At 66.7% G+C, this 55,777-nt stretch carries 53 protein-coding genes and 1 riboswitch (1 of these 54 cut by a window edge); of the genes, 29 read left to right on the top strand and 24 right to left on the bottom strand.

Going from position 1 to position 55,777, the window contains the following annotated elements; translation table 11 throughout:
- Positions 1-637, bottom strand: the 5' portion of a protein-coding gene (locus J7I85_RS05120) for a transcriptional regulator (protein ID WP_214847531.1). Its footprint begins 80 nt before the window's first position; only the first 637 of its 717 coding nucleotides appear in the window; it begins with the start codon at positions 635-637; its stop codon lies off the left edge, out of view.
- A 9-nt stretch (positions 638-646) separates the two neighbouring features.
- Positions 647-1,417 (bottom strand): DNA alkylation repair protein, encoded by a 771-nt coding sequence (locus J7I85_RS05115; RefSeq protein ID WP_214847529.1) that lies wholly within the window; start codon positions 1,415-1,417, stop codon positions 647-649.
- 221 nt (positions 1,418-1,638) lie between these two features.
- Between J7I85_RS05115 and J7I85_RS05110 the strand changes: the two genes are divergently transcribed.
- The 4 genes from J7I85_RS05110 (at position 1,639) to J7I85_RS05095 (ending at position 6,824) form a co-directional block, all read left to right on the top strand.
- On the top strand, positions 1,639-3,795 hold the full coding sequence (locus J7I85_RS05110) for a glycogen debranching N-terminal domain-containing protein (protein ID WP_214847522.1): 2,157 nt from the start codon (positions 1,639-1,641) through the stop codon (positions 3,793-3,795).
- A gap of 158 nt (positions 3,796-3,953) precedes the next feature.
- The gene (locus tag J7I85_RS05105) at positions 3,954-4,238 is read left to right on the top strand and encodes a hypothetical protein (RefSeq protein WP_214847520.1); all 285 of its coding nucleotides are present in this window, start codon (positions 3,954-3,956) and stop codon (positions 4,236-4,238) included.
- Positions 4,239-4,426: 188 nt separating this feature from the next.
- Positions 4,427-5,788, top strand: a complete 1,362-nt coding sequence (locus J7I85_RS05100) for a hemolysin family protein (RefSeq protein ID WP_214847518.1) — start codon at positions 4,427-4,429, stop codon at positions 5,786-5,788.
- Entirely contained in the window at positions 5,781-6,824 is a 1,044-nt protein-coding gene (locus J7I85_RS05095; protein ID WP_214847516.1) for a hemolysin family protein, read from the top strand. Before J7I85_RS05100 ends, J7I85_RS05095 begins: the two co-directional genes overlap by 8 nt.
- Positions 6,825-6,914: 90 nt before the next feature.
- On the opposite strand, the gene J7I85_RS05090 is transcribed toward J7I85_RS05095, so the two are convergent.
- Both J7I85_RS05090 and J7I85_RS05085 read right to left on the bottom strand, forming a co-directional pair.
- Positions 6,915-9,203 carry a fibronectin type III domain-containing protein gene (locus J7I85_RS05090; RefSeq protein ID WP_214847513.1) on the bottom strand — a complete coding sequence of 763 codons (2,289 nt, stop codon included), beginning with the start codon at positions 9,201-9,203 and terminating at the stop codon, positions 6,915-6,917.
- A 350-nt stretch (positions 9,204-9,553) separates the two neighbouring features.
- Positions 9,554-9,952 carry a DUF5997 family protein gene (locus tag J7I85_RS05085; RefSeq protein ID WP_214847505.1) on the bottom strand — a complete coding sequence of 133 codons (399 nt, stop codon included), beginning with the start codon at positions 9,950-9,952 and terminating at the stop codon, positions 9,554-9,556.
- A 79-nt stretch (positions 9,953-10,031) separates the two neighbouring features.
- Here J7I85_RS05085 and J7I85_RS05080 point away from each other — a divergent pair, with 79 nt between their 5' ends.
- Positions 10,032-10,775 carry a substrate-binding domain-containing protein gene (locus J7I85_RS05080; protein ID WP_214847503.1) on the top strand — a complete coding sequence of 248 codons (744 nt, stop codon included), beginning with the start codon at positions 10,032-10,034 and terminating at the stop codon, positions 10,773-10,775.
- Positions 10,776-10,824: 49 nt separating this feature from the next.
- On the opposite strand, the gene J7I85_RS05075 is transcribed toward J7I85_RS05080, so the two are convergent.
- Positions 10,825-11,022, bottom strand: a complete 198-nt coding sequence (locus J7I85_RS05075) for a hypothetical protein (RefSeq protein WP_214847501.1) — start codon at positions 11,020-11,022, stop codon at positions 10,825-10,827.
- A gap of 358 nt (positions 11,023-11,380) precedes the next feature.
- Here J7I85_RS05075 and J7I85_RS05070 point away from each other — a divergent pair, with 358 nt between their 5' ends.
- The 6 genes from J7I85_RS05070 to J7I85_RS05045 all read left to right on the top strand — a co-directional run bounded on the left by J7I85_RS05070 (position 11,381) and on the right by J7I85_RS05045 (position 18,283).
- Complete coding sequence (locus tag J7I85_RS05070; RefSeq protein WP_251023955.1) at positions 11,381-13,117, top strand: multicopper oxidase family protein; 1,737 nt, start codon at positions 11,381-11,383, stop codon at positions 13,115-13,117.
- A 1-nt stretch (position 13,118) separates the two neighbouring features.
- Positions 13,119-13,964 carry a hypothetical protein gene (locus tag J7I85_RS05065; protein ID WP_214847494.1) on the top strand — a complete coding sequence of 282 codons (846 nt, stop codon included), beginning with the start codon at positions 13,119-13,121 and terminating at the stop codon, positions 13,962-13,964.
- 61 nt (positions 13,965-14,025) lie between these two features.
- Positions 14,026-14,658: a LacI family DNA-binding transcriptional regulator gene (locus tag J7I85_RS05060; protein ID WP_251023954.1), complete on the top strand. Its 633-nt coding sequence runs from the start codon at positions 14,026-14,028 to the stop codon at positions 14,656-14,658.
- A 370-nt stretch (positions 14,659-15,028) separates the two neighbouring features.
- Entirely contained in the window at positions 15,029-15,937 is a 909-nt protein-coding gene (locus J7I85_RS05055; RefSeq protein ID WP_214847490.1) for an ABC transporter ATP-binding protein, read from the top strand.
- Complete coding sequence (locus J7I85_RS05050; RefSeq protein ID WP_214847488.1) at positions 15,937-16,851, top strand: ABC transporter permease; 915 nt, start codon at positions 15,937-15,939, stop codon at positions 16,849-16,851. Before J7I85_RS05055 ends, J7I85_RS05050 begins: the two co-directional genes overlap by 1 nt.
- Positions 16,852-16,882: 31 nt before the next feature.
- The gene (locus J7I85_RS05045; RefSeq protein ID WP_214847486.1) at positions 16,883-18,283 is read left to right on the top strand and encodes an LLM class flavin-dependent oxidoreductase; all 1,401 of its coding nucleotides are present in this window, start codon (positions 16,883-16,885) and stop codon (positions 18,281-18,283) included.
- Here the strand turns inward: J7I85_RS05045 and J7I85_RS05040 are convergent.
- Positions 18,280-19,317: a bile acid:sodium symporter family protein gene (locus J7I85_RS05040; RefSeq protein WP_214847484.1), complete on the bottom strand. Its 1,038-nt coding sequence runs from the start codon at positions 19,315-19,317 to the stop codon at positions 18,280-18,282. The genes J7I85_RS05045 and J7I85_RS05040 overlap by 4 nt on opposite strands.
- A gap of 157 nt (positions 19,318-19,474) precedes the next feature.
- Here J7I85_RS05040 and J7I85_RS05035 point away from each other — a divergent pair, with 157 nt between their 5' ends.
- A complete protein-coding gene (locus J7I85_RS05035) occupies positions 19,475-20,614 on the top strand; it encodes a diguanylate cyclase (RefSeq protein ID WP_214847482.1) in 1,140 nt (379 codons plus the stop codon).
- Positions 20,615-20,836: 222 nt separating this feature from the next.
- Here J7I85_RS05035 and J7I85_RS05030 read toward each other — a convergent pair whose 3' ends face one another.
- The 3 genes from J7I85_RS05030 to J7I85_RS05020 all read right to left on the bottom strand — a co-directional run bounded on the left by J7I85_RS05030 (position 20,837) and on the right by J7I85_RS05020 (position 24,544).
- Entirely contained in the window at positions 20,837-21,580 is a 744-nt protein-coding gene (locus J7I85_RS05030) for an NlpC/P60 family protein (RefSeq protein WP_214847480.1), read from the bottom strand.
- 3 nt (positions 21,581-21,583) lie between these two features.
- Positions 21,584-21,748, bottom strand: a riboswitch (cyclic di-AMP (ydaO/yuaA leader).
- Positions 21,749-21,931: 183 nt separating this feature from the next.
- On the bottom strand, positions 21,932-23,431 hold the full coding sequence (locus J7I85_RS05025) for a SulP family inorganic anion transporter (protein WP_214847478.1): 1,500 nt from the start codon (positions 23,429-23,431) through the stop codon (positions 21,932-21,934).
- Positions 23,432-23,437: 6 nt separating this feature from the next.
- Positions 23,438-24,544 (bottom strand): GTP pyrophosphokinase family protein, encoded by a 1,107-nt coding sequence (locus J7I85_RS05020; RefSeq protein WP_214847476.1) that lies wholly within the window; start codon positions 24,542-24,544, stop codon positions 23,438-23,440.
- Positions 24,545-24,748: 204 nt separating this feature from the next.
- Here J7I85_RS05020 and J7I85_RS05015 point away from each other — a divergent pair, with 204 nt between their 5' ends.
- The 5 genes from J7I85_RS05015 (at position 24,749) to J7I85_RS04995 (ending at position 29,775) form a co-directional block, all read left to right on the top strand.
- Positions 24,749-25,570 (top strand): alpha/beta hydrolase, encoded by an 822-nt coding sequence (locus J7I85_RS05015; RefSeq protein WP_214847474.1) that lies wholly within the window; start codon positions 24,749-24,751, stop codon positions 25,568-25,570.
- 302 nt (positions 25,571-25,872) lie between these two features.
- Positions 25,873-26,991 (top strand): ferredoxin reductase, encoded by a 1,119-nt coding sequence (locus J7I85_RS05010; RefSeq protein WP_214847472.1) that lies wholly within the window; start codon positions 25,873-25,875, stop codon positions 26,989-26,991.
- Positions 26,992-27,005: 14 nt separating this feature from the next.
- A complete protein-coding gene (locus J7I85_RS05005) occupies positions 27,006-28,199 on the top strand; it encodes an acyl-CoA desaturase (protein WP_214847470.1) in 1,194 nt (397 codons plus the stop codon).
- A 70-nt stretch (positions 28,200-28,269) separates the two neighbouring features.
- The gene (locus tag J7I85_RS05000; RefSeq protein WP_214847468.1) at positions 28,270-29,235 is read left to right on the top strand and encodes a carbohydrate kinase; all 966 of its coding nucleotides are present in this window, start codon (positions 28,270-28,272) and stop codon (positions 29,233-29,235) included.
- Between the two features lie 9 nt (positions 29,236-29,244).
- A complete protein-coding gene (locus tag J7I85_RS04995; protein ID WP_214847466.1) occupies positions 29,245-29,775 on the top strand; it encodes a YbhB/YbcL family Raf kinase inhibitor-like protein in 531 nt (176 codons plus the stop codon).
- A gap of 220 nt (positions 29,776-29,995) precedes the next feature.
- On the opposite strand, the gene J7I85_RS04990 is transcribed toward J7I85_RS04995, so the two are convergent.
- Both J7I85_RS04990 and J7I85_RS04985 read right to left on the bottom strand, forming a co-directional pair.
- Complete coding sequence (locus tag J7I85_RS04990; protein ID WP_214847464.1) at positions 29,996-30,307, bottom strand: putative quinol monooxygenase; 312 nt, start codon at positions 30,305-30,307, stop codon at positions 29,996-29,998.
- Positions 30,308-30,322: 15 nt separating this feature from the next.
- Positions 30,323-31,369: a LacI family DNA-binding transcriptional regulator gene (locus J7I85_RS04985; RefSeq protein WP_214847462.1), complete on the bottom strand. Its 1,047-nt coding sequence runs from the start codon at positions 31,367-31,369 to the stop codon at positions 30,323-30,325.
- Between the two features lie 183 nt (positions 31,370-31,552).
- Here J7I85_RS04985 and J7I85_RS04980 point away from each other — a divergent pair, with 183 nt between their 5' ends.
- The 4 genes from J7I85_RS04980 to J7I85_RS04965 all read left to right on the top strand — a co-directional run bounded on the left by J7I85_RS04980 (position 31,553) and on the right by J7I85_RS04965 (position 36,932).
- A complete protein-coding gene (locus tag J7I85_RS04980; protein WP_214847454.1) occupies positions 31,553-32,905 on the top strand; it encodes an NAD(P)H-dependent oxidoreductase in 1,353 nt (450 codons plus the stop codon).
- A 47-nt stretch (positions 32,906-32,952) separates the two neighbouring features.
- Entirely contained in the window at positions 32,953-33,975 is a 1,023-nt protein-coding gene (locus J7I85_RS04975; RefSeq protein WP_214847451.1) for a DctP family TRAP transporter solute-binding subunit, read from the top strand.
- 112 nt (positions 33,976-34,087) lie between these two features.
- Entirely contained in the window at positions 34,088-36,007 is a 1,920-nt protein-coding gene (locus tag J7I85_RS04970; RefSeq protein ID WP_214847449.1) for a TRAP transporter large permease subunit, read from the top strand.
- A 52-nt stretch (positions 36,008-36,059) separates the two neighbouring features.
- Positions 36,060-36,932: an NAD(P)-dependent oxidoreductase gene (locus J7I85_RS04965; protein ID WP_214847443.1), complete on the top strand. Its 873-nt coding sequence runs from the start codon at positions 36,060-36,062 to the stop codon at positions 36,930-36,932.
- Positions 36,933-36,953: 21 nt separating this feature from the next.
- Here the strand turns inward: J7I85_RS04965 and J7I85_RS04960 are convergent, their stop codons facing one another.
- From J7I85_RS04960 to J7I85_RS04950, 3 genes are read right to left on the bottom strand one after another with little or no spacing between them, the layout of a single operon-like run.
- Complete coding sequence (locus J7I85_RS04960) at positions 36,954-37,337, bottom strand: hypothetical protein (protein ID WP_251023953.1); 384 nt, start codon at positions 37,335-37,337, stop codon at positions 36,954-36,956.
- On the bottom strand, positions 37,334-37,801 hold the full coding sequence (locus J7I85_RS04955; protein ID WP_214847441.1) for an NUDIX domain-containing protein: 468 nt from the start codon (positions 37,799-37,801) through the stop codon (positions 37,334-37,336). The genes J7I85_RS04960 and J7I85_RS04955 overlap by 4 nt, the downstream gene beginning before the upstream one ends.
- Positions 37,802-37,821: 20 nt before the next feature.
- On the bottom strand, positions 37,822-38,745 hold the full coding sequence (locus J7I85_RS04950; RefSeq protein ID WP_214847439.1) for a DMT family transporter: 924 nt from the start codon (positions 38,743-38,745) through the stop codon (positions 37,822-37,824).
- Between the two features lie 70 nt (positions 38,746-38,815).
- Between J7I85_RS04950 and J7I85_RS04945 the strand changes: the two genes are divergently transcribed.
- Positions 38,816-39,676, top strand: coding sequence for a LysR family transcriptional regulator (locus J7I85_RS04945; protein ID WP_214847430.1), 861 nt, complete (start codon positions 38,816-38,818; stop codon positions 39,674-39,676).
- A 68-nt stretch (positions 39,677-39,744) separates the two neighbouring features.
- Complete coding sequence (locus J7I85_RS04940; RefSeq protein WP_214847423.1) at positions 39,745-40,077, top strand: PepSY domain-containing protein; 333 nt, start codon at positions 39,745-39,747, stop codon at positions 40,075-40,077.
- Positions 40,078-40,083: 6 nt separating this feature from the next.
- Here J7I85_RS04940 and nagA read toward each other — a convergent pair whose 3' ends face one another.
- Genes nagA through J7I85_RS04920 form a run of 4 tightly spaced genes read right to left on the bottom strand, consistent with a single transcriptional unit; the run spans position 40,084 to position 44,717 of the window.
- A complete protein-coding gene (nagA, locus tag J7I85_RS04935) occupies positions 40,084-41,217 on the bottom strand; it encodes an N-acetylglucosamine-6-phosphate deacetylase (protein ID WP_214847421.1) in 1,134 nt (377 codons plus the stop codon).
- The gene (locus tag J7I85_RS04930) at positions 41,214-42,305 is read right to left on the bottom strand and encodes an SIS domain-containing protein (RefSeq protein ID WP_251023952.1); all 1,092 of its coding nucleotides are present in this window, start codon (positions 42,303-42,305) and stop codon (positions 41,214-41,216) included. Before J7I85_RS04930 ends, nagA begins: the two co-directional genes overlap by 4 nt.
- Positions 42,306-42,336: 31 nt before the next feature.
- The gene (locus J7I85_RS04925; protein WP_214847590.1) at positions 42,337-43,299 is read right to left on the bottom strand and encodes an N-acetylglucosamine kinase; all 963 of its coding nucleotides are present in this window, start codon (positions 43,297-43,299) and stop codon (positions 42,337-42,339) included.
- Positions 43,299-44,717 carry a sugar porter family MFS transporter gene (locus J7I85_RS04920; protein ID WP_251023951.1) on the bottom strand — a complete coding sequence of 473 codons (1,419 nt, stop codon included), beginning with the start codon at positions 44,715-44,717 and terminating at the stop codon, positions 43,299-43,301. The genes J7I85_RS04925 and J7I85_RS04920 overlap by 1 nt, the downstream gene beginning before the upstream one ends.
- A 117-nt stretch (positions 44,718-44,834) precedes the next feature.
- On the opposite strand from J7I85_RS04920, the gene J7I85_RS04915 reads away from it, so the two are divergent.
- Together J7I85_RS04915 and J7I85_RS04910 are read left to right on the top strand one after the other, a co-directional pair.
- Positions 44,835-45,551: a GntR family transcriptional regulator gene (locus J7I85_RS04915; protein ID WP_214847419.1), complete on the top strand. Its 717-nt coding sequence runs from the start codon at positions 44,835-44,837 to the stop codon at positions 45,549-45,551.
- A gap of 176 nt (positions 45,552-45,727) precedes the next feature.
- Positions 45,728-46,192, top strand: coding sequence for a hypothetical protein (locus tag J7I85_RS04910; RefSeq protein ID WP_214847417.1), 465 nt, complete (start codon positions 45,728-45,730; stop codon positions 46,190-46,192).
- A gap of 70 nt (positions 46,193-46,262) precedes the next feature.
- On the opposite strand, the gene J7I85_RS04905 is transcribed toward J7I85_RS04910, so the two are convergent.
- Positions 46,263-47,426, bottom strand: coding sequence for an ABC transporter substrate-binding protein (locus J7I85_RS04905; protein ID WP_214847416.1), 1,164 nt, complete (start codon positions 47,424-47,426; stop codon positions 46,263-46,265).
- A gap of 179 nt (positions 47,427-47,605) precedes the next feature.
- Complete coding sequence (locus J7I85_RS04900; RefSeq protein WP_214847415.1) at positions 47,606-48,220, bottom strand: hypothetical protein; 615 nt, start codon at positions 48,218-48,220, stop codon at positions 47,606-47,608.
- Positions 48,221-48,407: 187 nt separating this feature from the next.
- Here J7I85_RS04900 and J7I85_RS25890 point away from each other — a divergent pair, with 187 nt between their 5' ends.
- Positions 48,408-48,677 carry a hypothetical protein gene (locus J7I85_RS25890; protein ID WP_374102437.1) on the top strand — a complete coding sequence of 90 codons (270 nt, stop codon included), beginning with the start codon at positions 48,408-48,410 and terminating at the stop codon, positions 48,675-48,677.
- Between the two features lie 35 nt (positions 48,678-48,712).
- Here J7I85_RS25890 and J7I85_RS04890 read toward each other — a convergent pair whose 3' ends face one another.
- Complete coding sequence (locus J7I85_RS04890; protein ID WP_214847414.1) at positions 48,713-49,717, bottom strand: LacI family DNA-binding transcriptional regulator; 1,005 nt, start codon at positions 49,715-49,717, stop codon at positions 48,713-48,715.
- A gap of 137 nt (positions 49,718-49,854) precedes the next feature.
- Complete coding sequence (locus J7I85_RS04885) at positions 49,855-51,207, bottom strand: MFS transporter (RefSeq protein WP_214847412.1); 1,353 nt, start codon at positions 51,205-51,207, stop codon at positions 49,855-49,857.
- A gap of 207 nt (positions 51,208-51,414) precedes the next feature.
- Here J7I85_RS04885 and hisD point away from each other — a divergent pair, with 207 nt between their 5' ends.
- From hisD to J7I85_RS04870, 3 genes are read left to right on the top strand one after another with little or no spacing between them, the layout of a single operon-like run.
- Complete coding sequence (gene hisD, locus J7I85_RS04880; protein WP_214847410.1) at positions 51,415-52,761, top strand: histidinol dehydrogenase; 1,347 nt, start codon at positions 51,415-51,417, stop codon at positions 52,759-52,761.
- 12 nt (positions 52,762-52,773) lie between these two features.
- On the top strand, positions 52,774-53,520 hold the full coding sequence (locus tag J7I85_RS04875; RefSeq protein ID WP_214847408.1) for an SDR family NAD(P)-dependent oxidoreductase: 747 nt from the start codon (positions 52,774-52,776) through the stop codon (positions 53,518-53,520).
- 44 nt (positions 53,521-53,564) lie between these two features.
- A complete protein-coding gene (locus J7I85_RS04870) occupies positions 53,565-54,530 on the top strand; it encodes a 3-hydroxyacyl-CoA dehydrogenase family protein (protein WP_214847406.1) in 966 nt (321 codons plus the stop codon).
- Positions 54,531-54,556: 26 nt separating this feature from the next.
- Here J7I85_RS04870 and J7I85_RS04865 read toward each other — a convergent pair whose 3' ends face one another.
- Complete coding sequence (locus J7I85_RS04865; RefSeq protein WP_214847404.1) at positions 54,557-55,129, bottom strand: MOSC domain-containing protein; 573 nt, start codon at positions 55,127-55,129, stop codon at positions 54,557-54,559.
- Between the two features lie 32 nt (positions 55,130-55,161).
- Positions 55,162-55,777: lipoyl synthase (locus J7I85_RS04860; protein WP_214847401.1), on the bottom strand; the 616-nt coding region annotated here is incomplete at its 5' end.

Raw genomic sequence — 55,777 nt, 5'->3', positions numbered from 1 at the left:
CGGACGGGCTGCCGGGGACGGCGGGGTAGACCGTGAGCGTGTGGCCTGGGTCGTCTTCGAGTTCCATGGCCGCGTACGTCAGCTCAAGAAGGCCGACGACGGGGTGGCGGAAAGTTTTGGTTCCGGAGTAGTGGCGGCGGACGTTGTGGGCGGCCCAGCGCGTGCGGAATTCGTCGCTGCGCATGGAGAGCTCACCGACGAGTTCGGCGATGCGCTTGTCGTGCGGGTTGCGGCCGGCCTCACGGCGGAGGATCGCGACGTTGACGTTCGCTGCGCGGTCCCAGTCGGGGTAGAAATTGTGGGAGAGCGGGTCCAGGAAGATGAATCTCGAGTGGTTGGCGGGGCGCGCTGTGCCGCGGTACATGTCGGAGTACATGGCGTAGCCAAGGTCATTCGCGGCCACGATGTCCATCCGGTTGTTGGCGATGAACGCGGGGGCGCCGGTTATCGCATCGAGCAGGTACTGCATGCAGCGAACACCACATCCCGGAGCCGGACCAAGAGCACCCCCCACTTCTTCCCGGCGAAGGCCGGGAACACGCCGTCGGCCGCCAATCGGTTCCAGTCCTGCCTGCTCCGGAGTGATCCGGGAACGGCGGGAGACCAGGAACTCGCGTGCCTCGGTTCGGTTGTCCATCCTGTCAGGCTACGTCCATTCCAAAAAGTGGAGGGAGGTCCTGCCATAACCCGTCTTGGCAGGGCACCCGGGGCCGATGATCTGAGTGAACCGGCTGCCATGAGCCACGTTAGGCTTGCCGCGCCGGCTCACCATCTCGTTGATCCAGATCGGCGCGAAAGGCGAGGTGCAATTCGGCGGGGTCGGGTAATCCTTCAGGACTTCCAGCCGTTCACCGATGTCAATGGCCCGGGCCCGGTGGTCTCCGTGCTCGATGCCGATCTGCGCCAGCGTGTGGTTCATGGCCCACTGCAACCGGTCGGGGGCGTCTTTCATTTCCGCCTCGATGGTGTCCAGCAGCCGTGGCAGGTCCAGGCCCTCGGGCTTCTTTGCGACCCGCTCCGTGGTCAGGGCCCAGCCAGCACTCGCGACCACCTGGTCCGGGTCGTCAGTCCAGGCGACCCGCAGTTCTTCAGCGTGCGGGCTTTTCTTCACCACGTAGTTCACCAGCCAGTCATGCACCTTGGGTGCGCGGGCCTGGCGCAGCATGGCGTCCAGTTCTTCAAGGTCGAAGGCCTTCGGCCGGCAGATCAGCAGTGACAGTAACCGGGCGGCGGTGTCATCCGTGGCCCACAAGTCACGGGCCAGGTCGTGCTGCGTCTTCAGCCGCTTCGCGACCGCGCGCAACGCGGACAGGTTCACACCGTGGTCATCGCCCCGCCTCTGGTTCACCTCGCGCACCTTTGGATCCTCGAGCGCGGCCAGTTCGGTCATCACCGCATCAATTGTTGCCTCGGCCATCACTGCTCCTGCTCGCTGAGTGCCTTCGCTCGTATTGTACGGGCCATCGTGATAACGCCCCGATCTGTTGGCGAAGGGTGCTGAGCTGCGAAAGCGAGGGCTGGAATCACGCGGCGCACCGGCGTAGCGTCATTGAACGAGGGCCGGCCACCGCATCCGAGAGATTCCACGCGCGGGCAGCCCTTCGAGGTGGCGTTCAGGTCAATTCTGAAGGAGCCCGGATGGCTGGATGGAATGCTGACACTGCTGCAGGGTCGCCGGGGCCGGGCTCGGTCACTCTGGTGGAGGGCTCATCATTTTGTATCTCTGCGGCGAACGGCGATATCCACACCGAGTATCCCCACGGCGTTTTTGTCGAGGACACCCGAATACTGTCCTGCTGGCGGGTACTCATTAATGGCGCCCCGCTGGAGCCGCTGGGGGCGAAGACGAAGGAACCCTACCGTGCCCTGTTCGTCGGCCGTGTCCCGCGCCCGGACGGACACGCGGACAGCCCGTTGATCGTCGAACGCCTCCGTGAGGTAGGCGCCGGCATCTTGGAGCGGATCACTGTCCAAAATTACTCGGCGGCCATTGCCGAGTGCGTCCTTACCCTCCGGGTCGAGGCGGACTTCGCGGACCTCTTCGAGGTGAAAGAGGCCCGCATCCAGCGCCGCTGGAAAGAGTCCCGTGAAGCGCAAGACGGCTCGCTAACCATCCGGGCTGCCTGGCAGGACGTCCGGAAAGGTGTAGTGGTAACGGCCGAGGGCGCAGACGTCGCCCCCGAGGGGTTGGCCTACCACTTCGCTATCCCACCGCACGCACAGTGGAGTACCACCATCAGCGTCGTGCCTTTCGACGGCGGAAGCGGCTCGGCCGCACGTTTCGTCCGGCCGAATGAAGGCGAGATATCGCCTCGGGACAGGCGCCGCCAGGAGTGGGTGGCCAAGATTCCCGTGCTGAACATGGGCAACCCTTCGATCGAGCGGACCCTCCGGCGCAGCTACGACGACCTTGGTGCGCTTCGGATTGAGGACCCCCACCATCCGGACCGGATCGTGGTGGCGGCTGGTGCCCCATGGTTCATGGCTTTGTTCGGCCGGGATTCGCTGTGGGCGTCCCTTATGGCACTGCCTGTTGACCCGTCCCTGGCTTTCGGCACCATTCAGACTCTGGCGGATCGTCAGGGGCAGGTGGTGGATGTAATGAGCGAGGAGGAGCCGGGGAAGATCCTCCACGAGGTCAGGTTCGATCTCTCCAGCGGGGTGGCCTTGGGTGGAAAACAAGCCTACTTCGGCAGCGTCGATGCCACCCCGTTGTTTGTGGCCTTGTTCGGCGAAGTTAGCCGCTGGGGATTCGCCGCAGAAACCATCTCCAACCTGCTGCCCCATGTTGACCGGGCGCTGGACTGGATCCGCCACTACGGGGACAAAGACGGCGACGGCTTTGTCGAGTATGAGCGGCTCAACGACCAAGGGCTGATCAACCAAGGCTGGAAGGACTCCTGGGACGGCATCAATTTTGCCGACGGCCGCCTGGCCGAGCCACCAATCGCTTTGTGCGAGGTGCAGGCCTACGTCTACAGCGCGTATATGGCCCGGTCGTGGTTAGCCCACGACGCCGGCGACTTGGCCTTGGCGGCTGAGTACCGGGAGCTGGGGGCGCAATTGAAGAAACAGTTCAACGAACGGTTTTGGCTGCCGGACCGCGGTTACTACGCCGTCGCCTTGGACGGCGACAAGCGCCCGGTCGACGCGTGCGCATCCAATATGGGGCAATGCCTTTTGTTTGGCATCGTTGACAAGGACAAGGCTGCGTCCGTGGCCGACCGGCTGATGTCCCCTGAGATGTTCAGCGGTTGGGGCGTAAGAACCTTGGCCAGCGACATGGGCGCCTACAACCCAGCCAGCTACCACAATGGATCTGTTTGGCCCCACGACAACGCGATCATCGCGGCCGGGCTCCTCCGTTACGGCCTCGTCGAGCAGGCGCAGCGCATCTCCACCGCTCTTTTTGAGGCCGCGGAGTACTCCGAGGGTCGGTTGCCCGAATTGTTCTGCGGATTCAGCCGGGAGCAATTCGACGAACCCATCCCCTACCCCACGGCATGCTCCCCGCAAGCATGGGCCGCAACCACCCCCATTCAACTGGTCAAAAGCCTGATGGGCTACTATGCCGACGTTGCCCGCGGCGGCCTGTGGCTGGATCCCGTGCTCCCAAAATCCTTTGGCGACCTGCATATCACCAACGCCCCCATGGCAAACTCCAAGATCACCATAGACATCTCCGATTCCATGGCGAGCGTTCAGGGACTACCCGAGGGCATGCTGTTCCACCACGGCATCCGGCCCTGGGCTGCCGACCTGGCGCAACAGGCCAGGACCAATGGAAAGCTCTAGCCTCGCACTCGACCTCGGGAACGGATCGAACACCACTTCCAGGTTGCCCTTGTACCCGGGCGTGATTAGATCCCTACTTGTTGGAGGAGGCCACGCCACTTGGGAGCAGGAGCCAGCCGTGACGAGCAGTCTCCATCGCGCCGAAACGGAGTAACAAGATGTTCGCAAGAGTCAGCACGTACCGACCTGGACCGGAAAGTACCGGTGCGCCCACCGACGACACCATCAGGCAGGTGCTTGATCTGCCGGGATGCCGCGGCCTCTATTATCTGTACGGGGCCGATAGCAAGTCACTATCCATCTCGCTTTGGGACGACGAGAAGGTCCTCGCGGACAGCCGGCAGGTCGCAGACAGGATCCGTTCTGAGACGAGCGCCGAACAGCATCTTCAGGTCCTTGGGGTCGAGGAGTTCGAAGTGCTTACGAGCGAGTTCAAGGACTAATGCCCGGCTTTTCGTCAGAGCAGCAGGAACACACCCGCCGCAACACATCCACGGGAAGCAGTCGAAACGGGCCGCTAAGAAACACCCGATATAGTGGAGGGCACTATGGACGACCCTCCTTCACATATGCCCTGGCCCCTCACCCATTTGACCGGCACGCCGGTTAGCACGGGAGAGGGGCGCCCCCAATGAATGAATGGATCATGATCGGGATCGGCCTGATCCTGACAGCCGGCACCGGATTCTTCGTCGCATCCGAGTTTGCCCTGGTCAATCTTGACCGCAACGACCTGGAAGCGCGCCAGGCCCGGGGCGAGAAACGCCTTGCCCCCACCATCAACGCCCTAAAGATCACCTCGACGCACCTTTCCGGTGCGCAGCTGGGCATCACCCTCACCACTCTCCTGACCGGGTACACCTTTGAACCTGCCATCAGCAAGCTGCTGAGCGGTCCGCTGACGGCGGCCGGGTTCCCGGAAGGTCTCGTGCCCGGGGTGGGCGCCGTCGTCGCGATTTTCATCGCCACCATCTTCTCGATGGTGATCGGCGAGCTGGTTCCCAAGAACCTCGCCCTGGCCCTGCCGGTGGCCACCGCCAGGGTGGTGGTCCCGTTTCAAACCCTGTTCACCACGGTGTTCAAGCCCGTCATCCTGCTGTTCAACAACACGGCGAACGCCATCATCAGGTCCTTCGGCATCGAGCCCAAAGAGGAATTGTCCGGTGCCCGCAGCGCCGAGGAACTGAGTTCGCTGGTGCGCCGCTCCGCACTGGAAGGTGTCCTTGACCTGGACCACGCCGCCCTGCTGCACCGGACGCTGCGCTTCTCCGAGCACAGCGCGGCGGATGTCATGACCCCGCGCGTGCGGATGACCGCCGTGAACACAGATGACACGGCCGAGCAGATTATCGCGCTGGCCACCGGCACCGGCTATTCGCGGTTCCCGGTCATCGGCCGGGACCGCGACGACGTGCTCGGCGTGCTCCACGTCAAGCAGGCCTTTGCCGTGCCCCTCGAGGAGCGCGCCATCGTCCTCGCGGCGGACCTCATGATCGAACCGCTCATGGTCCCCGAGTCCATGGGCGTCGACTCCCTCCTGGTGCTGCTCCGCAAGCAGGGCCTCCAGGTGGCCATCGTCTCCGACGAGCACGGCGGAACCGCCGGCATCGTCACCCTGGAGGACCTGGTGGAGGAGATCGTCGGCGAGCTGGAGGATGAGCACGACCGTGCCCGCGTGGGCGTGGTCCGGACCGGACGGTCCATCACCTTCGATGCCTCGCTACGCCCCGATGAGCTCCTGGACCGGACGGGGATTGCCGTGCCCGACGGCGAGGATTACGACACCGCGGCCGGTTACGTCGCGGACCGGCTGGACCGCATCCCGGAACTCGGCGACGAGGTGGCCATCGACGGCGGCATGCTCCGCGTGGAGCGGGTGGCCGGCACCCACGTCGGGCGCCTGAAATTCACGCCGGAGGAATCGGCAGAGCCACCCAAGAGCGAGCATGACAAGATTATCGACAGCCTCACACAGGAGCTGACCCATGAGTGAGTACCTTCCGGGCATCATCTGGCTCGCCGTCCTGCTGGTGGTGAACGGCTTTTTTGTCGGCGCCGAGTTCGCCGTCATCTCCGCCCGCCGGTCACAGATCGAGCCGATGGCGGAGGAGGGCAGCAAGGCCGCGAAAACCACCCTGTGGGCGATGGAGCATGCCACGCTCATGCTGGCCACCAGCCAGCTGGGCATCACGGTCTGCTCGCTGGTGATCCTGAACGTCTCCGAGCCGGCGATCCACCACCTGCTGGAGATCCCGCTGGGCCTGACCGCCCTGTCCGGGGAAGCGATCGGAATCATCGCCTTCGTGGCGGCGCTGCTGCTGGTGACCTTCCTGCACGTGGTCCTCGGCGAGATGGTCCCCAAGAATATCTCGTTCTCGGTCCCCACCCGCGCCGCGCTGATCCTGGCCCCGCCGCTGGTGATGGTGGCGCGCCTGTTCAAGCCGGTGATCTGGACCCTGAACGGCATCGCCAACTCCATCCTCCGCCTGTTCCGGGTGGAGCCCAAGGACGAGGCCACCAGCGCCTACACCCTGGACGAGGTGGCAAACATCGTGGAGCAGTCCACCAGGGAAGGCGTCCTGACCGACAACACCGGTGCCCTCACTGCGGCCTTCGAGTTCACCGAAAAGACCGTGGCCGACGTCGAGGTGCCCATCGCCGAGATGGTGCTGCTGCCGGCGTCTGCGACGCCGGCAGACATCCAGCGGGGGGTAGCCGAGCACGGTTACTCCCGGTACATCCTGACCGACGACGACGGCGACCCCTCCGGTTACCTGCACCTGAAGGACGTCATGGACCTGACAACGGCGGAGAAGTTTACCCGGCCCGTGCCGGAGAAGCGGATCCGTCGGCTGGCCTCGACCTTCCGCGGCAGTGACCTGGAGGATGCCCTGGCAACCATGCGCCGCACCGGCGCCCACGTGGCCAGGGTCTTCGACGAGCGGGGGAACACCACCGGTGTGCTGTTCCTCGAGGACATCATCGAGGAACTGGTGGGCGAGGTACAGGACGCCACCAGCAGCAGCTAGGCCCACACGGCTGCTAAACCAACCCGAACACAACGACGTCCGGTGGCTGGCGGCTGATGCCGCCGGCCACCGGACCCGGTGGTTAAGGACTTACTTGTTGGTTACGGTCAGGGGCCCGGCGGTGCCGCCGAGGGTTGATTCAACCCACACGGTGCCCGGATTGGTGGTGCCGGCCGCTGCGTTGCGGAGCCGCAGGGTGAAGACGCCGCCTGTTTCCGGTGCCACAGCCGCAGTGACCGCTGCCTGGCCCAGGATCCGGCCGGCGGCGCTGCCTGCGCGGACGGTGATGGTGCCGCCCACTACGGAGCCGGTGCCGTTGACCCGGAAGTCGCCGGATTTCCACTGGGCGCCGCTGATGGTTACCCGGTCTGTAACCGGTACAACCTTGACCTCGTCCGTTTTGACGGTTGTGCCAACGGTGACCGTCAGCTTGAACGTGAGGGGGCTGTTGGTCATCGGGGACGTGAAGACCGGAAGGCTGAATGTCGGCTTAAGCGTGGTGTCACCGGTCAGCGTCACCTTGTTGGGATCGGTGGGCGAGGCCAGGACCTGCTCCCACTTGTAGGTGGCGCCAGTGGCGGTGGAGCCTGTGCCGTCCAGGGTGACCGTGGTGGCCGTGGTGCGCCGGACAACGTTCTGGTCCAGTCCTGCGACCGCCACGACGGCGCCCTGCGCGGTGGCGGCGGCGGTCTTCGGCGACTCCGGGCCGGTGCCGTTGACGTTCGTAGCCCGCACCGTGAACTGGTAGGCGGTGTCGCCGTTGAGTCCGTCGTAGACCAGGGTGGTCACGTCGCCGGCTGTCGTCTTGGGTGCGCCGAAGGCTGTGCCGTCAGTGGTGTAGGCCTGGACGGTGTAGCCGGTGATCGTCAGCCCTGCAGCGCCCGGGTTCGGGGCGGTCCAGGACAGGGTTGCCGTGCCTTGGCCCACCACGGGTGCGCTGGCGAACGTCGGAGCCGACGGTACGGGGTCGTTGGTGACTGTGAACAGGGTCTCAACGGTGGTGGAGACGTTGCCGGACGGGTCGAATGCCACGAACTTCAGCGTGGAAGTGGTCGCGATCTCCATTGGTGCGGTGTACCGGATCGCGCTCTCAGAGAGCACGCCGCCCGAGAGGACAGGCTCGGAGCCGTCAGTCGTGTAGTAGATGTCGCTGCCTGTTTCGCTGGCCTTCAGGGTGACCGTCTGGGCCACGGCCGAGGTGCCGCCGTTCGGGGTAGCGGAGACCGTTGGGGGTGTGGTGTCCGTCACCGGGATGGCGTGTGCCGCGGGGAAGGACTCCCCGACGCTGCTGACGCCGACCACATAGACGTCGTATTCCTCACTGGCGGAGAGGCCCGTGATTGTGGTTCCGATGGCTGCCTGGCCCGAGATGCGCTTGCCGATCTCCACCTGCTCGTTGCTGGTTACGGTCTTGCCGACTGCAACGGCGCGGTAGCCGGTGATGGCCGGGGTGCCGGGGATGGCTTCGGCCGGCGTCCAGTTCAGCTTCAGCCCTCCGGCAACCTTGGCGGCCGTGATGCCGGACGGTGCGGGAGGACCGGACTGCAGTGGGCCGTTGGGGCAGCCGCCCATGCCGGGGCCGCCCGGCTCGCCGTACTCGGCGATGGTCAGGCCCTGCCGGTTGGCGTCGGCGTCTTCGAACTCCCAAGCCATGGCGCGTTCGCCGAGCCCGGCGTTCGCAGCAATTTCGGCGTTGGCGGCGTCGTCGAAGTTGTAGGTGGCGGTGAAGGTATCGCCGGTGACCACCAGGCTCGAGGAGTAGCCGCCCTTGGGGGCCGGTGTGAGCGGGCCGGGGACGGCGCGGATGTCACGGCGTGCCACCGTGGTGTCCCGCAGCGCCGGCTCAATGATGCGCTGTTCCAGCTGGGCTGGGTTGACGCCCGCTCCGATGTGTCCCTTGACGGTGACGGTACTGCCGCTGAGTTCGGCGTCGCCCGTTACATAGGTGTCCTGGACCGTCGTTTCGCCGCCGGCGGTTGCGCCGAACCTCATGGAGACGACGTCGCCGGGACGGATATCGGGGGTGACGGCAAGGCCGGTGCCGGCGCCCCAGCAGACACCGCCGGGGTGGTTGACCTCAAAGGCGACGCCGCCGGCATCGACCGTTGACTCGGCGGAGCCAATGATCTTCCCGGCGCGCTTGACCTCGAGGGTGGCAGTCTCGCCGGCATGCCCCTCGTAGCCCTCAATGGAGACGAAGTCGCGGTCGGGGAAGACAACGATGTTGTCCGGGAAAGCAGGTACGGCCGCATTGGCGGCGGGAATGGCGAACATGGAGGTTGAGCAGATAACGGCCGAGACGGTGGCGAAGACTCCGGCCCTGCGGGCGCCGGGAAGGCGAGAAGTGTGCGCTCCCGGCTCGCTGTGTGCTGATTTCATGATGACCTCATCGATCCGAGGTGCGCGACCTTCACGCACAATCACAGAATCAATAAGTCCCCTTGGGGAAACGCTGTGCGTTTTGGCTTGTATAGACGGCCCGCGGCACCAGTTTGGGCCGCACCTTTTGGGCCCCCAACATGGAGGGGCGCGTGAGGGGGAAGCGGGTGATTGCCCGTGTCAGGGCTGGCATTCCCGGCGTCCAGCCATTCACGGGATGTGTACCCCGCAGAGGGGTGCAGACCCCCACCTGCCCCCACAGCAGGGGGCTCAGAATTCCGGTTTTCCCTAAGGGCGCGGCCGGAAATCAGGCCCCGGGCGGCGTCGGCAGGGGGACAGGGCAGGCAGGTTCAGCCCTGGCGGGCCTTCTTTGCTGCCTTGTTGGCGGCCTCTTCCTTGACCCGCTGCGCCTCGGTGCGGACGGCGGCCTGTGTGGCGCGCTCGGCAACCAGCCACGCGGGGGGAGCCTGCAGCAATGCGGTGATTTCCGCCGTCGTCAGCGCCTCTTCAACGCCGCCGCGGGCAAGGCCGCTGATGGAGATGTTGAGTTTCTGTGCGACCACCGGGCGGGGGTGCGGGCCGTTGCGGCGCAGTTCGGCCAGCCACTCCGGCGGGTTGGACTGCAGCTCGGCGAACTCCGCGCGCGTGATGGTTGAATCCTGGAACTCCTGGGGCGTCGCAGGCAGGTAGATGCCAAGCTTCTTGGCAACAGTGGCCGGCTTCATGGACTGGGAGTTAGCGGAGGTCATGTATTAAGGGTATCCGGCTGCGCCGCCTCCCCTGACCAAGGATGCCTGCAGTCAAGGATGTCCGCAGTACTGTGAAGGTGTGCCCGCTGAAGATGAACCCACCCTGGACCCGGCTCTGCCAGAGTCCCCGCGAGAGCTCCGCTTTGCCTACGTCCCCGGCGTGACGCCGGGGAAGTGGATTCGGCGCTGGGAGGAGCGGATGCCGCACGTGCCCCTGCGGTCGTTCATGTCCGACGGCGGCACGCAGCTTTCGGTGCTGCGTGACGGTTCGGCGGACCTGAGCTTTGTCCGCCTGCCGGTGGAGCGCGAAGGGCTGAACGTTATCCCCCTTTATGAGGAGCAGCCCGTGGTGGTGGCGCCCAAGGGACACGAAATCACCGTGTTCGAGGACGTGGCGCTGGAGGACCTCGCGGCGGAAAACTTCCTCGACGCCGATGATTTGGGCGGGCCGGAAATGGCCCTGCAGGTGGTGGCGTCCGGCGCGGGCTTGCTGATACTTCCCATGTCCGTAGCGCGGCATTTCAATATCAAGGACACTGTGGCCCGCCGCCTTACGGGGGCGCCGGGGACACAGATCGCGCTTGCCTGGCCCAGCGACGCCACGGACGAGGTCATTGAAGAGTTCATCGGCATTGTCCGCGGCCGCACCGCGCAGAGCTCACGGCAGCCGTCCGCCCAGCAGGAGCCAGAGAAGAAGGCGCCCAAGCCGGACCGTCGCGGCGGCACAGGGGCCGGTGCCAAGAAGCCGAAAGTCGCCCAGCGTTACGCACCCAACCCGGACAAGGGCCGGGGCCGCGGCTCGCGGAAAAAGGGCAAGAGGTAACTGCTGTTGCCACCCGCTTGATCTGCGGCGTTCCTGCTGCCGTGCGTGTTCACCGTGATCCTTGATCAGCTCCCGTGCCCGGTCGCTTGCAGTCACGGAGGTGTGCCAGCAGGGCCCGTTCCGGGCTTCCGGGGTTCTCGCCAAGATGCCGCAGCAGCGCCATCCGGACGTCCATTTCCGTGCCCTCGTCACTGAGGACGTGGCTGATCACGCCCATGATCTGGCGCCGAAGACCTTCCTCCTGCATGAGACCACGCTCCTTTGCTTCTGGTGGCAGTCTGCCGCCGGGCCGTTGTGAATAGCAGGGGACCGGCCGGATTCGCGGCGCCTGCGGCGGCCATACTTAGGGGGTCCCGCCCCCTCGGGTGGCTGCGGGAACCGATTTGAGGGTTGGGCCACCGGGTAGCCCTGCTTTCCACAGGGGTGCCTTGGCAAAGTGACGGGGTACCGACGGCCGCCCTCCCACCTATTCAGGTGGGACAGAACCCCGCGGTCGCTGCTTCCCAAGGTTTTCTGGAGTCCCGCGGCGCACCATAACTGTGTTTCCACATGTGGCCAGCGCCAACGCCGTCGCTGAGGCCATCACAACCAGCTGGGAGGACGTCATGGCAGCAACACGGAGGGACGTGTTAAAACTAAGCCTGTTGGGCGGCGCCGTCGCCGTCACGGCATCAACCGGAGGCCCGGCCCTCGCAGGTGTTCCGGGAAGTGTCTCCGGCCGCCGGGGTGCAGACGACAATGAGGCAACGGTTGCCACGCCAAGCAAGCTCGCCCCGGCGAACATGCCGGTTCCGTTCACCACCATCTTCCGGCGACCGCCGGAACTGCTTCCCTACGCCACAGGCCGGGACCGCGACGGCACGCCTTTTGCGAAATATGCCCTGAACCAGAAACTGGGCAAGGCCCAGATCGCACGGGGGCTCAGCACCACCCTGGCGGGGTACAACGGCATTTTTCCCGGCCCCACCGTCCGGGTGCAGCAGGGCACCCGGAGTGAGCTCAGGATCAGCAACCGCCTGCCTGCGACGGGCCTGCTGTACCCGAACGCCTTCAATACCGTCACTCACCTGCACGGCTCGGCGTCGCTGCCCCAGTACGACGGGTACGCGAATGACCGCACCGCGCCGGGCAGGGTGAAGAACTACCAATATCCAAACTGGCAGGCGGCGCGGACGCTCTGGTACCACGACCACAACCACATGCTGACGGCGCAGGGCGTGTACTCGGGCCTCGCCTCCATCTACTCCATCACCAGCGCGGGTGAGCGGGCGCAGCTGCCGCAGGGAGAATTCGACGTACCCATCCTGGTCTCGGACGTGATGCTGAACGCCGACGGTTCCCTCGGCTACAACGACAACGGCCACGCCGGGCTGTGGGGCGACATCATCATGGTCAACGGGGTGCCGTGGCCCACCATGAAGGTCAAGCCCCGGATTTACCGGTTCCGGTTCCTGGTCGGCTCGATCACCCGCTCCTACCGTTTCGCACTGTCCAACGGCGACCCGTTCCACGTGGTGGGTACCGACGCCGGGATGACCCCGAAGGTGCAGGCGGTGTCCTCCTGGCGGCAGGGGACAGCCGAACGCTACGAGGTGCTGATCGACTTCCGGAAGTACAAGCCGGGCCAGTCCGTGGAGCTGCGGAACCTGAGCAACAAGAACAACGTGAACTTCGCCAACACCGGCAAGGTCATGAAGTTCCAGGTGGTGGCCGATTCCCCCGCCCAGCCGGGGTCCCGCACGATCAGCTCCATCCCCACCACGCTGGACCCCGGCCCGCACCCTAGCCGGGCCACCGGCGGGCTGGACACCATGGCCCTGACCCCGGACATGGCCGTCGCCAAGAGGATCCTCCGGGTCCAGCGGCAGGGCGGAGAATGGACCATCAACGGTGAAACCTGGGACGGCGTGGAAAAATCCAACTTCACCCGGTGTTTCGGCAACCCGCAGCGCAACCAGGTGGAGCAATGGACCATCGTCAACGAGTCGGGCGGCTGGTTCCATCCCGTCCACATCCACTTGATCGACGGCAAGATCATTGGCCGCAACACCAACGGCGGCAAGCCGTTCGCCTGGGAAGGCGGGCCGAAGGATGTCTTCTACGCGGGCGAGAGCGAATCGGTCACTGTCCTCATGCAGTTCGACACCGGCAAGCACCTTGGCGGCCGGTACATGGTCCACTGCCACAACCTCGTTCACGAGGACCACGACATGATGGTCCAGTTCTCCGTGGGCGACCTGCGGAACAACGACCCCATCAACGCAGACAAGCCCGTGCTGGAAACCCGGCCTGAGGGGTACTACGCCTCGAAGTACCAGCTGGCCTACCCGGCAGGGACGTGACATGAAACGGACGCTACTGATCGCACCGGCGGTGCTGCTGGCCTTCTCCCTGGCCGGCTGCACCGGCGGTGTCCAGGCGAGTCCGGCGGCCAGCCCCGCCGCCAACCCGGCACCCGCCCCGCCCGCAAGCAGCCCCGACGCCGCCGCGAATACTGCGGACCGGGTCCTCGCGCAGTCGGAGGAAGGGCAGGACCTGGGCAACGGGCGGCCCATCGTCAGCTACGACGGCCTCATGGTCCGGCGCAGGGTGGTGATCGCTGTGCACACTGCGCTGGACGCCGACGTCGCCGGTATCCGCAAGCGGCTGGACACGGCCGCCGCAGCACGGGGGACCGCCCTGTCCGCCATTTCGCCCGATGTGCTTGAACCGGCTGTGCTGCAGCAGATGGTCCCTGAGGTCATCGTGGCTCTTCCGTCAACTGCCACTCCCGACGACGGACGCACCATTGTGCGGGCGGTCACCGAGGAGGATACCGGCAAACTGGGCGTGAAGAACTTCTATGTCCTGCCGGTCCTGGTGCACGACCTGCGCTTCAGCGTTACCGCGGCGGACCCCGGCGCAGTGTCGGCCGCTGTGGACCGGGAGGGCATCGTGTCCGACGCGCTTGGTAACTACACCACCGTGGCGCGGGGCGGGCAGCTCAGCATCAGCTACACAGGCCCGCTCCTCGGCGATGACATCGTCGAGAGCGTCCGCGGGGGCATCAGCAGGCAGGTGCACGTTCCCACCGCCGACGTGGGCGTCGGACCCAGGTCCGCCTCCGGAACCGGCGTCGACATGGCCACGGAACCGCCCTGGGAGGCGGAACAGCTCGAAGGCCAGGCAATACATCCGCACACGGAGTGATGCGCCACTTCCAAACCAGAAACTACGCGGCGAGGAACGATAGGAGAAAACAGTGAGGAGCATGTCCAGCCCCACCATCCGGGACGTCGCCGAACGGGCCGGGGTCTCACTGACAACGGTGTCCTACGTGCTGTCCGGCAGGAGCGGAGGCACCACCCGGATCAGCCCATCCACGCAGGAACGCGTGATGGCCGCCGCCGATGATCTTGGCTACGTACCCAACCAGGCGGCGCGGGGAATGCGCCGCGGCAGGACGGATCTGGTGGCCATCGCCATTGAGGACCTGGAATGGCCGGCGGACCGGGCGCTCGCCACGGCCGCCGCCGCAATACTTCCGCGTCACGGCTACCAGCCGGTGATCCTGCTCGGCCAGTCGTGGCGCAAGTTCATGCTGGCCGGCGGGGCCGACGGCGTCATCGTGGGCGTCCTCCCCACCTCTGAGGAGGAGCACCACGCCATCGCCGAACTGGCCAGGCGCGGCATCGCGCAGGTGGTCATCTCCGAATCGGTGCACGCCGAGCAGGCCGTCGCGCTGCTCATGGACCGAATGGCGGGGTACGCCCAGGCCGCCGGGCAAACGGCCCCGTGGAAGCGTCTCAGCGCAAATGCCCTGTTTGGTGGCGGTGCGCTGCACCTGCTGAACGAGGTGATGTCCGCCGCCGGTGTTTTTGCGGAACAGATCCCGATCTTCTAGGAACCAAGTGAACCAGAACCGAGTGCCGGCAGCCGCGTAACAATCGAGCCTGGCCCCTGCCGTGTTCCGCGCAGCTCCTTGCAGCCGACGGACGCCGCCGGCACGTCATGGTCCGTAGCCCAGCCGCAACACCAGCCGCCGTCGCAGTCCGTTTCTGCAGCCATGCGTCATCAAATGTCACCGGAAGACGCCCGCCATGACGGCGTGTTTCCTTACGAGTCCCCACGCGTCCCGTAGCCGCCATCGGCGGCCCCGGCCGGCAGGTTACGCCCCGTTTCCCCTCGTGACCGTGCCCTTCAGGCGGTGGTCCAACTCTGCTCTCATGGTGGACACCGAACGCCTTGAACGACCTGCTGAAGGGAAACACACCATGACCTCCGGAACCGGGCCGATACCGAAAATCAGCCTTCAAAACATCACCAAGAAGTTCACGGTGCGGCCCAGCAAGGACAGCCCGGAAGGGGCGGTCCTGACCGCCCTGGACGGCATCTCCCTTGACGTCTCCGCAGGGGAATTCATTACCCTGGTGGGCCCCAGCGGCTCCGGCAAGACCACACTCCTGGACCTCCTGGCCGGCCTCACCAAGCCGGACACCGGCCAGGTGCTGGTGGACGGCCGGGAAGTGGCGGGCCCGGGCCGGGACCGCGCCGTCGTTTTCCAGCAGTATGCGCTGTTCCCCTGGCGCACGGCCGCTGCCAACGTGTCCTTCGGACTGGAAGGCGTGGGCAGCGACGGGAAGCGCTATAGCCGCAAGGAGCGGGCCGAGAAGGCGCGCGAATACCTTGAGCTCGTGGGCCTCGGCGGATTTGAAGACCGTTACCCCCACGAGCTGTCCGGCGGCATGAAGCAGCGCGTGGCCATCGCCCGCAGCCTGGCCTACGAGCCGGACATCCTGCTGATGGACGAACCGTTCGCCGCCTTGGACGCCCAGACGCGCGAGCAGCTCCAGACCGAACTGCTCCGCATCTGGGCCACCACAGGCAAGACCATCATCTTCATCACCCACGGTATCGACGAGGCCGTGTACCTCGGCCAGCGCGTGGCCGTGCTCAGCTCCCGGCCGGGACGGCTGAAGGAAATCGTGGACATCGACCTCGGAGACCGCTCCGGTGACGAGGACGTCCGCTCCAACCCGGCCTTCGTGGAACACCGTCATAAGGTTTGGTCGCTGCTGCATGACGAGGTACGCCGTGCACAGGAAGCCGGCCACGCGAAGATCCAGCCCGACGGAACGGCGCCGGACGAAACCAGGACCATCACCACTGGAAAGGCAGCCTGATGAGCACGCCAACACTGACCAAGGAAACGGAAACGCAGACCGGTCCCGCGGCAGCCGGGAAGGCAACGACGGAGCCAAACCCGGCGCTGCGTCCGGGTCCCGGCACGACACCGGCGGCCAGGCTGCGCCGGTACGCCCTGCAGGGCGGCAAAGCTGTGTGGGGTGCCGGGGCCATCATCCTGTTCCTGTTGCTCTGGGAACTGGGACCCGCCTACCTTGCTCCGGCATCGACGAGAGTTTTCCTTCCACCACTTCACGAAGTGCTCGAGGCGCTGGGCACACTCATCGGAAACGGCCAGCTGCAAAACCACCTCGCAGCCAGCCTGAGCCGGTCCGCCAGCGGCTTCGGCATCGCGGTCGTGACAGCCGTGGCCCTCGGCCTGCTGGTGGCCTGGTACGGCGCCCTTGACCGCTTCCTCAACCCGCTGCTGGAAGTCTTCAGGAACACGGCCGCGCTGGCCCTGCTCCCCGTGTTCACGCTGCTGCTCGGCATCGGGGAGACCTCGAAGATCAGCATTGTGGCCTACGCGGCATTCTTCCCGGTGCTGCTGAACACCATCGCCGGCGTCCGGACCGTTGACCCGCTGCTGATCCGGGCAGCCCGCTCACTGGGACTGTCCAACGTCCAGCTGTTCCAGAAAGTGATCCTTCCGTCCGCCGTGCCCACCATCTTCACGGGCATCCGGATGGCCGGCACGTCCTCCATCCTCGTCCTGATCGCCGCCGAGATGGTCGGTGCCAAGGCCGGACTGGGCTACCTGATCGTCAATTCCCAGATGAGCTTCCTCATCCCGGACATGTACGCGGGCATCCTGACCGTGTCCTTGCTCGGCCTGCTGGTCAACTACCTGCTGGTCGGCGTCGAACGCCACTTCTCCCGCTGGCGGACCGCCGTCGGATCCCGGACCGCCTGAACCGCCCGCTCCCAACCCAAGGAACCAGACCATGCCTGAACGCACCACTGCCAAAGCCGGCGGCGCACGCCAGCTCCACCTCAATGCCTTCCTGATGAGCACCGGACACCACGAGGCGTCCTGGCGGCTCCCTGAAAGCGACAGCTTCGCCGGAACGCAGGTGGCACACTTCCAGCAGCTCGCCCGTACCGCCGAACGCGGCACCTTCGACTCGATCTTCTTCGCCGACTCGCCCGTGCTGCACGGCGACGTGCGCCAGCGCCCCTATGGGACGCTCGAGCCCACGGTCCTGCTCAGTGCCATCGCCGCCGTGACCAAACGGATCGGGCTGATCGGCACCGCCTCCACCACCTACAACGATCCTTACAACCTGGCACGCAGGTTCGCCTCGCTGGACCACATCAGCGGCGGCCGGGCCGGCTGGAACGTGGTGACAACGGCCGGCGAGGCCGCGGCGCGGAACTTCTCGCTGGAGGACCAGCCCGCACACTGGCGCCGTTACGAGCGCGCCGCCGAGTTCCTGGTCGCCGCCAGGAAGCTCTGGGACAGCTGGGAAGACGACGCCGCAGTGGGGGACAAGGCGGCCGGGGTCTGGGGGGACAGCTCACGCGTCCACGCCGTCAACCACACCGGCCGCTACTTCCGGATCCAGGGTCCCCTGGACGTGCCGCGTTCACCCCAGGGCCACCCGGTGATCGTGCAGGCCGGCTCTTCCGAAGACGGCAAGGACTTCGCCGCCCGCTACGCCGAGGCGGTGTTCACCGCGCAGCAGACACTGGCCGAGGCACAGCGCTTCTATGCCGACCTGAAGCGGAAGACGGCCGCCGTGGGCCGCAACCCGGAACACATCAAGATCCTGCCCGGCATTGTTCCGATTGTCGGCTCCACGCAGCACGAGGCGCGGCGGCTGGAGAAGCAGCTCGATGAGCTCATCCACCCTGAGCACGCACGGAAGCAGCTGGCCGGAGTCCTCCGGGTCTCGCCCGAATCCCTGCCGCTTGATGCTCAGTTGCCCGAGGACCTCCCCTCGGAGGATGCGATCGAGGGGGCCAAGAGCCGGTACGCCTTGATCGTGGAGCTCGCCCGGCGCGAGCGGCTCACCGTCCGGCAGCTCATCGGCAGGCTCGGCGGCGGCCGCGGGCACCGCACCTTCTCCGGAACGCCCGAACAGGTGGCGGACGCCATCCAGGAGTGGTTCGAGAACGGCGCGGCCGACGGCTTCAACATCATGCCGCCGGTGCTGCCTTCGGGCCTGGACGCCTTCGTGGACCACGTCATCCCGATCCTGCGGTCCCGCGGACTGTTCCGCCAGCAGTACACGGGGCACACGCTGCGTGAGCATTACGGGCTGCCGCGGCCCGCGAGCGGATTTGCCCCTGCTAACTCCGCTGAACCGGCCGACAAGGAACTCGCAGTTAACGCTGCTGTTTAGGCTTCCCGCTGTTCCTGCAGGGGCTTCTGTTCCTGCAGGGGCTTCCGGGCCAGCCAGGCGGCGACAATTGCGCCCGAGATGTTGTGCCAGAGGGAAAACACGGCGGACGGCAGCGCGGCCAGCGGGGTGAAGTGGGCCGTGGCCAGCGTTGCCGCCAGGCCGGAGTTCTGCATGCCGACCTCGAACGCGAGTGCCCTGCGCGCCTTGTCGTCCAGGCGGCCGAGCTTGCCGGCAAGGTAGCCGAGCCCCAGGCCGAAGCCGTTGTGCAGCACCACGGCCAGGAACACAATGCCGCCGGCAGCCACGATCTTGCTGGCGCTTCCCGCCACCACTACCGCCACGATGAGGGAAATAACGACGGCGGATGCCCAGGGGAGTGCCGGCAGCGCCTTCGCGACGAGCTTCTTGAGGAACAGCCGGGCCAGCAGGCCTGCGATCACCGGCAGCAGCACGGTCTTGACGATGTCCAGCACCATGCCGCCGGCATCGATGGTCAGGAAGGAACCGGCCAGGAACAGCACCAGGACGGGCGTGACCACCGGGGCGATGAGCGTGGATACGCTGGCGACGGCGACGGAAAGGGCCACATCGCCCTTGGCCAGGAACGCCATCACGTTGGAGGCGGTGCCGGAGGGCGCGCAGCCCACGAGGATCAGGCCAACTGCCAGCGAGGGCTCCAGATGGAGGAGGGTGGCAATCGCCCAGCCGGCCCCGGGCATGATCACGTAGTGGGCCACGATGCCCAGGACCACGGCCCAGGGCCTGCGGGCCACGGCCGCGAAGTCGGGCGGCGTCAGCGTCAGCCCCATGCAGAACATGATGATTCCCAGCAGGTACGGGACCGCCGGGCCGAGGGGTTTGAAGGCGTCGGGAAGCAGGAATCCGGCAACGCCGGCCGCGAGCACCAGGAGCGGGAAGACGGTCACCGCGACGCGGGCAATCCTGGCTTCCGCGGCGAGGGCCGGGTTCAGGGGTGCAGCGTCGGCCTCCGTGGCCGGGGGAGGGGTTACGGGGTCTTTTGTTGCCTCAAGCATTCAATAATGCTGGCACCGGAGGGCAGCGGTGGCCAGTTCGTGAACTGATGTCTGACAAATGTGTCGCGCCGCAGAAATTTCCCCAAGCGAAAGACCCGGTCCGGCTCGCCGTCGATGCGATACTGGAGTGCACCGGATCGGGACTCAAGGGGACGGAATGATCCTAGACACGGCAACACTGCGGATCGCCTTTGCCGCGATGGCCCTGATTCTGGCCCTGCTGTTCTACTTTTCCACGTTCCGCAGTACCCGCTCGCCGTACAGCGCGTGGTGGTGTGCCGCCCTGCTCCTGTTCCTCTCGGGATCGGCATCGTTACTTCTCAACGGCACGCCCCAGCAGATCTGGGCCAACCCGCTGGGCAACGTCCTGCTGGTGTGCGGCGCGGCGAGCGTTTGGGCAGGCGCGCGCTCGCTGCGGAATCTTAGATACAACCTTTGGATCTCGGTTGCATTGCCGGTCCTTGCCGGCGCCGCCGCGGCACTGGACGCACCGGCGTCCAACGTCTGGGCCGGGGGCGCGGTGTTCCTGGCCTCCATGGCCGTGCTGATTGGCTTGGCTTCGCACGAGCTGTGGCGGCTGGAGCCTGGCTATTCCCGGGTCCGGATCCCCCTGGCCATAGCAGCGGGCGGGGTTGCGGTTTTCTACGTCTGCCGGCTGGTTGTATTCCTCATTCAGGGGCAGGATGGTCCCGTTTTTGTCACATACTTTGGATCCGCCGTGACCACCATGGTCACCATGGTGCTGCTGGTGGTGGTTTCCTTCAGCATGGCGGGGCTGAGCACCGAGCAGCAGACCCGGGCGCTGCGGACGGTAGCCACCCAGGACGGGCTCACTGGCCTGCTTAACCGCGGCGCGTTTCTGGAGGCGGCGGCTGAAGAACTGGAACGCAGCAAGGCCGCTAGCAGCGGCGGCTCGCTGATCCTCGCAGACCTGGACCACTTCAAGTCAGTAAACGACACCTTCGGCCACGCGGCCGGCGACCTTGCACTGCGGGCCTTTGCCCAGGCGTGCAGCGCGTCGGTCCGGTCCACGGACGTTGCCGGGCGCTACGGCGGCGAGGAGTTCATCCTCCTGCTTCCCGGCGCGGGCCCCAAGAGCGCGGAAATCATTGCGGGTGAAATCAGCAGGAGGCTGGCAGGGCAGCACATCCCTGAAGTGTTGCGGATGCCGACCGTCAGCTATGGCATTTCCACCTACAACGCGAAAACCGCTGACCTCCACGAGGTGATCGCGGCTGCCGACGTCGCTCTTTACGAAGCCAAATCACAGGGGCGGAACCGCACGGTCAGGGGCTGAAGCGGAGATGCCGCGGACCTTCTGCCGCTTAAAGCAGGCACCGGATCCGGAATGCATGGGGGACAATCCGGACCCGGTGATCCTGACTCGCAGCCGGAGTCTGCGGTCTTTCATCAGGCATAGCCAGTGTGTTCCCCCCTCCTTGTAGAAAAGTGGGAGCACCTTGGGGGGCCGTGTTCCGCCGCCCCCAAGGCAGCGGAACACGGCGGTTTCTCAGCTCTGTTAGGCCGCGCGCACGAACGTGACAGGACCGGTGGCCGTGAGCCAGGACAGCGGGTGGGCCAGGGTGGCGTTGATGCCGTTCATGCCGCCGCTGATCACCTTGCCGCCGCCGGCGTAGATGGCCACGTGGCCGGACTGCACAATCATGTCACCGGGCTGCGGCGTGGAGACGACCCTGCCGTGGCTCAGGAACTGCATCGGCGCGAGGTCACCCACGCGGATGCCGGCGGCGCCGAGGGCCTTCTCCACCATGGCGGTGCAGTCCTGCGTGATGCCGATCTGGGCGTAGGCCGACGCCAGCATGGTGGCGTTGACGCCTGCAGCAGCCTTGACGGGCGCCTTCGGTGCGGGAGCCGCAGCCTTGACGGTGACCTTCGGTGCGGGCGCGGCCGGCGCGGCTGCAGCCTTGGCAGGCGCAGCAGCCGAGGCGGCAGTGACGGAGGCGGCAGGTGCCGTGGCCGTCTTGACCGCAGGCTTCACGGCCGGCTTTTCGACGACGACGGGTGCCGCCACCACGGGAGCCGGGGCCGACTTGACGGCGGGGCGTTCAAACTCGATCTTAACGCTGGAAGCGGCACTGAGGGGAGTCTGAGCCTGGCCAGCCGTCGCGGGGGCGGCGGCGGGAGCCTGGGCCTGCTGGGCCGGAGCGTTGGCGGCATTGGCCGCGACGCTGCCGGTGAAGGCCAGGCCGGATGCTGCAAGGATGGCCGCAGCACGGCGGCCAGAAATAAAGCGGAACGACATGAAGAAGCCTCTCCCGATGCCTGCGAGGTGAGCTGTCGGATTCGGATGGGAGGCACCCGGCCGCGGTCCTGAGCGTGGTCAGGAACTGCGCGGCTTCACCCCAAGGCCCGCTTCAAGCAGGCCGAAAGTGGTTTCCCCGTCTCTGCCGGACATGGGTTTTCGATTGGTTCCTCGGGCTGCGGCAGAGTTAGGCAATCAGCGCGGGAGTGCCTCATCGGTGAAAAAGGCACGTTTTCCACCGTACGGGAGGCCTTCCTCAATGTCACATTAAGGTAACGGGGCCGTGTCGTTTCGTGCCATGCTGATCCGCGTCAGGTAGGGGCTTAGGGCTGCGTGAAGTGATAATGCTCACTATTCAGTGTTGAGTTTTCCGGCGAGTCGTTCCCGCATCTGGATACTGGCCGAGTTAAGGCCGATCAGTTCCACCTCACGGCCGTGCCGGCGGTACTTCTCGGTGACCGCGTCCAGCACGGCGATGGTGGAGGCATCCCACAGGTGCGAGGCGTGCAGGTCGATCACTACGCCGTGAATGTCCGGCTCGGCGTCGCGGGCGTAGTCGAACTGCGTGTAGAGATCGTTGGAAGAGGCGAAGAACAGTTCGCCGTCCACCGTGTAGGTGGCCACCGTCCGGCCGTTGAGCTCCACTTCCGTCCGCTCCACGGTGGCGAAATGGGCCACCCGGCGGGCGAACATCGCCATCGCCGCCAGCACCCCGACGCCGACGCCGATCGCCAGGTTGTGAGTGACCACCACCGTGCCCACGGTGATCAGCATGACGGCGGTCTCCGACTTGGGCATCCGCTTCAGCGTTGCGGGCGCAACCGAGTGCCAGTCGAAGGTGATGGCCGAGACGAAGATCATTACCGCCACCAGCGCCGCCATGGGGATGAGGCCCACGATGTCGCCCAGGGTGACCACCAGCACCAGCAGGAAGACGCCGGCGAGGAATGTGGAAACCCGGCTCCGGGCGCCGGAGCCCTTGACGTTGATCATTGTCTGCCCGATCACCGCGCAGCCGCCCATGCCGCCCAGGAACCCGGTGACGATGTTGGCCACGCCTTGGCCCCAGGATTCGCGGGTCTTGTTGGAGCGGGTATCGGTGATGTCGTCCACCAGTTTGGCGGTCATCAGGGATTCCAGCAGCCCCACGAGCGCCATGGACAGCGAGAACGGCGCGATGGTTTGGAAGGTTTCCCACGTCAGAGGCACCTGCGGGATGAACAGCGTGGGCAGGCTTTCCGGGAGTTGGCCCTTGTCCTGGACGGTGGGGACGTCGATCCCGGCGACCACGGCGAGGACCGTCAGGAGGACGATGGCCACCAAAGGCGACGGCACTGCCGTCGTAATCCGGCGGAAGCCGATGACGATCAGCAGGCCCGCGGCGGCCAGCGGATACACGGGCCAGGGAACCCCGATCAGTTCCGGCAGTTGGGCCATGAACACGAGGATGGCCAGCGCGTTCACGAAGCCCACCATCACTGAGCGCGGGATGAATCGCATGAGTCGTGTGACGCCCAGGACTGCGAGCAGGATCTGGAAGACCCCGGCGAGGATTACCGCGGCGATCAGGTGGTCCAGTCCGTGGCTGCGCATCAGCGGCGCGATCACCAGCGCGACGGCGCCGGTTGCGGCCGAGATCATGGCGGGCCGGCCGCCCATGAAGGAGATGGTCACCGCCATGGTGAAGGAGGCGAACAGCCCGATCCGGGGGTCCACTCCGGCGATCACGGAGAATGCGATGGCTTCCGGAATGAGGGCGAGGGCCACCACCAGTCCGGCGAGGGCCTCGGTCTTGAGGCGCCGCGGGGAACGGAGCGTGGCCCGGACGGACTGGAGCTGTTCGGGCTTCATGGAACTCTATTTCTTGGTCTGGCGGTAGCGCTCGATCTGCTTCAGCCGCCGCAGGAGGCTGTCGCGCCGCGGGTGGGGGACGGCGTCGGGCGCCTCGGCGGTGAGGTCGATGTGTTTGGTGCCGTACTGCCACAGCAGGAGGTCATCCAGCAGGCGGTCCGGGCCGGGGGAGTAGCGGTGGTCCAGGGCCTTGCGGACCTCGGTGATCCGGTTGGCGCTGAGCAGTCCGGCAAGCTGGACGGTCTGCTTGAGTCCGTGGGCCGCCAGGAGTTCGGCTGCCCATCCCCAGTCGTCATCTACTTTACGGTCTACGTGGGGGAGCAGGGTGCGCCAGACGTCGCGGATGCGGTTGGGGGTGAGCTGCGCCGCGCCCTCTCCGTCTACGTCCCAGTAGCTGCGGACCTCCTCGTAGCGTTCATGCAGGTCGGCGAAGGCGGTCTCCACTGTCTCCAGCATTGCGGCGGTGGCGGTGAACTGGCGGTCGAAGTGCGGCGTCCAGGCCCGGGGGTCCTCGGCCTTGAAGCGGATGTCGTGCTCGATCTCGCTCCACGCGTGCGCGAACACGGTGCGGATCTGGCATTCGAAGAAGTAGCTGCCGTTGGGCTGGGCTTCGGCGTTGAAGACCTGCTGGTAGTTCTTGACGACGTCGTTTTGGATGGTGCGCAGGATCAGGTGCCGGCTGGAGTAGCCGTAGGTTCCGGACTCGATCGAACCAATGTCCTTTTCGCGGTCGCCGCGGCAGTCGAAGAGGTGCCGCTGGCGCTTGATCAGGTTGGCCACCAGTGCGTTCTCCGCCGGCAGCTTGGTGATGACGCGCACGCCCACCATGTCGTTGAGGGTGCGGAACGGGTCCGGGAACTTCAGGAGCCTCGGGCCGCCGGGCTCCAGCGGCTCCTCGGTGCGGGAGATCTTCTCGCGGAAGGAATCGACCGACTTGGTCCGGCCGGTGACGAAGAGCGGCGTGACCTCGGTGTCCTTGAGCATGGACCGCAGTATCTGCAGGACTTCCCGGGTGACAAGTTTCAGGGCAGGCCGGACGCGCTCATAGAGTTCCACGTTTTCCTGCACGGAGTCGCGCTGAGTGACGTCCAGGCGATCCCAGTTGCTTGCCATGGTTCCAAACTATCAAGGCGGTGCGACAGCGGGGCCGGTGACACCCTTGCCACTGCAGCCCCTTCCGCCCCACGGAAGCGGCGTCCATGTAGGCTCGGAGCATGGCTGTTGTGCGCCGTCGTGCCCTGCAACCCCGGACCCCGGGCGCGCGGGAGGCGGCAAAGAGGGGCCCGCGCCCCGTTCGAAGGATCCTAGGAGGATGCAGTGAAGCGGCAGAAGTACCACTACGGTGACCACCCCAGCCAGTGGGGCGAGCTCTTCCTGCCGGAAACACCTGCGTCACGCAACGGCAAGCCGCCATCGCCGCGCGGCATCGTTGTGGTGATCCACGGCGGCTACTGGCGCTCGCAGTACGGCGCTGAACTGGGCGAGCCGCTGGCCAAAGACCTCGCGGCGCACGGCATCGTGGCCTGGAACCTGGAGTACCGCCGGGCGGGCAACGGCGGCGGGTGGCCACGGACGTTCGAGGATGTCCTCGCCGGGATCGACAAGCTCCGTGAGGTGGCCGGCGAGCACGACCTCGACCTGAATCGCGTGGTGGCGCTGGGGCACTCCGCCGGCGGGCACCTGGCCGTCTGGGCGGCCGGCCGGGACCGGCTTGCGGGACTCGGCGCGGCCGACGCCGACCGGCAGGTCGCCAGGAACCTCAACGGCGAGGCCGTCCACCTGACCGGCGTCGTCAGCCAGTCCGGGCTGCTCAATCTGGCGCAGGCGGAGTGGCACGACCTCAGCAACGGTGCCGTCAGCAATTTTCTGGGCGGCTCCGCCGAGAGGTACCCCAAGCGCCACAAGTACGCCGATCCGATGAGCGCCGTGCCGCTCACCATCCCGGTTTATGCGGTTCACGGGCTTGAGGACGACACCGTGCCGGTGAGCCAGTCCGAGGCCTACGCCACGGCCGCCCGCGCAGCCGGAGCCCCGGTCCAGGTGGTCAGGGTCCCGGGCGACCACTTCGCGCTGATCGACCCGAAGGCGCCGTCGTACCGAAAGTGCCGCGAGCTGGTCCAGGAGCTGCTGCTGCTTTAGGGGCGGGAACTACGCCGACGTCCGTTCGTTGCATTGACGTGGGCTCAGGGAGTGCGTGCACTCCGGCGGTAAGTATGCTTATCATTTACCGCAAAAGCCGGCAGACGTATAACGGAGGAATATTGAACATGGCCCGCAACGCGCCACGCCTGTCCCGCGTGGTCCAGCGCCCCGCGATGCGGACGCCGGTTGCTAGTGGCACCGGCATGGGGGACTCTTGTAGTTGGGGGATAGTCAGCATATTTCGATCATGGGTTTCACTAGGAGATACACATGGGTGAGCCCGGCAGGAAGCGGATAGCATGATCCGGCTCCGCAAATTGGCGCGCGCCGCGTCTGTTTTGACCACCCCCCTTGCGCCGGAGGACATCCTCGCCCTCTTTGACCCGGTGTTTTCCGCCCGGCAGCTGCGTGGCGTGGTCACCAAGGTTGTGCCCGAAACGGCGGATTCGGCCACCATCCATTTCCGGCCCGGCCGCGGCTGGAAGGCCCATAAAGCCGGCCAGTGGGCGCGGATCGGCGTGGAGCTCGACGGCGTCCGGCACTGGCGCTCCTATTCGCTAAGCGCCCCGGCGGGCGAGGATCCCGCCATCACCGTGAGCGACATGGGTGCCGTGTCCGGCGTCCTGGTCCGCAACACCCGGCCCGGGGACGTCCTGTTCCTGGCGCCCCCGCAGGGCGACTTCGTCCTCCCCGAACATCCGCGGCCGCTCCTGATGCTCACCGCGGGCAGCGGCATCACCCCCGTGATGTCCATGGTGCGCACGCTGGTGCCGCACCGCCCCGACGCCGATGTGGTCCTGATCCATTCCGCCCGCAGGCCTGAGGACAGTATTTTCCGTGAGGAACTGTCCGAGCTCGCGGACCAGTTCCCCAACTTCCGCGTCACCCACTGGTTTACCGGGGAGCATGGCCGGATGGACTTCGGCTCGGCCGCCGGACTGGACAGCCTGTGCCCCGACTGGCGCCGCCGCGCTGCCTACGCCTGCGGCCCGGAAGGGTTCCTCGATGACGCAGAAGCCCTGTGGGCTGCCGAAGCTGCCGCCCATCCGAAGGACTCCAAGTCTGCCCGCGCAGAAGGGGCCACCGGCCCGTTCGCGGCCGACCCCGTCAACCTCATCATCGAGCGCTTCAACACCAGCCTGCTCGGCGGCGAAGGGCACGACGGCGGACTCGTCACCTTTGAGGCGTCCGACCGTGAGGTGGAGGCCGACGGCGACACCCCCCTGCTCGACGTCGGCGAAGACGCTGGCGTCCTCATGCCCAGCGGCTGCCGCATGGGCATCTGCCACAGCTGCCTGCTGCCCCTGCGTGCAGGGCAGGTCCGGGACCTCCGCACCGGCGAAGTCCACGGTGAACCGGGCCAACTAATCCAGACGTGCGTTTCGGCAGCTGCCGGACCCGTTAACCTCGAGATCTGAGGAGCATCACAAGAATGACTGCAATATCCGATCGCACAGCCGCGAGCACGAAATCCACCGACAGCGTCTCCACGGACAAGCCGGTTCCGAAGCCGAGGCCGGGGGCACTGGCCGCCACCGGCCGGCCCACCGTGCGCCCGCCCGCCGCGGCGCACCTTTCCGACGAGCAGGTGGCAGAGCTCGGCCGCGAACTGGACGCCATCAAGGATGACATCCTCGCCAAGCGCGGAGCCTCCGACGCCGCCTACATCCGGCGGGTGATCAAGATCCAGCGCGGGCTGGAGATCGCGGGGCGCGCCGCGCTGCTGGTCAGCCGGAACAAGGCCGCCTGGGTCACGGGAACCAGCCTGCTCAGCCTCGCCAAGATCCTGGAAAACATGGAGATCGGCCATAACATCCTCCACGGCCAGTGGGACTGGATGCGCGATCCGGACATCCACTCCACCACGTGGGAATGGGACTTCGTGACCCCGGCGCGTTCGTGGCAGCACACCCACAACGACCTGCACCACCGCTGGACCAACGTGGTGGGCAAGGACAACGACGTCGGATACAACCTGCTGCGCATGGACGAGGACCAGCCCTGGACCCCCCGTGCCCTGGGCAACCCGCTCTACAACGCGATCCTGGCCCCGATTTTCGAATGGGGCATCGCGGTCTACGACCTGGAGCTCGTCGACTACAAGGAAGGCAGGAAGAGCAAGGAGGCCATGACCCGCGACCTCAAGGCCCTCGGCGTCAAGGCCCTCAAGCAGTTCACCAAGGACTACGCCGCCACCCCGGCCGTAGCCATGCTGACCGGCTCCGGCAAGCAGGCGCTCATGGGGACGCTCACCGCCAACGCCGTCCGCAACGTGTGGGCCCATGCCGTGATCTTCTGCGGACACTTCCCGGAAGGGACGGACACCTTCACCGAGGAAATGGTCGAGGGCGAAACCCGCGGCGACTGGTACGTCCGGCAGATGATCGGCTCGGCCAACATCTCCGGCTCCAAGTTCATGCACATCATGACCGGAAACCTGTCCCACCAGATCGAACACCACCTGTTCCCGGACCTGCCGTCCAACCGGTACGGGGAAGTGGCCCCGAAGGTGCAGGAAATCTGCCGGCGCTACGGCCTGCCGTACACCACCGGGCCGCTGCTGAAGCAGGTTGGATCCTCGTGGGCGAAGGTCTTCAAGCTCGCCCTGCCCGGGAAGAAGGCGTAGCAGCCTTCTTCGGACAACTTCCTATGGAAGGACTCGGGCGCCCGGCGGCGTTCTCTGGCAGAGTATGACCATGCTCACTGTTATCGGCGAGGGCCTCGTTGACGTGGTCCAGCGCAGCTCCGGAATCGAAGCCCATGTGGGCGGCAGCCCGCTCAACGTCGCCGTCGGGCTCGCCCGCCTGGGGCACCCGGTGCAGTTCGTCGGCCGGTACGGCCGTGACGCCTACGGCGAGTCGGTGGCCGCCCACCTGAGGGCGAGTTCCGTCATGCTCCCGCAGGCCCCGGACGGGCTGCCCACCAGCGTTGCCACCGCGCTGGTGGACGACGACGGCGGCGCCACCTACACGTTCGACCTCGCCTGGGAGCTCCCCGGCCTGGCCGAACGGCTGCCGTTCATGCTGCAGGGGACCACGCTGCTGCACACCGGCTCCATCGCGACCATGCTGGCGCCGGGAGCCGCGGAGGTGCTGGCCGCCGTCGAACATGCCCACCCGGCGTCGACCATCAGTTTTGACCCCAACTGCCGCCCCAGCATCATCACGGACGCGGATTACGCCCGCCGGCAGGCGGAAAAGTTCGTGACCCTCGCGGACATCGTCAAGGCCTCCGACGAGGACCTCACCTGGCTCTACCCCGGCGTGGACCCGCTGGAGTCCGCACGCCGCTGGCTACAGCTTGGCGGGGCCGAAGGGCCGGCCGTGGTGGTGGTGACGCGCGGCGCTGCCGGGCCGTGGGGGACCACCGCCGCGGGCGAGGCCGAGTTTGCCGCCCCCCGCGTGGAGGTGGCGGACACCGTGGGCGCCGGGGATTCCTTCATGGCAGCGCTGCTTTCCGGGGTGGTGGACCGCGGCCTGGACGGCGCCCAGAACCGGGCTGACCTGCGGGCGCTCCCGGCCGAAGGGCTCACCGCCCTCCTGGCCCACGCCTCCCGCGCGGCCGCAGTGACCGTGTCCCGTGCCGGCGCCAATCCACCCACCCGGGCGGAGCTCAACCACCTCGAAGCAGCAGCAGAGGAAACCGAAGTTCCCACCACCTGAGAGGCAGCCATGACATCGCCGGGCCCGTTTTCCAACCTGCCGGACGTCCCAACGTTCGGGCTCACCAGCCGGTCGTTCGAGGATGGCGGGACCCTGCCGCCGCCGCAGCGCAGCGGCAGGATGCATGCCGGCGGCGCCGACGAGTCCCCACAGCTGAGCTGGAGCGGGGCGCCTGACGGGGCCAGGAGCTACGCCGTGACCGTGTTTGATCCGGATGCGCCGGGTGCCGGCGCGTTCTGGCACTGGGCGGTTCTCAACATCCCGGCAGATGTCACGTCGCTGGCGGAGGGCGCCGGGGCCGAGGGCGGTCCGCAGCTCCCGCCGGGCGCGGTGCAGCTGAAAAACGACGCCGGCTTCCGCGGCTATCTGGGGGCGGCCCCGCCGCCCGGGCACGGCAGGCACCGTTACATCGTCACCGTCTACGCGCTGGATGTCGAGGAGTTGCCGGGCGGGGCCGGGGCGAAGCCTGCCAGGCTGGGCTCCGAAATCGCCCGTCACCTGCTGGGCTCGGCCACGCTCACCGGCGTCTTCCAGCGCTGAGGCTGTCAGGCTCGACCGGCCAATAGAACTATTGATTCTCCCGGCCGGAAGACGCAGTGGTGTGGCTTCCCTGATCATCTGGACACGAAGGCCCTGCTGGACCGCATGAAGGATCCGGAACTGCCGGTCCAAACGATGCTCGTGGACCCGGAACTGGTAGTCCGGGGCTCGACGGCGCCCCCGCCTGAATACACAGGCGGGGGCGCCGTCGTTCTTCAGGTCAGAGGGCGCCTTGAGCACTGGTGCCCGCGGGAATCGCGGCCAGCCGTGTCACTTCCACCGGCTCCTCCAGGAGCCCCTCAAGCGAGGCGTTCAAGCGTTTGACGGCGTCGCCGGCGCCATGGGCGTCGAGGAGCTCGGCGCTCTCCCACTTTTCGATCATGACGATCTGGCCGTTCGGGGCTTCGTGGATGGCGTACAGTTCGCAGCCCGGCTCCTCGTGGACCTCCGCGATGGCGGGGGAGAGGGCAGCCACGACGTCGTCGAAGGCGCCTTCCTTGGGCGTGAACATGGCGGTGACAACTACGGTCATGGGTTTTCCTTTTCCTTATCTGGTTACGGACTTGGTGGCGGAGCGGGCAGGGGCAGCGCAGCTGCTGCGCGGCACGAAATCCGCCATGACCTCGATGGTCCTGGCGCCGGCGGGAAGCCGGCCCTGCATTCGTCCGAGGACGAGTTCAAGGGAGTGCAGCGCGAGCATGCCGATGGGCTGCCGGATCGCGCTGAGCGGGGGACTTGTCAGTTCGGTCCATGGGTTGTCGTCAAAGACGATAACCGAGAGGTCGTCGGGTATCCGGACGCCCATCTGGACGAGGCGCCGGACCGAGCTTTGCACCTGGGCGGTGTTCGCCACGATCAGTCCGGTGGGGGCATCCGGGGACGCAAGGAGGGATCCGACGGCGTCGCCCCCGCCGTCTCCGCGGAAGGGAACGTGCCGGACCAGCATGGGATCGAGACTTATCGAAGCGCCTTCGAGGGCGGCCCGGTAGCCGCCGATCCGCGAACGCCCGGTGGACGTGCTCGCGGGGCCGGTGATGAGGGCGATCCGCTCGTGGCCTAGGGCGATGAGGTGATCGGTTGCGCGCCGGGCCGAGTCGGAGTTTTCGATGCTGACGACGTCGACGTCGCTGAGTTCCGCAATGGCGCGGTCCACGAAAACCACGTTTACGCCGAGGTCCCGCAGGCGATCCCATTTCTCGACATTTCCGCCCGTTGGCGTGGCGATGACGCCGCCGACCGAGCGGTCCAGGAGCGTGTCCAGGGATTCGGCCTCAAGGTGCGGGTCCTCCTGCGTGGTCATGACCACAACCTGAACGCCGTGGCTGCGGGCCTCCCACACCACGCGGTCCGCCAGCTGGGCGAAGAACGGGTTGGCGAGGTCCGTGACCACCAGGCCGACGGTGAGGGCGTGGCCCGCGCTGAGTTCACGTGCCGCGGCGCGGGGGCGGTACCCGAGTTCACGGATGACATTCAGGACCTGTTCGCGCTTGGCCGGCGCGACCGGACCAGACTCGGGGTTAAGCACCCGCGACACCACGGACACCGAGACTCCCGCCGCTGCCGCCACATCGCGGATAGTGGGCGCCTTCTTCAATGCTCCTCCTTGCGGCCGGCGCGTTTCACCGACATCTGTTGACACAGCTTAACACTGACTGGTACAAAAGTGGAACCGGTTCCACTCGGTAACCCAGATCACAGCAGCAGCGACGACGAGGTGCTCCACCCCCCACAGTGGAGGTTGTCCCTCTTCGGTCAGACATCAATCAGAGAGATCCCCATGAACCTTCACAAGCTTCTTAGCGACCGCGAGAACCAGGGCCGTCCCATTCGTGTGGGCCTCATCGGTGCCGGACGGTACGGCACCATGTACCTCGCCCAGGCAAACAACATCCCGGGCATCCACGTTGTGGCCATCGCTGACATCAATGTGAAGCGGGCTGAGGGCGCCTTCGAGCTGGTCGGCTGGCCCCAGAGCCAGATCGCCCCGGACATCGCCACCGCGCTGGAGAACCGCTCCACCACCATCGTGGCAAACGCCGACGAGCTGTTCGACGTCGACATCGACGTCATTGTTGAAGCCACCGGCAACCCGATCGTCGGCGTAAAGCACGCGCTGCGGGCGATCGAAACCAAGAAGCACATCATCATGGTCACCGTCGAGGCCGACGCGCTCGCCGGTCCAGCCCTCGCCAAGCGCGCGGAAGAGGCCGGCGTCGTGTATTCGATGGCGTACGGCGACCAGCCCGCCCTCATCATGGAACTGGTGGACTGGGCCCGGACCAGCGGCTTCGACGTGGTCTGTGCGGGCAAGGGCGCCAAGTACCTCGAGCACTACCACGAGATGAACCCGGACAACGTCTGGGAAAACTGGGAGTTCTCCAAGGAGCTCACCGACTCCGGGCAGCTCAACCCGTACATGCACACCTCCTTCCGTGACGGCACCAAGGCCTCCATCGAGATGGCCGCCGTCGCCAACGGTGCAGGCCTCACGCCGTCGGACTCCGGACTGACCTTCACCCCGGGCGACGTGGAGGAGATCGCCACCATCTGCCGCCCGGCCGACGTCGGGGGTGCCCTGGCGCATGAGGGAAGCGTGGACGTCATGTCAAGCGTCAACCGCGACGGCAGCTGGATCAGCCACAACACCCAGGAGGGCGTGTTCGTCGTCGTCAAGGCCACGAACGGCTACGTCTCCGGCTGCTTCAACGAATACCCGTGGCACCCGGACCCCACCGGCCAGTACGCAGCGCTGTACCGTCCGTACCACTACGTGGGCCTCGAGCTGAATGTCTCGATCGCCAACGCAGCCCTCCGCGGCATTGCAACCGGCTCGCCCGTCGGCTTCTTCGGTGACGTCGTTGCCACCGCCAAGAAGGACTTGAAGGTTGGCGAGTTCCTCGACGGCGAGGGTGGCTTCACCGTCTGGGGCAAACTCGTCTCGGCCAAGCACTCCGTCGAAATCGGCGCCCTGCCGGTAGCCCTGGCGCACCACGTCGAGCTGCGTGCCGACGTCGCCAAGGGTGCCACCGTCCGCTGGGAAGACGTCATCATGGATGAGTCGCTCTCCCAGGCCCTCGAGCTGCGCCGCGAAACCGAGGCGCTCGTCGCCGAAGCCGCACTGACCTCCTAACTCACCCCGCGACTCACAAGACTCCTTCCAATGAAGAAAGGCATCACATGAACTCGAAGACCCGCGCCCTCACCGGAGTGCTGGCATGCACCCTCGCCGCCTCCGTCCTCGCCGGCTGCGCCTCAGGGGCGCCCGGCGGCGGCTCGCCGGTGGCCAAGATCCAGCTGTCCATCCCGGACCCGCTGACCTCTTCGGTGGGTGTCTCCGCCCAGCACTTCGCCGACCAGGTGAAGAAGACCTCCAACGGCTCTGTGGTTGTCACGGTGGTGCCGAACGGTACGAGCTTCAGCGGCGACCAGAACGCCGCCGTCACGAGGCTGCAGGGCGGGTCGCTGGACGCGCTGATCCTGTCGACATCGGTGTACGCGTCGGTGGTGCCCGAAATGAACGCAATCAGCATTCCCTACCTCTTCGATGACACGAAGGAAGAGGCTGCGTTCCTGGCCGGCAAGCCAGGCGAGGTCCTCAAGGAAAAGCTCAAGGAGAAGAACACCGTCGCCCTGTCCTTCCTCACCCGGACCGGACGCCAGATCACCAACTCCGAACGTCCCATCGAGCAGCCGTCGGACCTGAAGGGCCTGAAGATCCGCGTGCCGGGCAACCCCCTGTGGACGGACTTCTTCGGCAAGCTGGGCGCGAGTCCCACCACCATGGCGTTCTCCGAGGTCTTCACCGGCCTGCAGACCGGCACGATCGACGGCCAGGAAAACCCGATCGAGGTGCCCTGGACCAACAAGTTCTCGGAAGTCCAGAAGTACGTCTCGTTGACGCACCACATCAACGATGCCTGGGTCCTGGCTCTGTCCTCCAAGAAGTGGGACTCGCTGAACGAGGACCAGAAGAAGATCCTGACGGACGCCTCGGTTGAGACCGCCACCTTCAAGACCGAATACGACACGGAGCAGTCGGAGAAGCAGCTGGCCGAGCTCACCGCCAAGGGCATGAAGGCCAACGAGCCCACCGCCGCCGGCCTCGAGCAGTTCAGGGCCGTTTCCAAGAGCCTCTACCCGGACTTCTCGAAGCTGATCGGCAAGGAATTCTTCGACCAAGCGATCGCCGCAGCCAAGTAACCCCTTTCGAGGGCCGGAGCGCCCGTCCGGCGCCCCGGTCCTCGAATACCATCCCTCGAACATCATCCCCGCACTCAGCATCCCGCTTTCAACGATGACAGTCTGGAAAAACATGGAACATACACTCGCCCCCAAGGAACTCGAAGAGGTCCTTCCGTCCGATGCGGAAGAGATCCTTCACCACGGGCACGTCGCGCCGCGCTGGAGCGGAGCGGTCTGGCTGGACAAGGCCTTGGAATGGACCGTCGGCGCGGCCATCCTCGCCGAGCTCGTGGTTATCCTGCTGAACATCATGGTCCGGGTGGTTACGGGTGATTCCGTGCTGTGGACGCAGGAAGTCTCCGAGATTGCGCTGCTCACCATCGCCTTCATCGGCGGTGCCATCGCCTACCCCAAGGGCGCCCACATGTCCGTCCAGGCACTGGTCATGCGCCTGCCGGCGAGCTGGAAGCCGTACCTGGCGGCCCTCGTGGACTGCCTTGTCTTCGTCATGAGCGCCGGCTCCCTCGCCCTGTTCATTCCTACCCTGGTCCAGCAGCTCGAGGAAAAGACGCCGATCCTCCAGCTGCCGGTCTTCTGGGTCTCGCTGCCGTTCGCGCTGGGCATGGTGCTCATCGCCTGGTTCGCCGTCCTCAAGCTCTGGCGGCAGCCACGCCGCGCGGTCCTGATCGCCACCGGCATCACTGCGGTTATGGCCGCGGCGGTTCTCTTCGCCCAGCCACTGTTCTACTACGCCTCGCCCAACCTGATCCTCGGCGTGGTTCTCGTTGGCCTGTTCGCCCTGCTGTTCCTCGGCCTGCCGATCGCGTTCGTGCTGGCCCTGGCCTCGGGCATCTACCTCTACCTGGGCGGCATCTCGGAGGTCAGCGCCATCCCGATCGGCATGGCATCGGGCGCCAAGGGCTTCGTGCTGCTGGCCATCCCGTTCTTCATCCTCGCCGGAACCGTCATGAACTCCGCCGGCCTGACGCTGCCGCTCGCCAAGCTGGTGGACGCGCTGATCGGGCACCTGCGGGGCGGCCTGCTCCAGGTGGTCGTCGTGACGATGTACATCTTCTCCGGCATTTCCGGCTCCAAGGTTGCGGACGTCGCCGCCGTGGGCACCACCATGCGGGGCATGCTCGAGGAACGCAAGTACCCGCGCGGCGAGGTGGTGGCGGTGCTGTCCGCCTCGGCCATCATGGGTGAAACCATCCCGCCGAGCATCGTCCTGCTCATCCTCGGCTCTATCACCACCATTTCCACCACCACGCTGTTCCTGGCCGGCTTCGTTCCCGCCGCGTTCCTGGCCCTCGTGGTCATGGCCATGGTCTTCCTCCGCGCCCGCAAGCAGGGCGGTGTGTCCAGCCCGAAGGCCACTTGGCGTGCACGCGGCTCCGCCACCTTCTTCGCCATCCCGACGCTCCTGCTTCCGGTAGGCATGGTGGTGGGCATCCTCAGCGGCTTCGCCACCCCCACTGAGGTGTCATCCGTCGCCGTCGCTTACGCCTTCGTGCTAGCCGCCGCCTACCGGCGCGGCAGCAAGAAGCTGCTGGGCGATACCCTCCGGGAAACCACGACGACGGCGGGCATGGTCCTGTTCATCATCGCGGCAGCCTCACCGCTCGCCCAGACGCTTGCACTCGCCGGGGTGTCCCAGCAGATCCACGACCTCATGTCGGGCCTGGGCGACTCGCCTGTCCTCTTCATGCTGTTCACCGTCGTGCTGCTGATCATCATGGGCCAGTTGCTGGAGGGCCTGCCCGCCGTGCTGATCTTCGCACCCCTGCTGCTGCCGATCGCCACGGATTTCGGCGTGAACCCGGTGCAGTACGCCATGGTCCTGATCATCGCCATGGGCATCGGTTCGTTCGCCCCGCCAGCCGGCGTCGGCTTCTACGTGGCCTGCGCAACAGGCCACGAAACCGTGGAAAAAAGCCTCAAGCACTTCTGGCCGTACCTCATCGCGGTGTTCATCGGGCTGCTGGTGCTTGCCGCCGTTCCGTGGTTCAGCACCTTCCTGCCCGCCATGGCCGGCCTGATCCCCTTCTAACGACGTGAGCACAGTGACCGACACACAGAATGAGTTGAAGCCCGGGATTCCAATGTCCGTCGCCCTGCTGGGCACCGGCCCGATGGGCGCCCCGATCGCCCGAAATATCCTGGCCGCCGGTGTTCCCCTCACGCTCTGGAACCGCACCGCAGAAAAGGCCAGGGCCATCGGCGGGGGACAGGTGGCCGGCACACCGGCGGAGGCTGCGGCCGACGTCGTCCTCACAGTCCTGCCGGACCTGCCTCAGGTCGCCGACCTTCTCCCCGGCGGGGACGGACTGCTGGCCGGGTGGAAGGCAGCCGGCATCGAGGAACCTGTCCTGGTCATTCACGGAACAGTGTCCCCGGTGGCCGTGGCCCGGTTCGCCGAGGACTGCCGGAGCCGGCACGGGGTGACGGTGGTGGACGCGCCGCTCAGCGGCGGCATCATCGGAGCCGAGGAAGGCCGGTTGAGCACCATGGCCGGCGGGCCGCGCGACACTGTGCGGCGCCTCCTGCCGCTCTTCGAGCTCTACAGTTCCACGGTCGTTTGGTTCGGCGAAGCGGGGGCGGGGTCCACGGTCAAGGCCTGCAACCAGATCGTCGTGTCGGCCACGGTCACGGCGCTGGCCGAGGCCATGGCCCTGGCGACTGCCGCCGGCCTTGATCCTGAGAAGGTGCAGTCCATTCTGGCCGGCGGGCTGGCCAATTCGGAGGTTCTCCGGCAGAAGGGGCAGCGCTGGATCGACGGGGATTTCGACGGCGGCGGCTCGGCGAAAAACCAGCTGAAGGACCTGAACTTCATCGCCGAGATCGCCAAGGACAGCGGGCTGAAACTCCCGCTCTCCGCCAGCGTCCGCGGCGCCTTCGAGCTCATGGTGGACACAGGCGACGGCGACCTGGACCACACCGGGATCTACCGGACGGTCCTGGGCCAATCAGCTTAGGCCAGCCAGGACAACGGCAGGCTAGTCGCCGGTGAGGCGCCGGGCGTGCTCGGCCTCGGAAGGGTCGAGTTCGCCCGGGCCGCCGCCCAGGAACGCCCAATGGCTGGTGTGGCCATCCGGGCCGGTGAGGCTTCCCTGGCGGAGGGCGCTGTCGATGCGGCTGCGGACCAGGGCCTCATTCGCCGGTTCGGTGGCGAAGATGATCCGCAGCGTGACGGTGTCCCCGTTTTGCTCAGGCCGGGTATGGTGCGGCGCGAGCGGGCAGGGCGGCGGGTGGTCCCAGCTTCCGCACAGCTCGCGCGTAACCGCTGCGCCCGGAGCTGCAGGATCCGGTGCCTGCACGTCCCCGGCGGATGTCATGGCGACCGTCGCCAGATGCAGGTATGCCGATCGCATTGGCGTCATGCCCCGAGGTGCTCGAGCAGCGCGTCGAGGATTGGCAGCTGGCCCTTGACGAGCTTGATGCGGGCTTCGGATTCACCGATCCACTCGGCACGGTCAATCTCGGGAAAGTGCTGAACCGTTCCGGAGCCCTTGGGCCACTCCAGCGGAAACGTGTTGCTCAGGATTTTCTCGGGCTTGAAGGCGGATTCGGCCGTGAATGCCGTGATGAGCTTGCCCGAGGGCTGCCGGAAGGTGCCGAGCAGCACGTAGTCCGCGGACGGCGCCGGGACTCCCATTTCCTCGGCGAACTCACGCTGTGCCGCCGCCAGCGGATCCTCCTCTTCGAGGTACTCGCCCTTGGGAATTGACCAGGCGCGTTCATCCTTGCGCTCCCAGAAGGGGCCGCCCATGTGGGCGATCCACACTTCCACTTCCGCCCCCCTGTTCTGCCGGTACAGCAGAAGGCCCGCACTCCTGACAGCCATGTTGCCCTCCTGCCCCTAGGCTACCCCCGGGATGCCGGCAAAGAGCGGCGCCTGCTGCGTCCGGCGAGCAGAATGACCGCCACGTTGGTGGCGACGATGACCGCCATGCCCAGCCACTCGTGCAGCACGAGGAACTGTCCCAGCACAAGTGTCCCGGAGAGGGCGGCCAGCAGGGGGTTGATGCTCATATATACGCCGAAGAAGCCGGGCTGGACGTGCCGCAGCGCCATGAGGTCCGCGGCATAGGGGATGACCGAGCACAGCACGCCGGCGATGACCGAGTACCCCAGCGCAGGACCGGCCAGCGAACCCTGGGCCAGCAGATACGCCGTCACCGGCAGGTAGAAGACGAGGGAAACAGCTGTGGCGGCTGCGGGCGCCTGCAGGCCCGGCAGCCGCTGCCCGGCAATCCTGTTCAGGACGATGTAGGCCGCCCAGCAGACGGCCGCGGCCACGGCGATGCCGATGCCTGCGAAATCGCTGCTGGGACCGGGCAGTACCAGGATGTAGACCCCGCAGCCGGCGCACGCCGCGCACAGCATATCCAGCCGGGTCCTCGAGCGCATTAGGGCAATGGCCAGCGGGCCTAGGAACTCCAGCGTCACGGCAAGGCCCAGGCCGATCCGCTGGATGGCGACGTACAGGCAAATGTTCATCAGGGCGATGGCAGCGCCCAGCAGGAGCGTCGGCCACCACTGGCGCCAGGTGAAACGGTGTAGGGGAGGCCGGGCAGCGGACAGAAGCACGGCGGCGGCAACGAGCTGCCGCACGGCGACAACCCCGGCGGGACCGACAGCCGAAAACGCGTGTGCGCCAATGCCGGCGCCCACCTGGTTGCTGATTCCACTGGCGGTCATGGTCAGGACACCGCCCAGGATCCGGCCCTGGGTCGGGGCTGACTGGCTGCGTCCCCGGCCGGTGCCGGGCTCTGTGAACGTCTCCATAGACAGCAAGTGTGCGGGCAGGCCGGCAAACCTATAAATGTCCCCGCTGCCGGTTCTATACGATAGCCGTATGAATCTTGAGCTGCGCCATCTCCGGGCACTCGTGGCTGTTGCCGAGGTTCAGACGTTCACCGACGCGGCCATCGCGTTGGGGACGTCGCAGGCCAGCGTCTCGCGGTCCGTTGCTGCGCTGGAGCGTGCCCTCGGTGTGCGCGTCTTCCAGCGGACGACGCGCAGCGTCACGCCCACAGCGACGGGCAAACGCATCATTGAGCACGCCCGGCGGGTCCTGGACGAAGCCAGGCTGCTGGAAGATGCAGCCCGCGATGCGTCCGGTGAACTCAGGGTCGGATACGCGTGGTCCGCGGTGGGCAGCCGGACCCTCGCCGTGCAGCGGCGCTGGGAGGGTTCGAACCCTGCTGTCCCGCTGGTCTGGGTGCAATCCGGTTCGCCGGCTGCCGGCCTGGCTAACGGAACTGTTGATGTCGCCGTCGTCCGCAAGCAGCTTAACGACCCCCGCTTCGCCGAGACGCTGATTGGAACGGAACGGCGCTACGCCGCGGTAGCCGCCACGGACCCGCTGGCCCGCCGGCGCTTCCTGCGCATGGCCGACTTTGCCGGGCGGGCGCTCGCCGTGGACAGCCGCACGGGAACCACCTCGGTGGACCTGTGGAGCCCGGAGGCGCAGCCCGCATCCCTCCGTCCCGTCCAGGGAGTGGACGACTGGCTGACGCTGATCTCCACCGGACGGGCGATGGGGATGTCCTCCGAGGCGACAGCCGCGCAGTACCCGCGGCCCGGCGTGGCCTACAAGGTTGTCCGGGACGCGCCGCCCATATCCGTGTTCCTCGCGTACTGGAAGGACGATCCGTCTGTTCTCATCGCAGAATTTGCCCGCCTGGCACGGCAGGCGTACGACGACGGCGGCTAAAGAACGCTCCTTGTCCGGTTCCCTTCGCAGGGGGGACACTGGAGAAAACGATGTGAAAGGAGTCTGCCGTGCGAAAGAGAACAGCATGGATCATCGGAGCAGCGGTCGCTGCGGCGGCTTTGGGAGGCGCGTCGGTGGCTGCGGCTTCCGTGAACCCCTTCGATGATGACACAACGGGCAACGGGGGCACGCAGCAGCCGCTGAACCAGACCGACCGCGACAAAGCCGTCGACGCCGCCATGGCCAAAGTGGGCCCGGGACAGGTCACTGAGGTCGAACGGGGCGACGACGCCGGTTCCTCCTACGAGGTAGAGATCCGCAAGAGCGACGGATCTGAAATAGAAGTCAACATCGGCTCTAACTTCCAGGTGCTGAACCAGAGCCAGGACGACGGCGACTAACGCCGCTCAACCAGCGAGCCATTCGCCTGCCTTCATCACGGCGGCCACCTCAAGATCCGGCGTGAGGGCCACCAAGTCCGCCTTCCGTCCGGCTTCGATGCGTCCGACGTCGGACAGCCCCAGCATGTCCGCCGGGTTCTGGCTCGCCGCGCGGACGGCATCGGCGAGCGGGATACCGGCGTCGTGGACAGCGTGCCGTACTGCCGCATCCAGCGTGAGGATGCTCCCGGCGATGGTGCCGTCGCTGACCAGACGGGCTTCGCCGTCGGACACCCGGACGTCCAGCCCGCCCAGCCGGTACATGCCTTCCTGCGCGCAGGCCGCCGCCATGGCGTCGGTGACGAAGACGGCACGCGCCGGGCTGGCGGCAATGAAGCGGACCAGCGACGGGTGGAGGTGGACGCCGTCGGCTATCACTTCGGCAAACACCGCAGGGTCTTCCAGCAGCGCCAGCGCGGGGCCGGGTTCCCGGTGGTGGAGCGGCCGCATCGCGTTGAAGACGTGCGTCCCGGCAGTGGCTCCGGCCGCGATGGCCTGACGGGCCAGGTCGTAGCCCGCGCCCGTGTGGCCGATGGCCGCGACGGCGCCGTAGCCGGTGACCTGCCGGATGGCTGCCAGGCCCCCTTCCAGTTCAGGCGCGATCGTGACCATCCGTACGGTGCCCCGCCCGGCCAGCATCAGCCGGTCGATGGCGGCCGGTTCGGGCGCGAGCAGAAGGTCCTCCGCGTGGGCGCCCCGGTGGTCGGGGCTGAGCCACGGTCCTTCCAGGTGGATCCCGGCCAGAACGCCTTCCTCCACCAGGGCGGCCAGCGCGGCCACCGCCTTTTCAAGCTGCGCGAGCGGGGCGGTGACCAGGCTGGCCATCAGGGTGGTGGTGCCGTGGGAGCGGTGCACCTCGGCGATCCGGACCGCGGCGGCGGCGGGGTCGGCGTCGTTGAAGCTGAAGCCGCCGCCGCCGTGGATGTGGGCGTCCACAAAGCCCGGCGCGAGGGTGGCGTCCGGAAAATGGGCGTCGGGCTCCCGGGCGGGCAGCCCGGGACCCGCCGCGGTGATCCGGCCGCCGTCGGTCTCCACCCAGCCGGGCTCCAGCACGGCGTCCGGCAGGATGACCCGCAAAGCAGAAATGAGCGTCGGACTCACCAGGTTTCCGTGATCTTGCGCAGGCCGCGGGGAGCGTCAGGGTCCAGGTGGCGGGCTGCCGCCATCGCATGCGCCAGCCGCTGCAGGGGCATGATCTCCAGAATGGGTGAGAGCTGCTCGTGGACGGCCGGCAGCGGCACCACGTGGTTCAGCGGTCGGGCCGCTCCTGCGTCGCCCACCAGGCAGACGTCCGCGCCGCGTTCGGCCAGACGATCCAGAACGGGATGCAGGGCGCGGCCGCCGGCGCCGGGCGAGGCGATGGCAATGACCGGCCGGTCGGCGTCGATCATGGCGAAGGGGCCGTGCAGCAGGTCCGCGCCGGAGAAGGCGTGCGCGGCCAGGTAGGACGTTTCCATGAGTTTCAGTGCCGCCTCCCGTGCGGTGGGGTAGGAGAAGCCGCGTCCCGTGGTGACGATGTGGTTCACGAAGCGGTAGCGGTCTGCAACCTCCAGTATCTCCGGCCGGGCCAGGACATCGGCGGCGAGACGCGGCAGGTCCGCCGCTTCCGCGCCGTTCCCCCCGGCCCACGCGTCAATCAGCTGCCACAGCGCCAGCAGTTGCGACGTGTAGCTCTTCGTTGCGGCCACGGCGCGCTCCGGCCCCGCCAGGATGTCCAGGTGGTGCCGGGCGGCAGCCGCCAGCGGTGACGACGGGGCGTTCGTGACGGCCACGGTGAGGGCGCCGCCCCGGGCGGCAGCGGCGGTGGAGTCCACCAGGTCCGGGGAGCCGCCGGACTGGCTGACCGCCAGCCACAGCACCCCATCCATTTTCGGTTCGGCGCCGTACACCGTAAGGCTCGACGGCGACGCCAGCCCGGCCGGCAGCCCCAGCACCGTCTCGATGAGGTACTTCGCGTACAGGGCCGCGTGGTCGCTGGTGCCGCGCGCGGCCAGGAGCACGTACTTGATGTCTGCGTCCCGCAGGGTGGCGGCCAGCCGGGTGATGGCGGGGCGCCCTAGCTCAAGCTGCCGGGCCAGCGCCTCCGGCTGTTCCAGGATTTCGGCGGCCATCAGGGAGCCGGGGAGTGGGGGTGCGGCGATGGCGGTTGGGGCGGTGTTGTTCGCGATCGTGGTGTGCGAGGCGGTCATGGGTCTCCTTGGGTGGATCAGGGAATTTGGGTTAAAGCGATCGGGCGGGAATTTTGGTGGCTGGCCGGAGCGGTTCGCGGGCAAGCTGGCAGGCCAGCTCCACCGCGCCCCAGGCAGGGGAGCGGTCCAGTACTCGGACGTCGGTGAGGCCGTTGGCGGCCAGCAGCCCGCGCACCCTGCCGGCCAGCGCCGCCTGGTTGACCAGCATTCCGCCGGCCAGCAGGACCGGCGCATCTTCCGGAATGGTGCCCAGCCTCCGGTTCACCGTCAGGGCCAGGCCGGCGAGCTGCCGTGCGGCGTCGTCGGCGATGGCTGCGCTCGCAGCGTCCGAGGCAGCGAGGTCGAACACGGTTCCGGCCAGCCCGGCCCAGTACCGGCGCTCCGGCCTGCGGTAGAACAGATCCAGCAGCTCAGCGGGTTCCGCGGCTCCGGTCTGCGCCAGCATCTCGGCAGTCAATGGCCCGGCGGGCAGGCCGTCGTCGGATTCCTGCAGGGCGTGGCGGACCGCGCTGCGGGCCACGGCGTAGCCGCTGCCTTCGTCGCCGAGCAGGTAACCCCAGCCTCCTGCCCGGGCTTCCCGGCCGTCGCCGGCCTTCGCCCACGCGGCGGAGCCGGTGCCGGAGATAAGGACGGTGCCTGCCGTGAGGCCGCCGGCCGCGAGGATGATGCGGGTGTCGTGGTCCACGTGGATCCGGGCTCCGGGGAAGCGGCGGGATAGCAGGCCGGTCAGCCGTTCCCGGGCTGCGGGCGTGTCCGCTCCTGCGGCGCCGGCAAACACGGCGTTTATTCCGTGGTCTGCAGGATCGCCGATACCGAGCTGCGCGGCGAGGTCGTCCAGCGCCGCGGCGGCTTCGTCCGGCCCGACGGAGGCGATGTTCGCGCTGCCCACCGTGCACTCAGTGATGCTCTGAACGAGCGGTGCGCCGCCGTCGTCGTCCGCCAGAATGGCGTGCGTCTTCGAGCCGCCGATGTCCAGGCCGAGGACGTGCCGCATCACTTGGCCGCCGGCGTGCTGCTGCTGTCATTGTTGCCGGTGGCTTCTGGCCAGCGGGCGCCGTTTTCCCAGTAGTGGCGGATTTCCTCGAGGTTCCGGCCCTTGGTTTCGGGGGCCAGCCGGTGGACGAAGACGAAGCCGGCGACGGCCAGCGCACCGAATACCGCGAACGTGCCGGCACCGCCGAGCCGCTGCAGCATGGTGAGGAAGAACGCCGCGACGATCACGTTGGCCACGAGGTCCGAGGTGAGCATTGCGCTGGCACCCAGGGAGCGCAACCGGGCCGGGAACGACTCGCCGGCGTAGACCCAGACCAGCGCGCCGAAGCCGAACGTGAAGCCCACGGTGAACAGCAGGACCCCGAGGAAGCCCACCACGGTCAGGACGCCGCCGAAGTCGCGTCCCGCCATGAAGACACCGACCAGGATCACGTTGGCCACGATCATCATGCCGATGCCGCCGAGCAGGATGGGGCGGCGGCCCACCCGGTCCACCAGGGACAGCGAGACGAACACGGCCACCAGCGAAGCGGCCTGAACCAGCGCGGGCAGCAGCAGGAGGGCGGCGTTGCCCGTGAAACCCATGGCCTCGAAGATCCGGGGGCTGTAATAGACCACGGCGTTGATGCCGGTGATCTGGATGAAGAAGCCGAGGCCGACGACGAACACGGTCGCCTTCAGGTATGGCGAGCGGAGCATCTCACGCAGGCCGCCACCGCGTTCTTCGCTGATTGCCTGGCGCATGTCCGCCAGTTCGGCGTCCACGTCGGCGTCCGGCTCGATCGAGCTGAGCGTACGGCGGGCCTCCTCGGTGCGTCCGCGCATCATGTACCAGCGGGCGGTGTCCGGGAGGCGCAGGGTGACGGCCAGGACCGCGATGGCCGGGACGGCGGCCAGGCCGAGCATCAGCCGCCAGTTTTCGCTGGCGGACAGGAAGTAGGCGGCAATGTAGCCGATGATGATGCCGATGACTGTGGCCACCTGGTAGGCGACGAGCAGGGCGCCGCGCACCTTGGGCGGCGCTGACTCGGCCACGAAGACGGGCACCACCACCACGGAAATGCCGATGGTCAGGCCCAAGAGCAGGCGGGCCACGAGCAGCATGGGCACGTCAGCCGCGAGGGCGCTGAGCACCGCGAACGCGGCATACGCTCCGGCCACACCCACCATGCAGACCTTGCGGCCCAGTTTGTTGGCGAGCCAGCCGCCGAGGACGGCGCCAAGGACTTCACCGACGACGACGGCGGTGGTCACCAGCTCCTGTTGGCTGGTGGAAAGCTGAAACTCCTTGGTGATGAACAGCAGGGCACCGGCGATATTCGAGAGATCGTAGCCGTAGATTATGCCAATGGTGGCGGCGGTGCCGCCGATCAGAAGGCCGAGGCGGGGCGTCTGGCGCAGGTCTTGCAGGAACGACATCTTTGGGTCCTTGGAAGTGGGATGGGGGATTGGTTGTTGCTTCGCTCAATTGGTGTAAACCAATTTCCATCATTTTGGCCTAGACCAATTTTCGTGTCAATAGGTACCATCAGATTCATGGAAACCTCCGCGGCCGCTGCCCTGCCCAAGTACTACGTACTCAAGGAGCAGATCCTCACCCTCATCGAGGACGCCGTGCCCGGAACGCTGATCCCCACGGAGCGCGCACTCGCCGAGCAGTACGGAACGTCCCGCACCACCGTCCGGCAGGCCATCGGCGAGCTGGTGTCCGAGGGCCGCCTGGACCGGACACAGGGGAGGGGGACGTATGTGGCGCCGCCAAAGGTAACGCACGTCCGCCAGCTCACATCCTTTACCGACGACGCCGCGAGCCAGGGCCTCACGGCTGCGGCCCGGATCGTGGACGTGAGCGTGCTCCCGGCCGACCCGGCCACGGCACGGCGCCTGGCGGTGGAGCCGGGAACGGACATCCACCGGGTGGAGCGCATCAGGCTGGTTGACGGCGAGCCGCTTGCGCACGAGGTTGCGTTCCTTGCGGGACCGCTGCCGGACCTGGCGCGGACCGTGGCGGAGCGCGGCTCCCTGTACGCTGCCCTGCGCGAGGACTACGGAATCCGGATCGCCGAGGTGGAGGACACCGTGGAGACGAAGCTGGCCGGACCGGCCGAGGTGCAGCTCCTCGACGTCGAAATGGGCGCCCCCATGCTGCTGGTTCACCGCCTCGGCTTCACCCCGGACGGGCAGCCCGTGGAGTGGACCGAGTCGGTGTTCCGGGGGGACAGGTTCCGCTTCGTGGCGCGGATGCACGTCTAACGAGGGCGCGTCTCCTGCGTGCGGCGCTTCTCTTTATTACGCCCAGCTGCGGAAGATGAAGCACTGTTGCGTTGCGCGACGGCGGGCGTCGACAGGCGTTGTGAAGCAAGTTACCCGGTGGTTGTGTAAGTCCATAATCAGCGACGGGGCGGCCGCAACGCCGAATCGAGGGGGACATGATCACAGCTTTGGTTCACAGGATCAGGACGCAGTGCAGCGCGGAACTGAACACCTTCCGCAGCCAGATGCACGCACTGGCGCGGCAGGATATCGGTTCCGGCCTGGACGCAGCAGCCACCACCATGGCCCGCCGGCCGTGCCTTGCCACCCCGGGAGTTTCCGTGGACATCGTCGGCTTCACCTGCCCCCGTTCCTCCGGCGGCGGGCCTTCGGTGCGGGTTGCCGTGTCCCTGAGCCTGCAGCCTGGCCGGATGGCCTCCGCAGTCCACTGGGAGGAGGCCCATGCCTGGGCCGGTGCGGTGGCAGGCGGGGAATGGGCTGCCGCCGAATATGTCGGAAGCCAGGAAAGCCCGGGCGGCATGGTCTTTCACTACGCCTTGAAAAATGCGGAGGACCCTAACGCCGTGCCCGAGTATTCGGCGGTGCCGGAGTACTCGGCGGACTATTCGTCTGTGCTGTAAGCACTGACTTAAACCATAAAGGATCCGGCGGGAATGCTCCCGCCGGATCCTTTTTGTCCGTCTTGCCGGATTACTCCTTGCCCAGCCCAGCCGCCGAGGTCTTTTCACCGGTGACTTCGTTCAGCTTGGCCAGGTCGAAGATGCCGTTGATGTCCGCCTGCTTGGTGGTGCCGGCGTCCACACCGTCCTGGAGCAGCTTCTTGAACGCTCCGGCCAGCGGGTCCACCGTGAACACGATGTTCTTCAGGGACCGGTCAATGACTTCCTGCGGGAGTGCCTTGCCGGCAGCTTCCTTTAGGGCGGCGTTCACTTCCGTGGACTTCTCGGCCGCCGGGGTGTCGTTGAGCCACTTCACGGCGTCGACGTGACCCTTGAGCAGGGATTCCACCGTCTGCGGGTGCTCAGCAGCGAACTTCTTGTTGACGATCAGGATGGTGGTGGGGAACTCGCCCGGCTTGCCGGTCAGCGACCCGTCCCACAGGTCCTTCTCGTCCACCAGGACCTTCGCCCCGGCCTGCAGCACCAGACGGGAGGCCCACGGCTCAGGCAGCCACGCGCCGTCGAGCTTGCCGTTCTGGAACAGCTTCAGGGTCTGGGCGTTTTCGGTGGGGTTGATCGCAACGTCCCCGCCGCCGTCGGTGTTGGTCTTGTAGCCCTGCTTGCCCAGCCAGGCGCGCAGCGCCACGTCCTGGGTGCCACCGAGCTGCGGGGAGGCGAGGGTCTTGCCCTTCAGGTCCGCCGCGGTCTTAATTTCCGGCTTGACCACCAGCTGCGCGCCGCCGGAGGCTGCCCCGGCGATGATGTTGATGGACTCGCCCTTGCTCTTGACGAACGAGTTGATGGCCGGGTTCGGGCCGATGTACGTGGCATCGATCGCGCCGGCGTTGAGCGCCTCGATAGCGGCCGGGCCGGCGTTGAACACCTGCGTGCTCAACTTGGTGTCGCCCAGCTCCTTTGCGATGAAACCCTTCTGGACGCCAACCAGCGCGGTGGCGTGGGTGATGTTCCCGAAGTAGCCCAGCTTCAGCTCGGTGGCGGGGCTGGTGGCGCCGGCCGCGTTGACGGAATCCGGGGCGGAGCTGTTGGCGGCCGTGGTGGCGACGGCGGCGCCTGCACCCAGGACGGCAAGGATGCCGGCGGCGATGCCGATCTTGAGCCCGCTGGGGCGTTTCCGGCCGGCGGGCTGGCCCGCGGCGATCCGGGTGGAGCCCGGGAACTCGTTCGGAGAAGACATGATGTTTTCCTTTTGGATGGTGGAGCGGAGGGGATGGCGCTGAGCGTTGGATTGAGATTACGGAGGCCCCTCCGGCGGCCACAATGGCAGTCGACGCGGGCGTTCACCCGGCGTCGTAGTGGTTCATTCTGGCGGTCGTATAGCTTCACCGGGAGTCGCGGAACGTCAAAATCGGGGGCTTACAGCTCGTCCGAGGCGGACTTCAGGGTTCCCAGGACGGCGGGCAAAAGGTGCTGCTGCCGGCCCCAGACAGGGTCGAGCAGTTCCACGTACCAGGAGTCGGCCAGCAGGAGGGCCAGGGTTTCGTTGCTCTCGCGAGCCCAGTCCTGGATCTGCTCCGATTCGACCGGATTTTCGCTGCTTCCCAAAACAGTGACCACTTCGCCGTCGTGCTGTGTGACGGGAACGGAGGCCTGGCTGACCTCCCCCGGGGCGTGGACGATGGCAATGAGTTCCGTCCCGGTGGACAGCCGCAGCAGGAGGGCTGCGGACTCCGCGGAGCAGAAGCCGGTGACGTACTCGCGCTGGGCGTGCCCGGCGTCGGGGCCGAGGCCGGGCTGGGATTCCTTGGTGAACAGTCCGCTGCGGTTGAGCTCAGCCAGCTGGCCGGCGATGGGAAGGGTCTCGTCGTCGAAGCGCGGGGCCAGGGTTCCGGGCTGGTATTCGCTGGTGCCCTCAAGCCACCGGGCCGTCAGCTCTCCGGCGGCGGCGAGGGTGCCCGCCTGCCGCCACACTTCGCGGTCTGCCAGAAGCCTGCCGTAGCTGTCACGTTCGGTGGTGAATTGATCGCTCATACTCGATGCTAGGCGCCGCTCGGCGTTGTTGGGCAGGCCGAATGACGCCTTCGTACGCCGTATTAATCGCGGTTACGCCGTGTATCTTCCGGTTTCTCCCGCTTTGACCAGTGCTTTTTTGCTGCCGGATAGTTGCTGCGACAAGGCGCACTCACACCGGCACTCAAGCCGGCGGTGGGCCTGGCCCTTGCCGCCACGCGCCTGCTGGCGCTCTCCCGTCACGGTGGACGAGGCGGCTGCGGCGCTGGTTCCGGAAGACATCAAGAAGGACGGGAAGCTGACGGTGGCGGTCAGCCCGTTCGCACCGCCGCTGGCGGTATACGCCACGGACAACAAGACGCCGGTGGTCGACGTTACTTCAATCTCCAACAAAATCAAGAGGTCGCACAGCCGCGTCCGTGGCGTCTCGCGCGAGCAGTTCCGCGGTCCGTGCGAGGCCTGCTGCAGGGCCGCTTAGCAGCACGGCATGCGGGCCGGTCTAGCGAAGGGTCTTTACTTCCCTGCCGCCTCGGCGAGTCCGGTGCTGCCGCGGACGATCAGGTCGCAGGGAAAATTCACCCTGCGCGGCGGCTCCCCGGGCGCATGGATGCGCTCCAGCAGCATCCGAGCTCCCACGCGTGCCATTTCGCGACTGGGCTGGCGCACGGTGGTGAGGCTGAACGAATCCCAAGCCGCCATGTCGACGTCGTCGTAGCCGATGATCCAGCAATCCTGCGCCGGGATCCGGTTAGCCCGCAGCGCGTCGAGGGCGCCGAAGGCCATCAGATCGTTGGCACAGAAGACGGCCTGGGGCCTGCCGGCGCGGGCAAGCAGGCGGTTCATGACCTGCGCGCTGACGTCGTGGGAGAACCCGCCATGGAAGCGGAAGTGTTCCGGAACGCCGTGGCCCCGCTCGGCCATTCTGTCGAGGAAGCCCTTGGCGCGCTCACGTGACGTGCTGGCGTTTTCTGCACCGCCGATGAAGGCCACCCGGGTCCTGCCGTTGTCCAGGAGGTAGTCGGCGACGGCGGCGCCCCCCTCGGTGTTGCTGCTGGTGACCTGGTCACAGTGCAGGCCCTCCACCACGCGGTTGATGAGAACGATTGGGCTCTTCTTCTCGATGGCTGCCTGCAGCTCGACGGAGTCTTCCGTCGCCGTCGTGAAGATGACGCCGTCGACTGCGTGTTCCCGGATGGCTTTAAGCGCATCGTGGTGGCTGCCGCCGCCGGCGTTCCAGATCACGACGCGGAAACCCGCGGTGTCCAGCTCCCGGCTAAGTTCATCGAGAACCTCCGGGTAGAACGGGTTGGTCAGGTCAGCGACCACCACGCCGATGGTGTTGGTCCGCCTTGTTTTCATGGCCTGCGCGCCGGCGTGGGGCACATAGCCCAGCGTTTCCATGGCCGCCTGGACACGGGCGCGGGTGGCAGGAGACAGCTTTGCGGGGGAGGACATCACCCGGGATACCGTGGCCTGCGATACGCCCGCCAGTTCTGCCACGTCGCGGCTTGTAACCATCGGGGCGTTCTCCTTGCTATCTGGCGCCGGCGTGTTGCTGATGCTTCAGTTTGTAGTTTCAGACTAGCCAATCTCCCAAGCCTGCACCGCCGGTCCCTGCGGTTTGCAGGTCACCGGCGGCACAGGGGAAGAGGTGGCTACCGGCCTGTTGTGGGATCGTGCTCGGCGCTCAGGCCGCGGCGAAGCCGGACGCGCGGAGCGGTCTCGGGTGACCACAGCGCTCCAACGATGGTGATGACCGAGGTGAACACCATGTATAGGGCCACGAGCCAGTACCGGTCGAATTCCGGGCCGATGAGCGCCGTGGCGATCAGGGGAGCGAAGCCGCCGGCGAAGACTGCGGCTACCTGCGGGCCCACCGATGCACCGGAATAGCGCAGCTTGGGCTCGAACAGTTCGGTGAAGTAGGCCGGTTCCACGGAGTAGCACAGGTCGCGGCCCACATTGCAGGTCAGCACCAGCACCAGCAGCACCATCAGGAAGTCGCCTGTCTGCACGCCCCAGAAGAAGGGGAAGGCCATCAGGAGCATGGTGCCTGCACCGGCGATCACGGTGTAGCGGCGGCCCCAACGGTCCGAAACCCAGCCCCAGAACGGGATTGAGAAGATGCCGAGGCCGGCCATGATCATGGTTGCGATCAGAATGCTGTTCTTTTCCAGCAGGATGGCAGGACCGTAAGCGAGCAGGAAGGTCGTGTAGATGTAGTAGTTGGCGTTCTCCGCGAACCGCATCATGATGACCTTCAGGATGGTCAACGGGCGGGTCTTGATGACCTTGACCACGGGCAGCTTCTCGATCTCACCCTTGCGCTTGATCTCCTCAAAGGCGGGGGACTCGTCCACGTTGCGGCGGATGTAGAAGGAGAGCACCACCAGCAGGATCGAAATGAGGAACGGGATGCGCCATCCCCAGGCCATGAAGTCTTCGGGGGAGATGAGGCCGCCCATGATAAAGAACGCTCCGTTGGCGAGCAGGGTGCCGGCGGGAACGCCGATCTGCGGCCAGGAGCCGAAGAATCCGCGGCGCTTGGCCGGCGCGTATTCCGTGGCCATCAACGCTGCGCCGCCCCATTCACCGCCGACGCCGATGCCTTGGATGATGCGGAGGACCACCAGCAGGATGGGCGCCGCGACGCCGATGGTGGCGAAGTTTGGCAGGCAGCCAATCAGGAAGGTGCCGGCGCCCATCAAGCCGAGGGTCATCATGAGCATCTTCTTCCGGCCGAGGCGGTCGCCGAAGTGGGCGAAGATGATGCCGCCGATCGGTCGGGCCGCGAAGCCGATGGCATAGGTGCTGAAGGAGAGCAGGATACCGGCGAAAGGGCTCACCTGCGGAAAGAACTGGGTGTTGAGGATGATGGCCGCCGCAACGCCGTATACGTAGAAGTCGTACCACTCGATGCAGCTGCCGAGTACTGAGGAGATAAGCGCCTTGCGGCGCATCTTGGGATCTATTGCGGGGGGAGTGGATATTGTCGCGGGGGCGCTCATTCAGAGACTCCTTTGTCTTCGTCCGGGACAGTGAGCCCAGCCACACTGACTGGCTCGTGTTTAGGAGTGTATACGTATGCAAAACCCAAAAACAAGGTCTTGCGGCAAAAAATGTATACGTATACACTCGATTTCCAAGCAGGCCTACGGGCCTGGCTCAGGGCGTTCCAGAGGTCGCCCATCAACGAAGATGGAAAGGTAAACCTGATGACCGTTACAACTGCAGTCAGCTCCGCCGTGAACTCCACCGTACTCAAGGAGCCCGCCCGCAACAGCGTGGCCCGCGGCAGCACCCCCGAAGTCCGCACCACGGTGGAAACCGTCATAGCGGACATCCGCGAACGCGGCGACGAGGCCGTTCGCGAATACTCACAGAAGTTCGATAAGTACGCCCCGGAATCGTTCCTGCTCAGCCAGGAGCAGCTGGACGAGATCATGGCCCGCGTACCTGAGCAGGTCATTGAGGACATCAAGTTCGTCCAGGAGCAGGTCCGCACCATGGCGCAGAAGCAGCTTGAATCGCTGTCGGACTTTGAAATCGAAACTATGCCCGGCGTCTTCCTGGGACAGAAGAACGTTCCGGTCCAGGCCGCCGGCGCCTACATCCCCGGCGGAAAGTACCCGCTCCTGGCCAGCGCCCACATGACCATTGTGACCGCGAAGGTTGCCGGCGTGGAGCGCGTGGCGGCCTGCACCCCACTCATCCAGGGCGAGGTTCCGGACGCCACCGTCGCAGCCATGTATCTGGCAGGCGCCGATGAGATCTACCTCCTCGGCGGCATCCAGGCGGTGGCCGCCCTCGCCATCGGCACCGAGACCATCAAGCCCGTCAATATGCTGGCCGGCCCCGGCAACGCCTTCGTTGCCGAGGCGAAGCGCCAGCTCTTCGGCGAGGTCGGCATCGACCTCTTCGCCGGGCCCACCGAAGTCCTCATTGTGGCCGACGAGCACGCTGACCCGTTCATCGTCGCCGTCGACCTCCTCTCCCAGGCGGAGCACGGCCCTGATTCACCCGCCGTCCTGATCACTACCAGCGAGGAACTGGGCCGCAAGGTCATCGAACACATTGACACGATCCTCGTGGACATGCCGACCCGCGATTATGCCGGTGCCGCCTGGCGCGACTGGGGTGCCGTTCACGTGGTTGATACCCTGGACGACGCCTACGCCCTGGCCGATGAATACGCTTACGAGCACGTCCAGATCCTGACCCAGAACCCGCGCGAGGCACTCGACAAGATGCACGACTACGGCGCCCTTTTCCTGGGTGAGGGAACCTGTGTCTCCTACGGCGACAAGGTAATCGGCACCAACCACGTCCTGCCCACCCGCGGCGCGGCGCGCTACACCGGCGGCCTCTGGGTGGGCAAGTACCTTCGCACCGTCACCTACCAGGAGGTGACCAACACCGAATCCAGCGCCTTCTTCGGCGAACTCTGCGGCCGCGCGTCGAGAGTGGAGCGGTTTGAGGGCCACGCACGGTCCGGAGACGTTCGCGCAGCGAAGTACCGCGGCACGTCCTTGCCCTGGTCGGACCACACCTTCGACAGCTAAGAGGTCCGGAACGTGCCGAACTTCCGCCTCGACGGCAAGAAAGCACTGGTCACAGGGGCGGGCCGGGGACTCGGCAAGGCCATCGCAGATGACCTTGCCGAGTCCGGTGCCACCGTCTACGGAACCAGCCGCGACGCCGCAACCGCCCAGCAGATCAGTGAACGGTACGGGACACCGCCCCTGGCCGTGGACCTGAGCAGCACCGGCAACATCAGCAGGTTCGCCGAATCACTCCAGCAGGCCAGCGGCGGCATTGACCTGCTCGTCAACAATGCCGGCGTCAACGTGCCCAAGCCTGCCTTGGAGCTCACGGAGGACGACTGGGACACGGTCTTCGACACCAACCTCAAGGGCACCTTCTTCCTGACTACGGCCCTGGCCCGGCACTGGGTAGCCACCGGTACCCCTGGTGCCATCGTCAACATCGCCTCCCAGGCGGGGATCGTTGCAATTGAGGAACGGGCGGCCTACGGCACCAGCAAGGCCGGAATGATCCACCTCACCAAGGTCCTGGCCCTGGAATGGGCTGCCGCGCGGATCCGGGTCAACGCCGTTGCCCCGACCTTCGTGCGGACGGAACTGACGGCGTCGACCCTCAGCAGGCCGGACTGGGCAGCAGAACTGCTGTCCCGCATCCCGATCGGCCGCTTCGGCGAACCCGATGACATCGCCGGGGCGGTGGCGTTCCTGCTTAGCGACGCGGCGTCGCTCATCACCGGCCACACGCTCGCCGTCGACGGTGGCTACACCATCCGCTGAACGGTCCCATCCGTCTGAAGCGGCCCATTCCTAGGAGCAGCAACATGAAAATCACGCAGACCATCTCGAAGACGGCAGTGGTCGGCGCCGGCTATATGGGTGGCGGCATAGCCCAGGTGCTGGCGCTGCACGGTTACCAGGTAGCGCTCGGCGATGTCGACGGCCGAATTGCCGAGCGTGCCCGCGTCCGCCTCGTGGACCAGGCCAAGGCCTTCGAGGCCCAGGGGCTGCTGCCTGCCGGCGCAGCGGACACCATCGCGGACAACCTCACCGCTGCCGCCAGCATCGAGGATGCTGTTGCGACGTCGGACTACGTCGCCGAGGCGGTCCCGGAGGACCCGGTGATTAAGGCGGACATCCTCCGCCGCATTTCGGCAGCCGCGCCGGCGGATGCAGTCATCGGCACGAACACCTCGGCCATACCGATCGGGGAGTTGGCCGCATCCGTCACCGGCCCCGAGCGGTTCCTCGGCGTCCACTGGATGAACCCGGCGCCCTTCATCCCCGGCGTCGAACTCATCCCGGGGCCGGAGACCTTGCCTTCCGTCGTGGACCTTGCCGAGGAGCTCATCCGGGCCCTCGGCAAGACGCCCGCGAGGGTTGCCGACACGCCGGGATTCGTCGCCAACAGGCTACAGTTTGCGCTGTACAAGGAGGCTGCCCGGATCGTTGAAGAGGGCGTGGCAAACCCCTCCCAGATCGACGACGTCGTCAGCAACACCTTCGGGTTCCGCCTTGCGCTGTTCGGCCCGTTCGCCATCGGAGACATGGCTGGCCTGGATGTCTACGAGTCGTCGTTCCGGACCCTGGAAAAGGCCTACGGTGAACGGTTCGCCCCGCCCGCCGCGCTGATGGCCACGGTCAAGGATGGCAACCTGGGCCTGAAATCCGGCCACGGGTTCTTGGACGTGGACCCGGCCAGCAGGGAAAGCCTTGTTGCCTACCGGGACAGCGCCTACGCCCGGCTCTCCCAGCTGCGCGCCGAGCTGGGCCGGGCCCCGGGCCTGTAAGCCGCTAACCCAAGGCACTGGCTGCCTTACGGCAGCCGGCTCGGCCGCAGCACGTTCGGAATGCCCGCCTGTCCGGGCTCAAGTAGCACCGGGCTGACCAGCACAGCAGGCCCGCGGTGCAGCACGCCGTCGGAAAGTGCCCGGCAGCGCATGCCTCCGCGCCCGCGCATGGCGGCATGCGCGCCGGGCGCGAGCATCCGGTCCATCCACGCGCAGGGGTGGGCGGGCCGCCCGCCCTTAAACCGTACCTCGTCGCCCTGGGATTCCAGCGCGAAGTCCTGGCCCAGCAGCGGGGCAAGATGCGCACCCCTGAGGATTACGTTGCGCCGGGTCAGCAGCGGGTCGAAGGGGCCAGCGTCCAGTTCTGCGGCCATGGCCTCGAGGGCCTCAACCGCGAACAGGGTGACGGCGGCGTCCATGTGGGCCGCCTTGCCGAAGAACCTGTCCCCGACGATGCCTTTACCTGCCACGATCTCCACCCGGTCGGCATCCGCCGTCGGCACGTCAGCGGCCCCGTCACGCGCGCGGCCGAAGTAGGCGTGCGCCGGCGAGACGAGCAGATGCAGGACGTCCACGTCGTACCGGTAGGTTGCCGTCATGCAATAACGCTATACCCCGGTCAGGACGCCGGTCAGGCCGGCCTCGCGAGCAGGGAGCTGGCTTCCTGGCGGGTGGATCCGGAGGATTCGATGTGGGCGAGTTCGGCGGGGATCTCCCAGCCCTTTTTGCGCATGGCGGTGGCCCAGAGCCGGCCGGCGCGGTAGGAGGACCGGACCAGGGGGCCGGACATGACGCCGAGGAACCCGATCTCCTCGGCTTCCTGCTGCAGGTCGACGAATTCCTGCGGCTTGACCCAGCGGTCCACGGGGAGGTGGCGTTCGGAGGGGCGCAGGTACTGGGTGATGGTGATCAGGTCGCAGCCTGCCTGGTGAAGGTCGCGGAGGGCCTCGGAGATTTCCTCGCGGGTTTCGCCCATGCCCAGGATCAGGTTGGACTTGGTGACCATGCCCAGGTTCCGGCCCTGGGTGATGACGTCCAGGGAGCGTTCGTAGCGGAACGCGGGGCGGATCCGCTTGAAGATCCGGGGCACGGTTTCGACGTTGTGGGCGAAGACTTCGGGTTTGGCGTCGCAGATCGCGGCGATGTGCTCGGGTTTGCCGGAGAAGTCCGGGATGAGGAGTTCGACGCCGGTGCCGGGGTTCAGTTCGTGGATCTTGCGGACGGTCTCGGCGTAGAGCCAGACGCCT

Source organism: Arthrobacter sp. ISL-65, from assembly GCF_018613795.1.
Taxonomy (GTDB): Bacteria; Actinomycetota; Actinomycetes; order Actinomycetales; family Micrococcaceae; genus Arthrobacter.
This window is presented reverse-complemented; position numbering and strand designations above follow the sequence as displayed.

Excerpts from the sequence above, each read along its gene's own strand:
- hisD (WP_214847410.1), top strand. The coding sequence starts at position 51,415 with ATGACCGTTACAACTGCAGTCAGCTCCGCCGTGAACTCCACCGTACTC.
- J7I85_RS04950 (WP_214847439.1), bottom strand. The coding sequence starts at position 38,745 with ATGGAGACGTTCACAGAGCCCGGCACCGGCCGGGGACGCAGCCAGTCA.
- J7I85_RS04980 (WP_214847454.1), top strand. The coding sequence starts at position 31,553 with ATGAACCTTCACAAGCTTCTTAGCGACCGCGAGAACCAGGGCCGTCCC.
- J7I85_RS05020 (WP_214847476.1), bottom strand. The coding sequence starts at position 24,544 with ATGGCAAGCAACTGGGATCGCCTGGACGTCACTCAGCGCGACTCCGTG.
- J7I85_RS05115 (WP_214847529.1), bottom strand. The coding sequence starts at position 1,417 with ATGGCCGAGGCAACAATTGATGCGGTGATGACCGAACTGGCCGCGCTC.
- J7I85_RS05105 (WP_214847520.1), top strand. The coding sequence starts at position 3,954 with ATGTTCGCAAGAGTCAGCACGTACCGACCTGGACCGGAAAGTACCGGT.
- J7I85_RS04945 (WP_214847430.1), top strand. The coding sequence starts at position 38,816 with ATGAATCTTGAGCTGCGCCATCTCCGGGCACTCGTGGCTGTTGCCGAG.
- J7I85_RS05055 (WP_214847490.1), top strand. The coding sequence starts at position 15,029 with ATGACCTCCGGAACCGGGCCGATACCGAAAATCAGCCTTCAAAACATC.
- J7I85_RS05095 (WP_214847516.1), top strand. The coding sequence starts at position 5,781 with ATGAGTGAGTACCTTCCGGGCATCATCTGGCTCGCCGTCCTGCTGGTG.
- J7I85_RS05025 (WP_214847478.1), bottom strand. The coding sequence starts at position 23,431 with ATGAAGCCCGAACAGCTCCAGTCCGTCCGGGCCACGCTCCGTTCCCCG.
- J7I85_RS04920 (WP_251023951.1), bottom strand. The coding sequence starts at position 44,717 with ATGTCGTTCCTGCAAGACCTGCGCCAGACGCCCCGCCTCGGCCTTCTG.
- J7I85_RS04900 (WP_214847415.1), bottom strand. The coding sequence starts at position 48,220 with ATGAGCGATCAATTCACCACCGAACGTGACAGCTACGGCAGGCTTCTG.
- J7I85_RS04910 (WP_214847417.1), top strand. The coding sequence starts at position 45,728 with ATGATCACAGCTTTGGTTCACAGGATCAGGACGCAGTGCAGCGCGGAA.
- J7I85_RS04930 (WP_251023952.1), bottom strand. The coding sequence starts at position 42,305 with ATGACCGCCTCGCACACCACGATCGCGAACAACACCGCCCCAACCGCC.
- J7I85_RS05090 (WP_214847513.1), bottom strand. The coding sequence starts at position 9,203 with ATGAAATCAGCACACAGCGAGCCGGGAGCGCACACTTCTCGCCTTCCC.
- J7I85_RS05005 (WP_214847470.1), top strand. The coding sequence starts at position 27,006 with ATGACTGCAATATCCGATCGCACAGCCGCGAGCACGAAATCCACCGAC.
- J7I85_RS05050 (WP_214847488.1), top strand. The coding sequence starts at position 15,937 with ATGAGCACGCCAACACTGACCAAGGAAACGGAAACGCAGACCGGTCCC.
- J7I85_RS05010 (WP_214847472.1), top strand. The coding sequence starts at position 25,873 with ATGATCCGGCTCCGCAAATTGGCGCGCGCCGCGTCTGTTTTGACCACC.
- J7I85_RS04960 (WP_251023953.1), bottom strand. The coding sequence starts at position 37,337 with ATGACGCCAATGCGATCGGCATACCTGCATCTGGCGACGGTCGCCATG.
- J7I85_RS04970 (WP_214847449.1), top strand. The coding sequence starts at position 34,088 with ATGGAACATACACTCGCCCCCAAGGAACTCGAAGAGGTCCTTCCGTCC.
- J7I85_RS04975 (WP_214847451.1), top strand. The coding sequence starts at position 32,953 with ATGAACTCGAAGACCCGCGCCCTCACCGGAGTGCTGGCATGCACCCTC.
- J7I85_RS05035 (WP_214847482.1), top strand. The coding sequence starts at position 19,475 with ATGATCCTAGACACGGCAACACTGCGGATCGCCTTTGCCGCGATGGCC.
- J7I85_RS04905 (WP_214847416.1), bottom strand. The coding sequence starts at position 47,426 with ATGTCTTCTCCGAACGAGTTCCCGGGCTCCACCCGGATCGCCGCGGGC.
- J7I85_RS05070 (WP_251023955.1), top strand. The coding sequence starts at position 11,381 with ATGGCAGCAACACGGAGGGACGTGTTAAAACTAAGCCTGTTGGGCGGC.
- J7I85_RS04965 (WP_214847443.1), top strand. The coding sequence starts at position 36,060 with ATGTCCGTCGCCCTGCTGGGCACCGGCCCGATGGGCGCCCCGATCGCC.
- J7I85_RS05065 (WP_214847494.1), top strand. The coding sequence starts at position 13,119 with ATGAAACGGACGCTACTGATCGCACCGGCGGTGCTGCTGGCCTTCTCC.
- J7I85_RS04995 (WP_214847466.1), top strand. The coding sequence starts at position 29,245 with ATGACATCGCCGGGCCCGTTTTCCAACCTGCCGGACGTCCCAACGTTC.
- J7I85_RS04865 (WP_214847404.1), bottom strand. The coding sequence starts at position 55,129 with ATGACGGCAACCTACCGGTACGACGTGGACGTCCTGCATCTGCTCGTC.
- J7I85_RS05075 (WP_214847501.1), bottom strand. The coding sequence starts at position 11,022 with ATGCAGGAGGAAGGTCTTCGGCGCCAGATCATGGGCGTGATCAGCCAC.
- J7I85_RS05045 (WP_214847486.1), top strand. The coding sequence starts at position 16,883 with ATGCCTGAACGCACCACTGCCAAAGCCGGCGGCGCACGCCAGCTCCAC.
- J7I85_RS05110 (WP_214847522.1), top strand. The coding sequence starts at position 1,639 with ATGGCTGGATGGAATGCTGACACTGCTGCAGGGTCGCCGGGGCCGGGC.
- J7I85_RS05030 (WP_214847480.1), bottom strand. The coding sequence starts at position 21,580 with ATGTCGTTCCGCTTTATTTCTGGCCGCCGTGCTGCGGCCATCCTTGCA.
- J7I85_RS04925 (WP_214847590.1), bottom strand. The coding sequence starts at position 43,299 with ATGCGGCACGTCCTCGGCCTGGACATCGGCGGCTCGAAGACGCACGCC.
- J7I85_RS05040 (WP_214847484.1), bottom strand. The coding sequence starts at position 19,317 with ATGCTTGAGGCAACAAAAGACCCCGTAACCCCTCCCCCGGCCACGGAG.
- J7I85_RS05085 (WP_214847505.1), bottom strand. The coding sequence starts at position 9,952 with ATGACCTCCGCTAACTCCCAGTCCATGAAGCCGGCCACTGTTGCCAAG.
- J7I85_RS05000 (WP_214847468.1), top strand. The coding sequence starts at position 28,270 with ATGCTCACTGTTATCGGCGAGGGCCTCGTTGACGTGGTCCAGCGCAGC.
- J7I85_RS04870 (WP_214847406.1), top strand. The coding sequence starts at position 53,565 with ATGAAAATCACGCAGACCATCTCGAAGACGGCAGTGGTCGGCGCCGGC.
- J7I85_RS04915 (WP_214847419.1), top strand. The coding sequence starts at position 44,835 with ATGGAAACCTCCGCGGCCGCTGCCCTGCCCAAGTACTACGTACTCAAG.
- J7I85_RS04890 (WP_214847414.1), bottom strand. The coding sequence starts at position 49,717 with ATGGTTACAAGCCGCGACGTGGCAGAACTGGCGGGCGTATCGCAGGCC.
- J7I85_RS05100 (WP_214847518.1), top strand. The coding sequence starts at position 4,427 with ATGAATGAATGGATCATGATCGGGATCGGCCTGATCCTGACAGCCGGC.
- J7I85_RS04990 (WP_214847464.1), bottom strand. The coding sequence starts at position 30,307 with ATGACCGTAGTTGTCACCGCCATGTTCACGCCCAAGGAAGGCGCCTTC.
- J7I85_RS04955 (WP_214847441.1), bottom strand. The coding sequence starts at position 37,801 with ATGGCTGTCAGGAGTGCGGGCCTTCTGCTGTACCGGCAGAACAGGGGG.
- J7I85_RS05060 (WP_251023954.1), top strand. The coding sequence starts at position 14,026 with ATGTCCAGCCCCACCATCCGGGACGTCGCCGAACGGGCCGGGGTCTCA.
- J7I85_RS04885 (WP_214847412.1), bottom strand. The coding sequence starts at position 51,207 with ATGAGCGCCCCCGCGACAATATCCACTCCCCCCGCAATAGATCCCAAG.